At 67.0% G+C, this 44,292-nt stretch carries 40 protein-coding genes and 3 pseudogenes (1 of these 43 cut by a window edge); 6 read left to right on the forward strand and 37 right to left on the reverse strand.

The window, feature by feature from the left end; genetic code table 11:
- The 13 genes from ABZW96_RS13705 to ABZW96_RS13765 form a co-directional block, all read right to left on the reverse strand.
- Positions 1–643, reverse strand: the 5' portion of a protein-coding gene (locus ABZW96_RS13705) for a class I SAM-dependent methyltransferase (RefSeq protein WP_355074358.1). Its footprint begins 287 nt before the window's first position; only the first 643 of its 930 coding nucleotides appear in the window; its start codon is at positions 641–643; the stop codon falls past the left edge of the window.
- A 55-nt stretch (positions 644–698) separates the two neighbouring features.
- Complete coding sequence (locus tag ABZW96_RS13710; RefSeq protein ID WP_355074359.1) at positions 699–1,505, reverse strand: alpha/beta hydrolase; 807 nt, start codon at positions 1,503–1,505, stop codon at positions 699–701.
- 1,265 nt (positions 1,506–2,770) lie between these two features.
- Positions 2,771–3,991: an acyl-CoA dehydrogenase family protein gene (locus ABZW96_RS13715; RefSeq protein WP_355074361.1), complete on the reverse strand. Its 1,221-nt coding sequence runs from the start codon at positions 3,989–3,991 to the stop codon at positions 2,771–2,773.
- 61 nt (positions 3,992–4,052) lie between these two features.
- Positions 4,053–5,090 carry an aldo/keto reductase gene (locus ABZW96_RS13720; RefSeq protein ID WP_355074363.1) on the reverse strand — a complete coding sequence of 346 codons (1,038 nt, stop codon included), beginning with the start codon at positions 5,088–5,090 and terminating at the stop codon, positions 4,053–4,055.
- The gene (locus ABZW96_RS13725) at positions 5,087–6,127 is read right to left on the reverse strand and encodes an aldo/keto reductase (RefSeq protein ID WP_355074364.1); all 1,041 of its coding nucleotides are present in this window, start codon (positions 6,125–6,127) and stop codon (positions 5,087–5,089) included. The genes ABZW96_RS13720 and ABZW96_RS13725 overlap by 4 nt, the downstream gene beginning before the upstream one ends.
- The gene (locus ABZW96_RS13730; RefSeq protein WP_355074366.1) at positions 6,124–7,473 is read right to left on the reverse strand and encodes an NtaA/DmoA family FMN-dependent monooxygenase; all 1,350 of its coding nucleotides are present in this window, start codon (positions 7,471–7,473) and stop codon (positions 6,124–6,126) included. The genes ABZW96_RS13725 and ABZW96_RS13730 overlap by 4 nt, the downstream gene beginning before the upstream one ends.
- A complete protein-coding gene (locus ABZW96_RS13735; RefSeq protein WP_355074368.1) occupies positions 7,473–8,813 on the reverse strand; it encodes an LLM class flavin-dependent oxidoreductase in 1,341 nt (446 codons plus the stop codon). Before ABZW96_RS13735 ends, ABZW96_RS13730 begins: the two co-directional genes overlap by 1 nt.
- On the reverse strand, positions 8,810–10,006 hold the full coding sequence (locus ABZW96_RS13740; RefSeq protein WP_355074370.1) for an acyl-CoA dehydrogenase family protein: 1,197 nt from the start codon (positions 10,004–10,006) through the stop codon (positions 8,810–8,812). Before ABZW96_RS13740 ends, ABZW96_RS13735 begins: the two co-directional genes overlap by 4 nt.
- A 287-nt stretch (positions 10,007–10,293) precedes the next feature.
- Positions 10,294–11,199: a LysR substrate-binding domain-containing protein gene (locus tag ABZW96_RS13745; RefSeq protein ID WP_355074372.1), complete on the reverse strand. Its 906-nt coding sequence runs from the start codon at positions 11,197–11,199 to the stop codon at positions 10,294–10,296.
- Positions 11,200–11,293: 94 nt separating this feature from the next.
- Positions 11,294–12,943 (reverse strand): ABC transporter ATP-binding protein, encoded by a 1,650-nt coding sequence (locus ABZW96_RS13750; RefSeq protein ID WP_355074374.1) that lies wholly within the window; start codon positions 12,941–12,943, stop codon positions 11,294–11,296.
- Positions 12,943–13,794: an ABC transporter permease gene (locus tag ABZW96_RS13755; protein WP_355074376.1), complete on the reverse strand. Its 852-nt coding sequence runs from the start codon at positions 13,792–13,794 to the stop codon at positions 12,943–12,945. Before ABZW96_RS13755 ends, ABZW96_RS13750 begins: the two co-directional genes overlap by 1 nt.
- Positions 13,791–14,795, reverse strand: coding sequence for an ABC transporter permease (locus ABZW96_RS13760; RefSeq protein ID WP_355074378.1), 1,005 nt, complete (start codon positions 14,793–14,795; stop codon positions 13,791–13,793). Before ABZW96_RS13760 ends, ABZW96_RS13755 begins: the two co-directional genes overlap by 4 nt.
- A 3-nt stretch (positions 14,796–14,798) precedes the next feature.
- The gene (locus ABZW96_RS13765; protein ID WP_355074380.1) at positions 14,799–16,454 is read right to left on the reverse strand and encodes an ABC transporter substrate-binding protein; all 1,656 of its coding nucleotides are present in this window, start codon (positions 16,452–16,454) and stop codon (positions 14,799–14,801) included.
- Positions 16,455–16,987: 533 nt separating this feature from the next.
- Here ABZW96_RS13765 and ABZW96_RS13770 point away from each other — a divergent pair.
- Both ABZW96_RS13770 and ABZW96_RS13775 read left to right on the forward strand, forming a co-directional pair.
- On the forward strand, positions 16,988–18,343 hold the full coding sequence (locus ABZW96_RS13770; RefSeq protein ID WP_355074381.1) for an MFS transporter: 1,356 nt from the start codon (positions 16,988–16,990) through the stop codon (positions 18,341–18,343).
- Positions 18,344–18,492: 149 nt separating this feature from the next.
- Entirely contained in the window at positions 18,493–19,008 is a 516-nt protein-coding gene (locus ABZW96_RS13775) for a CSLREA domain-containing protein (protein WP_355074383.1), read from the forward strand.
- A gap of 77 nt (positions 19,009–19,085) precedes the next feature.
- Here the strand turns inward: ABZW96_RS13775 and ABZW96_RS13780 are convergent, their stop codons facing one another.
- The 12 genes and pseudogenes from ABZW96_RS13780 to ABZW96_RS13835 all read right to left on the reverse strand — a co-directional run bounded on the left by ABZW96_RS13780 (position 19,086) and on the right by ABZW96_RS13835 (position 31,527).
- Entirely contained in the window at positions 19,086–19,571 is a 486-nt protein-coding gene (locus ABZW96_RS13780; protein WP_355074385.1) for a TetR/AcrR family transcriptional regulator, read from the reverse strand.
- A gap of 138 nt (positions 19,572–19,709) precedes the next feature.
- The gene (locus ABZW96_RS13785; protein ID WP_355074387.1) at positions 19,710–21,239 is read right to left on the reverse strand and encodes a long-chain fatty acid--CoA ligase; all 1,530 of its coding nucleotides are present in this window, start codon (positions 21,237–21,239) and stop codon (positions 19,710–19,712) included.
- A 449-nt stretch (positions 21,240–21,688) separates the two neighbouring features.
- Entirely contained in the window at positions 21,689–22,399 is a 711-nt protein-coding gene (locus tag ABZW96_RS13790; protein WP_355074452.1) for a hypothetical protein, read from the reverse strand.
- Positions 22,400–22,532: 133 nt separating this feature from the next.
- On the reverse strand, positions 22,533–23,456 hold the full coding sequence (locus ABZW96_RS13795; protein ID WP_355074389.1) for an alpha/beta hydrolase: 924 nt from the start codon (positions 23,454–23,456) through the stop codon (positions 22,533–22,535).
- 35 nt (positions 23,457–23,491) lie between these two features.
- The gene (locus tag ABZW96_RS13800) at positions 23,492–24,376 is read right to left on the reverse strand and encodes a hypothetical protein (protein WP_355074391.1); all 885 of its coding nucleotides are present in this window, start codon (positions 24,374–24,376) and stop codon (positions 23,492–23,494) included.
- A gap of 608 nt (positions 24,377–24,984) precedes the next feature.
- Complete coding sequence (locus ABZW96_RS13805) at positions 24,985–25,674, reverse strand: TetR/AcrR family transcriptional regulator (RefSeq protein ID WP_355074393.1); 690 nt, start codon at positions 25,672–25,674, stop codon at positions 24,985–24,987.
- Between the two features lie 96 nt (positions 25,675–25,770).
- Positions 25,771–26,182 (reverse strand): annotated as a pseudogene (locus tag ABZW96_RS13810) (zinc-binding dehydrogenase); the annotation flags it as partial.
- 81 nt (positions 26,183–26,263) lie between these two features.
- Positions 26,264–27,265, reverse strand: coding sequence for a phosphotransferase family protein (locus ABZW96_RS13815; protein WP_355074454.1), 1,002 nt, complete (start codon positions 27,263–27,265; stop codon positions 26,264–26,266).
- Between the two features lie 34 nt (positions 27,266–27,299).
- Positions 27,300–27,446, reverse strand: a complete 147-nt coding sequence (locus tag ABZW96_RS13820) for a hypothetical protein (protein WP_355074394.1) — start codon at positions 27,444–27,446, stop codon at positions 27,300–27,302.
- A gap of 2 nt (positions 27,447–27,448) precedes the next feature.
- Positions 27,449–28,105, reverse strand: a pseudogene (locus ABZW96_RS13825) (acyl-CoA dehydrogenase family protein); the annotation flags it as partial.
- A 378-nt stretch (positions 28,106–28,483) separates the two neighbouring features.
- The gene (locus tag ABZW96_RS13830) at positions 28,484–29,434 is read right to left on the reverse strand and encodes a hypothetical protein (RefSeq protein WP_355074396.1); all 951 of its coding nucleotides are present in this window, start codon (positions 29,432–29,434) and stop codon (positions 28,484–28,486) included.
- Between the two features lie 1,268 nt (positions 29,435–30,702).
- Positions 30,703–31,527 (reverse strand): helix-turn-helix domain-containing protein, encoded by an 825-nt coding sequence (locus ABZW96_RS13835; protein ID WP_355074398.1) that lies wholly within the window; start codon positions 31,525–31,527, stop codon positions 30,703–30,705.
- 223 nt (positions 31,528–31,750) lie between these two features.
- Between ABZW96_RS13835 and ABZW96_RS13840 the strand changes: the two genes are divergently transcribed.
- From ABZW96_RS13840 to ABZW96_RS13850, 3 genes are all read left to right on the forward strand, one after another.
- On the forward strand, positions 31,751–32,620 hold the full coding sequence (locus ABZW96_RS13840) for an SDR family oxidoreductase (RefSeq protein WP_355074399.1): 870 nt from the start codon (positions 31,751–31,753) through the stop codon (positions 32,618–32,620).
- A gap of 245 nt (positions 32,621–32,865) precedes the next feature.
- Positions 32,866–33,624, forward strand: a complete 759-nt coding sequence (locus ABZW96_RS13845) for a helix-turn-helix domain-containing protein (RefSeq protein WP_355074401.1) — start codon at positions 32,866–32,868, stop codon at positions 33,622–33,624.
- A 306-nt stretch (positions 33,625–33,930) separates the two neighbouring features.
- The gene (locus ABZW96_RS13850; RefSeq protein ID WP_355074460.1) at positions 33,931–34,071 is read left to right on the forward strand and encodes a hypothetical protein; all 141 of its coding nucleotides are present in this window, start codon (positions 33,931–33,933) and stop codon (positions 34,069–34,071) included.
- On the opposite strand, the gene ABZW96_RS13855 is transcribed toward ABZW96_RS13850, so the two are convergent.
- The 12 genes and pseudogenes from ABZW96_RS13855 to ABZW96_RS13910 all read right to left on the reverse strand — a co-directional run bounded on the left by ABZW96_RS13855 (position 34,028) and on the right by ABZW96_RS13910 (position 43,507).
- On the reverse strand, positions 34,028–34,399 hold the full coding sequence (locus tag ABZW96_RS13855; RefSeq protein WP_355074456.1) for a histidine phosphatase family protein: 372 nt from the start codon (positions 34,397–34,399) through the stop codon (positions 34,028–34,030). The genes ABZW96_RS13850 and ABZW96_RS13855 overlap by 44 nt on opposite strands.
- A 100-nt stretch (positions 34,400–34,499) precedes the next feature.
- Positions 34,500–34,892: pseudogene (locus ABZW96_RS13860) on the reverse strand (transposase); the annotation flags it as partial.
- A gap of 139 nt (positions 34,893–35,031) precedes the next feature.
- Positions 35,032–35,352, reverse strand: a complete 321-nt coding sequence (locus ABZW96_RS13865) for a hypothetical protein (RefSeq protein WP_355074403.1) — start codon at positions 35,350–35,352, stop codon at positions 35,032–35,034.
- A 40-nt stretch (positions 35,353–35,392) separates the two neighbouring features.
- Positions 35,393–35,905 (reverse strand): hypothetical protein, encoded by a 513-nt coding sequence (locus ABZW96_RS13870; RefSeq protein WP_355074405.1) that lies wholly within the window; start codon positions 35,903–35,905, stop codon positions 35,393–35,395.
- A gap of 1,017 nt (positions 35,906–36,922) precedes the next feature.
- Positions 36,923–38,002, reverse strand: a complete 1,080-nt coding sequence (locus tag ABZW96_RS13875; RefSeq protein ID WP_355074406.1) for a hypothetical protein — start codon at positions 38,000–38,002, stop codon at positions 36,923–36,925.
- Positions 38,003–38,337: 335 nt separating this feature from the next.
- Positions 38,338–38,862 carry a flavin reductase family protein gene (locus tag ABZW96_RS13880; protein WP_355074408.1) on the reverse strand — a complete coding sequence of 175 codons (525 nt, stop codon included), beginning with the start codon at positions 38,860–38,862 and terminating at the stop codon, positions 38,338–38,340.
- 9 nt (positions 38,863–38,871) lie between these two features.
- Complete coding sequence (locus ABZW96_RS13885; RefSeq protein WP_355074410.1) at positions 38,872–39,219, reverse strand: cupin domain-containing protein; 348 nt, start codon at positions 39,217–39,219, stop codon at positions 38,872–38,874.
- 12 nt (positions 39,220–39,231) lie between these two features.
- On the reverse strand, positions 39,232–40,686 hold the full coding sequence (locus ABZW96_RS13890; RefSeq protein ID WP_355074412.1) for a 4-hydroxyphenylacetate 3-hydroxylase N-terminal domain-containing protein: 1,455 nt from the start codon (positions 40,684–40,686) through the stop codon (positions 39,232–39,234).
- Positions 40,670–41,368: a DUF2848 family protein gene (locus ABZW96_RS13895; protein WP_355074413.1), complete on the reverse strand. Its 699-nt coding sequence runs from the start codon at positions 41,366–41,368 to the stop codon at positions 40,670–40,672. Before ABZW96_RS13895 ends, ABZW96_RS13890 begins: the two co-directional genes overlap by 17 nt.
- Entirely contained in the window at positions 41,365–42,177 is an 813-nt protein-coding gene (locus tag ABZW96_RS13900) for a carbon-nitrogen family hydrolase (RefSeq protein ID WP_355074415.1), read from the reverse strand. The genes ABZW96_RS13895 and ABZW96_RS13900 overlap by 4 nt, the downstream gene beginning before the upstream one ends.
- Positions 42,178–42,203: 26 nt before the next feature.
- Positions 42,204–42,848, reverse strand: a complete 645-nt coding sequence (locus ABZW96_RS13905) for a GntR family transcriptional regulator (RefSeq protein ID WP_355074417.1) — start codon at positions 42,846–42,848, stop codon at positions 42,204–42,206.
- A gap of 524 nt (positions 42,849–43,372) precedes the next feature.
- Positions 43,373–43,507, reverse strand: a complete 135-nt coding sequence (locus ABZW96_RS13910; protein ID WP_355074418.1) for a hypothetical protein — start codon at positions 43,505–43,507, stop codon at positions 43,373–43,375.
- Positions 43,508–43,522: 15 nt separating this feature from the next.
- On the opposite strand from ABZW96_RS13910, the gene ABZW96_RS13915 reads away from it, so the two are divergent.
- Entirely contained in the window at positions 43,523–44,260 is a 738-nt protein-coding gene (locus ABZW96_RS13915; protein ID WP_355074419.1) for a hypothetical protein, read from the forward strand.
- The last annotated feature ends 32 nt before the right edge of the window (positions 44,261–44,292 follow it).

Here is a 44,292-nt window from a genome sequence, read left to right on the forward strand (position 1 = left end):
GTGGGCCACCGGCGAAGACCGTGCCGGTGAGGAACTGCATGAACGCGTCATCGATGCCGGTGTGCTCGATAGCGTGGGCGCGCCGGCCGTCGCGGTGGTAACCGACGATGGTTTGCAGTAGCAGCACACCCCCGACGGGCAGGGCGTGGTGGGCGAACTGGAAGAACTCGCCGTAGCTGTCGTGGTGGAAGTATTCGAAGGCGTCGATGCACACGATGCGGTCGGCGTGGCCGTCGAAGGCTTCCCAGCCCTGCAGCCATACCCGGCCGCACGGATGTCCGCGCGCGAGCTGGTCGCGCACGTACCGGTATTGGCTGCGGCTGACGGTCAACCCGATCGTGTTGACCTGGCGGGTGTCCATGGCGCGCAGCAGGGCTGATCCCCACCCGCACCCGACATCGAGCAGGGTCATTCCGGGTCGCAGGTCGCATTTGCCCAACGCGAGGTCGATCTTGTTCAGTTGGGCTTGTTCGAGTGTGTCCTCAGGGTGGTTCCACAACGCGCAACTGTAGGTGCGGGTCGGATCCAGGAACCGGAAGAAGAACTCGTCCCACGGATCGCGGCCGACCCTGCGAGCGTCAGACTCTCGCCGGCGGCCGGAGGTGGAGATTTCGTCGGTGTGGGTGTGTGCTCCTGCCACCACGTGCGGGCGCTCGGCGACGAGCGCGGGCAGGTATAGGGGTTCGACCTGCCCCCGGTCAGCTGCCCGCGGCGGTGACGATGACGTCGGCGACGGCGACGGGCTGGGATACGAGCACGGCGTGTGAGGCGGCGATCTCGGTGGTGTGCGCCCCGATGCGGCCGGCCATGAAGCGCTGCGAAGCGGGCGGGATGATGTTGTCGCCGGTGGGGATCAGCGACCAACTCGGAGTGTTCGACCAGGACGTCGGCCCGGACGGCTCCAGGTTGGCCCACAGCGCGATCGAGTGCTGGTGAGCCAGCATGGTCGCGGCCGTCGCATCGTTGACATCCGGCGCGAACACCCGGTGGAACGCGTCGGAGGCAACGTAGCCGTCGAGGTTCCTGCCGCCGATCGCGTGCGCGTCGTCGACGAGCTTGACCTGCAAGACGGGCGGGAGCAGCTGACTACCGGGGAATCGGATCGGATCCAGTCCCAGCTGGACGGGCTCCCCCTCTGCCGGCGCGAACGCGGCGACATAGACAAGGGCCTGCACGTTCGGGTTGTGGATGTTGCTGATGACCGCGCCGCCGTAGGAGTGGCCCACGAGCACCACGGGCCCGGAGATCCCGGCGAGGGTCTTCTCGACGGTGGCCGCGTCGTAGCCGGGTCCGCGCAGGGGGTTGTCGGGGACGGCGACGGTGTAGCCGCGGCCGCGCAACTCTGCGGCGACCGGGTCCCAACTGGTGGTGTCGGCGAAGGCGCCGTGCACCAAGACGACTGTGGGCAATCCTCGGGCAGCGGCCGGACCGGCCAGCGCCGCGGCCGAGGCGGCGACGAGGGCGATCGTGACGAGCGCGGTTCGGGCGAATCGAACAAAGCTCATGGCGTGCTCCTTCGCTGTGCAGGACGTGCTCAAGCCGGATCCGGCCCGACAGCGGCCTGTGTTCGGTGCGGGCGGCACGCTGCCGCCCGCACGACTGGGTCACCCGGCGGGTCAGCCACTCCGACAATCGCGTCTGTGCGAGGCTCGTGCCCGCGCTGGGCAGCAACTCGTCATCACCTGAACGAAGCACTGCGCCGACCGGAGCCGCCGCTCAGTTCCACGGAACTCGGGACATCCGCGACGACCACCTTGTAGGTAGGTCGCTGGTCGGCCCTGCCCACGTGCCCGCGGGGCTCGTCGCCGATGCGAGAGCGTAGCGCTCCGCCCAGCGCGGTTGCAGTTGCGGGCGTCATCCGAAGCCCGTGGATCAGAACGATCGGTGGGGAGCCGAACCTGCGTTCAAGGCTTCGCATCGCATGAACCGAGCGGGGAAAGATATCCCGACACGTAACCATCGCCTCTACGCTGCCGATGGTCCGTCGTGGTGCACAGCGGCCCTCCCCGCTGTACGAGACTACTGCTCACACCGGTCTTCAGCTTCAACCTGCAGCGTAACCGTGTCAATATTCGCCGGTTGGATGGATGAGCTCAATCGTGATCGACCTGCTGCCCATTGGCACGTGGATAGCCCGCCGCGCAGCGAGTGCCGCCTGGCCTGGTTGTCCCCCGGTGATCCGGGTGACGATCGTCAACCGGGCCTCGCTGCGGTGGTAAAGCGGTGCCGCGCTGCTGGGTGGTGACATGGCCCGAGCCACTTCAATTCCGTGAAGTACGAGCCACCGCGAGCGATCGAGCGGCGGGGTCGACCGATAGACGACCGGCTCGAGGTCGAGATGGCGTTACTGGTGTGCGTCGGTCCACGTGCGGGTGACCCGGATTCGGCCGACGGAGGCGACACCGCGCGCTTCGACGCGCGTCCAGGTGGGTTCGGTGCCGTGGAACCAACGGCTTTCCTCCCGCAGTATCTCGCGGGGGTCCGACCCGGCTCAGTCGTTCGCGTAGGCGTTTCACACGAACCATCGGAAGTGCTGCGGCGCGAACGTCTGTCGTGCGGAACACCCGGCGCCGGAGAGTGCGGTCCGAACGCGAGACCGCACCGATGGCAGCTGTTGAAGCCACCGCTGACGATCAGTTCGTCTTACGGTCGACGACGCAGCGGAAGCCGTGCTCGTCGAGCCTGCCGATGTCACCCGTGTGCACCCAACCGTCGCGCGCAGCTTCGGCGTTGCATGCCGTATTGATGTTTCCGAGCGATGACTCCGGCCTCAGAAGTGACCCGCTTCGGGCAGCGGGGTGCCGTTGACCAGGAGGTCGCCCAGCGCGCGGGCCTTGTACACCGCGGGGTTGTGGGAGAACAGGGTGCGCAGGTTGCGCCAGTGCCGGTCGTACTGTGCGGAGGCGCGGGTGGCCGAGGCGCCGCCGGCATCGAAGATGCGCCCCGCCGCCCGCAGTGCGGGCTCCTCGATGGCGACCTTGGCTTTGGCGGCCAGCACCGCCGCGTCGTGTTCGAGGTCCGCGTCGATCCCGGTGGCGCGGGCGGCGTCGAAGGCGCGATCCTGCGCCAGCGCGGCGGCGCGCACCAGCGATTCGGCGGCGAAGGCCGTGGCGGAGATCGTGCCGATGATCTCGAGCAGTTGCGGATCGTGGCGGGGCTCTTCGGTATTGGCGAAGACGAAGTTCCGCCTGCGGGTGCGCACCAGCTCCGCGGCGTCGGCGGCCGCGGACCGCAGGATGCCCGCGGCTATGGCGTGCAGGTACAACTGCGGGAACGCCTGGCGCGGCGGCACGCCGGAATCCGAACCGCGCCACGGCAGCGTCTCCGACTCGGCCACCGCCACGTCGGTGAGCACCGTGGTGCCGCTGCCGGTGTGCCGCTGGCCGATGCCGTCCCAGTCGTCGAGATGGGCGACGCCGGCCCGGTCGGCGGGGACCACGGCGGTGAGCAGGCCTTGTCCGGGCACCTCGGCGCTGATGCGCACGTAGTCGGAATACAGCGCGCCCGTGCTGTAGAACTTGCGCCCGTTGAGCAGGTAGCCCCCGCCGGGTGCTGGCGTCAAAGTGCTGTCGTAGGTCCAGCTGCCTGCGGAACGATTGCTCAATTCGGTTAGCGCTCCGCCGAAGAGCTTGCCCGCCAGCACTTCCGGGATCCAGGCCGCCTTCTTGCCGGTGCGGGGCAACCGGAACAATTCCTCCACGAAGCCGAAGTGGATGCGCAGGATGTGCGGGACGTCGGGGTCCGCCTCGGCCAGGTCGATCAGCAGATCGAACAGCTCCGAGATCCGCCAGCCCCCGCCGCCCAGATCGGCGGGTACCCGGACCGCGCCGAGACGCAGCCGTTTGGCCGCCGCGATCGCCGCGTGCGGTGGCTCGTCGCCGCCCTCGGCGCGTCGGCGCGCCGCGTCCGCGGCCACCTCGGCGACGAAGGCAGCGATCTCGGGGGAACCGGGGCGCGCGATGGTGGCCGCGGCGGTATCGATGCTGGTCATCGGAACTCCTGGAGTAGGGGCCGGTGCGCCACCGGCGAAGGACGGATTCGGCGCGGGGCGCTCAGGCGACGCTGCGCCGCAACGCCGGGTCGGCCAGCGCGGGCGGGATCGCTCCGGTGTCGCGATCGCTGAAAACAATTCCGGGAGCGACGATCTCATCGATGCGATCGAGCACGTCCGCGCTCAGCGTCACCGCGGCCGCGCCGAGGTAGGCGTCGAGGTGCTCGGCGGTGCGCGGGCCGATGATCGCGGCGCTGACATCCGGGTGCGACAGGACGAAGCCCACCGCGAGTTGCACCAGGGTGAGCCCGGATTCCTCGGCCAGCACCGCCAGCGCTTCGGCCGCGGCGAGCTTGGCGGCGTTGGCCGGGGCGGCGATGTCGAAACGACCCGGGATCAGGTCGGCGCGGTAGGACTCGGGTTGCGCCGCGCCCGCGCGGTACTTGCCGGACAGCCAGCCCGCCGCCAGCGGACCGTAGGTGAGCACGCCGAGCCGGTACCGACGCGCGATCGGCAGCGTCTCGCGTTCGATGCCGCGCACCAGCAGCGAATACGGAACCTGCTCGGTGGCAGGCCGATTCAGCTTGCGCCGATCGGCCGCCCACTGGGTCTCGATCAACTCGCCGGGCGAGAACACGGAGGTGCCGTAGTAGCGGATCTTGCCGGCGCGGACCAGATCATCCAGCGCTGCGACGGTTTCCTCGATCGCGGTGACCGATTCGGGCCGGTGCACCTGATAGAGGTCGAGATGATCGGTGCCGAGTCTGCGCAGCGAGTCCTCGACGGCGCGGGCGATCCAGCGCCGCGAGTTGCCGCGGTGGGTGAGGTCGTCGTCGACGGCGTTGTGGAACTTACTGGCCAGGATCACCTCGTCGCGCCGGCCGCGCAGCGCTTTGCCGACGATGGTCTCCGATTCGCCGCGCGAGTAGGTGTCGGCGGTGTCGACGATGTTGATGCCCGCGTCCAGCGCGCGGTGGATCACCGCGATCGCCTCCTCGTGCGTGGTGCGGCCGCGGGCGCCGAAGTTCATGGCGCCGAGGGCCAACGGGCTGACCCGCACCCCGGTGCGGCCGAGGACACGCAGATCGGACAGGCTCATGAGTGGGCTCCTCGGACGATGCGGCGGGTGGCGGAGTCGGTGAGCGAAGGCGGCAGATAGCCTTCGTCGGCGGGGCTGATGGTCAGGCCGGGTGCGACGATCTCGTCGATGCGGTCGAGCACCGCGGCGTCGAGCCGGACGTCCACCGCGCCGAGCTGTCCCTCCAACTGCTCGAGGGTGCGCGGCCCGATGATGACGCTGCTCACCGCGGGATGCTGGAGGACGAACGCCAGCGCCACGTGCACCAGTGAGAGTCCCGCGTCGTCGGCCAGCTTCGCCAGTTCCTCGGCGGCTGCGCGCTTGCGCTGGTTGGCCGCCAGCGCGGGATCGTGCCGATGCGGTTGCCTGGTGAGCCTGCTCGACGGCTGCGCGTCCGTCCCAGGCCGGTATCGCCCCGACAGCCAGCCACCGGCCAGCGGGCTCCAGGTGAGCACCCCGAGCCCGTACTTCTGAGCGATCGGCAGCGTGGCCCGCTCCGCCGCGCGCGCCAGGATCGAATACGGCGGCTGTTCGCTGACCGGGCGGGTCAGATTGCGGTCCTCGGCCACCCACTGCACCTCCACCAGTTGGTGCGGTTCGAAGGTGGTGGTGCCGTAGTAGCGGATCTTGCCCGCGGCGACCAAGTCGTGCAGGGCGCGCAGCGTCTCCTCCAGCGGCACGTCCGGGTCGGGGCGGTGCACCTGGTAGAGGTCGAGATGGTCGGTGTTCAACCGGCGCAGGCTGTCCTCGACGGCGCGGATGATCCAGCGGCGGGAGTTGCCGCGCGAGTTCGGGTCGGCGCCGATCTGCCCGTGGAATTTACTGGCGAGCACGACTTCGTCGCGGCGGCCCGCGAGGGCCTTGCCGACGATCTCCTCGTTTTCGCCCTGGGAGTAGACGTCGGCGGTGTCGACGACGTTGATGCCCGCGTCGAGCGCGCGGTGGATGATGCGTGCGGCGTCGTCGTGGTCGCGGTTGGCCCAGGCGCCGAAATTCATGGCGCCCAGGGTGAGCGGGCTGACCAGCACACCGGTGCGGCCGAGATAGCGGAGTGTCATCGTGGGGTGGTCACTTTCTCGTAGTGCGTACGGCCGAAGGAATTCGCCGGTTCGGCGAGGCCGAGATGACCGCGCAAGGTGGTGTGCTCGTAGCCCTCCCGGAACAGGCCACGGGCGCGCAGTTCCGGGATCACCTGATCGACGAACTCCTCCAGATAGCTCGGCAGCACGGCCGGGATGATGGTGAAACCGTCGACGCCGGTCTCGCGGAACCACCGCTCGATGTGGTCGGCCACCGCGACGGGGGTGCCCGCGACCACCCGGTGCCCGCCGAGGAACTCGGTCAGCAACCTGCGCACCGTGTGACCGGTCTCGGTGGCGTAGCGGGTCAGCGATTCGAAGAAGCCCTGCGGGCCGATGCGGCCATCGGGCAGCGCGGTCAGCCGCGCGGGCAGCGGCGCGTCCAGATCCAGCTCTTCGTCGGGGTAGCCGAGCCAGCGGGCCAGTGCGCGTACCGGCGCGCTGTCCGCGGGCAACCGCTCTTGCAGCGCGTCGAAGCGTTCGCGTGCCTGCGCTTCGGTCGCGCCGAGCACCGGCACCAGTCCCGGGAGAATCCGGATGGCCCGCGGGTCCCGGCCCGCGGCAGCGGCAGCGCTCCGTACCCCGGTGACGAATTCCCTGGCCGCGGTCGCGCTCAACTGGGTCGTGTAGATCGCCTCGGCGTGCGCGGCCGCGAACGCCTTGCCCTGCGGCGACGCGCCGGCCTGCACCAGCACCGGACGTCCTTGCGGCGACCTGGTGACGTTCAGCGGACCGGCGACGGCGTAGAACTCGCCGCGGTGGTCCACCGCGTGCACCTTGTCCGGGTCGGCGAAGCGGCCACCCGCCTGATCCCCGATGACGGCGTCGGCTTCCCAGCTGTCCCAGAGCTTCTGGGTCAACTCCACGAATTCCGCGGCCCGCCGGTAACGCTCGTCGCGCTCGGGCAGGGACTCGATGCCGAAATTGCGGGCGGCGTTCGGTTCGAACGTGGTGACGACGTTCCAGCCCGCCCGTCCGCCGCTGGCGTGGTCGAGCGAGAGGATGCGCCTGGCGAGGTTGTAGGGCAGGTTCAGCGATGTGGTCGCCGTCGGGATCAGCCCGATCCGTTCGGTCGATACGGCCAGCGCCGAGGTCACCAGGATCGGGTCGAGCGTCGCGGCGGGGGCGCGGGCGATGCCCGGCTGCTGCACGGGAATGTCCGGGAACAGCAGTCCGTCCAGCGCGCCGCGCTCGGCGACGGTGGCCACGTGCTGATAGTGCTCGAGCCGGATGAACGCGTCGGCGGGCAGGCCGGGCTCGCGCCAAGCCGCGGGGTGGTAGCCGGAGCTGCCGACGTTGACGAAGAAGTGCAGGGTGCGGGTCATCAGGCGGCTCCTTCCGCGTGGGGGCGGGTGTGTCCGGGGACGGGCAACCCGAGATGCCCACGCAATGTGGTGGTCTCGTACTCGGTGCGCAGCACGCCGCGCCGCCGCAGAATGGGCACCACGCCGTCGACGAAATCGTCGAATCCGTCCGGCAGCACGTCGGGCATCAGGTTGAAGCCGTCGGCGATGCCTTTGTCCACCCAGTCGACGATCGCGTCGGCGATCTGTTCCGGTGTGCCGGTGACGATGCGGTGGCCCGCGCCGCCGCCGAGCTCGCGCAGCAATTGGCGCACGGTGAGGTTGTCCCGGCGAGCCAGCCCGAGCGCGATCTTGTAGAAGGTCTGCGAGCCGCCGGCCCGATCCGGTTCGGGCAGCAGATGCCACGGCAGCGGCGCGTCCAGCCGTAGCGCCTCGCGGTCCACGCCGAGCTGGGCGGCCAGCCGGTTCAGCGCGTAGTCCGGCGGTACCAGTTCGTCGAGCAGCTCCCGTCGCTGCGCGGCCTCCCGCTCGGTCGAGCCGAGCACCGTCGACAGACCCGGCAGGATCAGCACGTCCTCCGCGCGGCGGCCCAGCGCCACCGCGCGCGATTTCACGTCGCGGTAGTACTCACCGGCCTCCTCCTCGGTCTGCGCCGCCGTGAAGATCACCTCGCCGACCCTGGCGGCCAGCCCGCGGCCGTCGCTGGACGCGCCCGCCTGCACCACCACGGGTTCGCCCTGCGGGGACCGCGGCACGTTGAGCGGACCGGCCACCCGGAAATGCGTGCCGCGATGATCGACGGGATGGATCTTGTCCGGATCGGCGAAGCGGTGCGCGGACTTGTCGCCGACCAAAGCGCCGGGCTCCCAGCTGTTCCACAACGCGCGCACCACGGCGACGAACTCCGCGGCGCGCTGGTAGCGGGCCCCGTGCTCGGGTTCCTCGTCGAACCCGAAGTTGCGGGCGGCGTCCGCTCCCGCGGTGGTCACCACGTTCCAGCCGGAGCGGCCCCCGCTGAGCAGGTCGAGCGAAGCGAAGCGGCGGGCCACGTCGTAGGGGTGGTTGTAGCTCGAGGAGAGCGTGGCGATCAACCCGATGCGGCTGGTGGCCGCGGCCACCGCGGCCAGGATCACCGAGGGCTCCAAGCTGTTGAACGGCCGGTACCGGATGTCCTCCCGGATGGCAGGGCCGTCGGCGAGGAAGACGGCGTCGAACCGGGCCTCCTCGGCCCGCCGGGCGATCCGCACGTAATGGTCGAGCCCGAAGCTCGCCACCGGGTCCGTCCCCGGGAAACGCCAGGAGCCGCCGAAGACGCCGGCGTTGAGGATATTGACGTTCAGGTGCACTTGCCGTCGGCTCATGGTCGCTCCACTGCTCGGCCCGCCGCCAGCGCCGTGCGACCCAGGTCGGCCAGCACGAAATCGCTCTGCGGGAAATGGATTCGCCCCACCAGGGCGTCGCGGTGGTGGCGTTCGAGGGGGTTGCGGCGATCCAGCCCCGGGTTCCCGGTCAAGTCGAGCGCGGACTCGGTGACCCGGATGGCGGTAGTGGTCGCGACATGTTTGGCCAGCGCGGGCAGCGCGCCCGCCGGTTCGCAGGCCAGGCTGGCGACCGCGTGGCGCAGCAGCGCCCGGCTGGTCTGGATCCACGCCTCGATCTCCCCGACGCGGTCGTGGAAGCGCGGCACGGTGGCCAGGGAGGCGCCCAGCGCGGTCGGCACCCTGGTGTGCAGGTAGCGCACCAGCCAGTCGCGGGCGGCGACCGCGACGCCGTTGTAGTTGGCGGCCAGCAGCAGCGGCAGCGCCTGGCGGCCCGCGCGGCGCACCTTCGCCGTGCCGGTGGAGGGATCGCGCAGGTCGACGAGCCGGGCCTGCGGCACAACGGCAGCATCGAAGATCACCGACTGGGTGTCGGAGGCCCGCAGGCCGAGGTGGTTCCACGTGCGCTCCACTCGCCAGCCGGTCACCGACCGGTCCAGCAGGAAGGTCGCGATGCGCGGCTGCGGCTCCGCGGTGCTGGTCGTCACGGTGAACCAAGTCAGACCGGAAATGCCGGTGGCGTAGGCTTTCTCGCCGTCGATGCGCCAGTCGCCCGACGGCAGCCGGGTCGCGGTGGTCGCGGGCACGCCGCCGCGCGCCAGGCTGCCGAGTTCGCGCTCCACCGCGAGACCGTTGATCAGCGCGCCGTCGGCGGCGGCCGACCGCAGCACCAGCTCCTTCAACTCACCCGGCCACGGGCTGTCCGGGTGGAGCATGCCGAGGTGGTTCGTGAAGTTCCACTGCAGGATCAGGCCGACCGAGGGGTCGGCGGCGCCCACCCGCTCGATGAGTTCCACCGCTTCGGCGATGCCCGCGCCGCGCCCGCCGTAGGCGACCGGGACGGTCAAGGCGGGCGCGCCGATGGCGTGCAGCGCCTCGAACGCCGCGAACGGGAAGGTCCCGGCCCGGTCGTGTTCCTCGGCGCGCGCGGCGATCGTGGCCAGCACGCCGGTCAGCGCGTGCTCGTCCAGGCCGGTCGGCGTGGTATCGGCGGTCGTTGGCAATATTTCGGTCATGACGCGCTCGCGGCGCGCGGTGGCACACAATTCATGATTTCTCGGCAAACTCGTTCGCAAGGCGTGGCCGCAAGGGCCAGGAATGGAATACGGTGACGGAATTCCGGCGTCACCGGCGACAGCGGAACGGCATTGAACGTTTTGTGCCCCAACGTGTTTCACACTCTGTCACGGGGACTCCTTTCGTTCGCGCCGCCTGCGATCCCAGTATCGGAAGCGCGAAACCGGCGAACAAGGCAGTCGTCCTACGAGAATTGTTTAGTTTTTCTCGACGGTCCGGACGCGGTTCACGACGCCAATCGCTGCGGGCTGGCGAGGGTGCGCAGGGCGCGGATGGCGGCCGCGACCGCGGGACGTTCCAGCGACGCCTGCCGGTAGGTGACCCCGATCTGCCGTGTCCCGTTGGCCACCGTGCAGGCGATCAGGTGGCGGTGCTCGTCGTCGACCGACATCTCCGGCACGATCGTGACGCCCAGCCCGTACTCGACCATCTCGGCCATTCCGGCGAAGCTGCCGCTGCGGTGCTCGATGCGGGGTGCGAAACCGGCCTCGCGGCAGGCGTAGAGCACCGAGACGATCGACGGTGCGCCGTCGCGCGCGGCGATCCAGTCCGCGTCCCGGACCGCCGCGAGTCCGTGCTGGCGGACCCACTCCCGTACTCCGTCCGGCGCCAGTAGCACCAGCGGGTCGCCGAACAGGAATTCCGAGCTCAGGCCGAGCGGCAGGTCGCGGGCGCGGAAGGAATAGGCGTAGGTGATGGCCAGATCCACCTCCTGCAGCCGCACCGCGGGCACCGAGTCCACCGGCATCAGGTCCACCACCCGCACCCGCAGATTCGGGTACTCCGCGCGCAACTGCGCCGCCGCGGGCAGCGCCAGCCGCGACTGCGCGGTGCGGAACGTCGCGAGGGTCAGTACCCCGGTGACCTTCTCGGCGGTGGCGGCCACCGCGCTCTCGGCCTCCTCCAGCGCGGCGATGATCCGCGAGGTGTGGTCGACCAGCACCCGGCCCGCCGGGGTCAGGCGCAGCACCCGGCCCTCCCTGCGGGTCAGCACGGTGCCCACTTCGTCCTCGAGGATGCGCAACTGCTGCGACACCGCCGAGGTCGTGATGCCGTGCAGCTCCGATACCGCGGTCATGGTCGTGCGTTCGGCCAGATCCCGCAACAGGATAAGACGCCGGATGTCGTACACGACTGCCTCGCTTTCGCTGCCTGTTCCGGATCATGATCATCGGCCTCGGCAACGGTGGAGGAAATGCTTACGATCAGAACGATTCTGTGCGGGATCAAGTCGGTGACAGCGCGCCCACGGGCAAAGGGGTTTCCGGCTTACGCGCGGGCGCCCCGGGGACCGCCGCCAGCAGCAGCCGCGTGTATTCCACCGACGGCTCGGCGAAAACGGCCGCCACCGGACCCGTTTCCACGATTCGCCCGCCACGCATCACCGTGACGTCGTCGGCGATCAGCCGCACCACGCCGAGATCGTGGGTGATGAACAGGTAGGTGAGCCGTTGCTCATGCTGTAGATCGACCAGCAATTGCAGGATCTGCGCCTGCACCGACACGTCCAGCGCCGAGACCGCCTCGTCCAGCACCAGCATCCGCGGTCCGGCGGCCAGGGCACGGGCGATCGCCACCCGTTGCCGCTGCCCGCCGGACAGTTCGGCGGGCCTGCGACGCAGGTGCGAGCGGTCCAGCGCCACCGCGTCCAGCAGTTCGGCCACGCGCTGTCGTCGCCGGGCACGGTCGGACAGCAGCCCGAGCGATACCAGCGGCTCCGCGATGATCGTCTCGACGTCGAACTTGGGATCCAGGGAGGAATACGGGTTCTGGTAGACGAACTGGATCCCGCGCCGGATCGGCCGCGACCGCCTGCGGGACAATCCGCTGATCCGCTCGCCGTGCAACAGGACCTCCCCGGTGTCCGGTGCGGTCAGTCCCACCGCGATCCGGGCCAGCGTGGACTTGCCCGCGCCGGACTCGCCGACCACCGCGTGGGTCGATCCAGCGACGACGTCCAGGGAGATGTCGTCCACCGCGCGGACCTGCCCGCCGAAGGTCTTGGCCACCGCGCGCACCTGGAGCACGACCGAGCCGCGGTCGGGTGTCCTGCGGGCCGGGGCGCCGGTCGGCGTGAGCGGTTCGCTGTGCCGGGAGGGCGCTGCGGCGACCAGCTCGCGGGTGTACGCGGTGCTCGGCGCGGCGAGGATGCCCGCGGTCGCGCCCTCCTCGACGATGCGCCCATCGCGCATCACGATCAACCGGTCCGAGCGCTCGGCGGCCACGCCCAGGTCGTGGGTGACCAGCAGCACCCCGAGCCCGAGTGTGGCGCGCAATCGCGCCAGATGGTCCAGGATGACCTGCTGCACCGTCACATCCAGTGCCGAGGTCGGTTCGTCGGCCACCAGCAGGGCGGGGTCGTTGGCGAGGGCGATCGCGATCAGCACCCGCTGCTTCATGCCGCCGGACAGCTCGTGCGGATACTGTCGGTACACCCGCTCGGGATCGGACAATCCCGCGAGTTCCAGCTTCGCGACGGCCAGCTCGCGGGCCGCGGCGCCGTCGACGCGCCGATGCAGCCGCAGTGCCTCGCCGACCTGGGTCCCCACCCGCTTGACCGGGTTCAGCGAGGTGCCCGGGTCCTGCGGGACGAATCCGACGAACGGGCCGCGCAGCCGCGCCAGCCTGCGTTCCCGCCACCGCGCGACGTCCTGGCCGTCGAGTTCCAGCGCCCGCGCTCGAACCAGGGCCGAGTCCGGCAGCAGCCGCAGCGCGGCGTGCACGGTGGTGCTCTTGCCCGAGCCGGATTCGCCCACGATGGAGACGAATTCGCCGGGGCGCACGGCCAAGGACACCCCGTCGACGGCGTAGCCGTGCGCGGACCGGTAGCGCACCCGCAGGTCGTCGACGCGCAGCAGCGGTTCGTTCGTGCCCATCACGATTCTCCCAACGATCGGCCGATCCTGTTGGCCGACAACACGACCACGGCGATGAGCACGCCGGGCAGGATCGAAATCCACGGATAGGTGGCCAGGTAGTCGCGGCCCTCGGCCACCGCGAGACCCCACTCCGGCTGCGGTGGCGGCGCGCCGTAGCCAAGGAAACCGAGCGCGGCCACGGCCAGCACGGCGGAGCCGCACTCCAGCGCGGCCAGCGCGAGCACCGCCGATACCGAGTTCGGCAGCACGTGCCGCAGCACCACCCGCCCGAAACCCGCACCGGACCCGTAGGCGGCCTCGACATAGTCGGAGGCGGCGACCTTCAGCACCTGCGCCCGCATCACCCTGGCGAACGCCGCGATCGCCGAAACACCCACGGCGACGGCGATGTTCACTGTGCCGTAGCCGAGCGCGGTGACCACCGTCATGGCCAGCAGCAGGCCGGGGATGGCCAGCAGCACGTCGACGCAGCGCATGATCACCGCGTCGATCCGGCCGCCGACGAAGCCGCTGAACAGGCCGATCGCGGCGCCGATGAGGAAACCGAGCGCGACGGCGAGCAGCGTCGCGCTCACCGTGGTGGAGGTGCCGTAGATCGCGCGGGCCAGCAGATCGCGTCCGAGCCGGTCGGTGCCGAACGGATGGGCCGGGCCGGGTGGGGCGAAGCTGACCGACGAGTCGCCCTCGAGGGGGTCGTGCCCGGTGAACCAGGACGGCAGCACCGCCCAGGCCAGCACCACGCCGACGACCAGCCAGGCCAGCGTCAGCCCGGGGGCGGCCGCGGCGGCCAGCAGCAGCCGCCGCGGCCACCGGGTCACGGTGCGAGCCGTTGCGGTCGGCGCGCTCATGCGGTCACCTCCTGCCCGTTCGGCCGCGCGGTGGACGCCGGGGCCTGCGCCCTGCGCGCCGCCGGGCGCAACCGGCTGCGCAGGCGCGGGTCCAGCAGCGGATACAGCAGATCCACCACGAAGTTGACCGCGACGAACACCAGCGCCGCGAACACCACCACCGCCTGCACCAGCGGCACGTCCTGGGTGCGCACCGCGGTCTCGGTGAGCCTGCCGAGACCGGAGCGGGAGAACACCGTCTCGACGATCACCGCGCCCGCGAGCAGATTGCCGAAGGTCACGCCCGCGATGGTCAGCGCGGGCAGTGCCGCGTTCCGCAGCACATCGCGCACCAGCACCCACAGCCGCGTCGCGCCCTTGGCCACCGACACGGTCACGTAACCGGAGCGCAGGCCGCCGGTGACGTTCTCCAGCAGCAATTGGGCGATCGGCGCCGCGACGGGGATGGCGAGGGTCACCGCGGGCAGCACCAGCGCCGCGAAGCCGTCGTTGCCGATGGGCGGGAACCAGCCGAGCTGGAACGAGAACACCTGCAGGATCGCCGATCCCACCAGGAACACCGGCACCGACACACCCGCCGCGGGCAGCGCGGCGAACAGGCCGCTCAGCCACCGCACGCGCGTGTAGGCGGAGATCAACGTGACCGCGAGCGCCAGCAGCACCGCCAGGACCAGCGCGCAGGCGGCGAGCAGCGCGGTCTGCGGCAGCACCGACACGATCAGCGGCCACACCTGCTCGCCGGTGCGGGTGGATGCCCCGAAGTCACCGCGGGCGGCCGCGAACAGCCGGTTCAGGTATTGGCCGAGCAGATCGTGGTCGAGTCCGTAGTACTCCCTCGCGTTCTGCTTGTCCTGCTCGGTGACGAGGTCACCCTGGGTGGGGTCGAACAACAGATCCACCGCGTCGTAAGGCAGCACGTAAAGCAGCACGAACGTCACGGTGTACGCGCCCCACACCACGAACACCGCTTGGCCGAGTTTGGCCAGCACATAGCGGAACATCGGTTACCTCGGCTCGATCCAGGTGTCGTAGAAGACGTTGCGCGACTGCGCCTCGTAGCCCACGTTGTGCACCTTCGGATTCGCCGCGGTGACCTGGGCCGGGTTGTACACCGGCACGGTGAGCACCTGGTCCTCCAACAGGAACCGTTGCGCCGCCTGGGCCGCGGCCGCCCGCCGCTGCGGGTCGATGGTCTTGCTGACCGCGCCGAGCGTGTCGATCGCCTGCTGGTAGACCGGATCGCCCTGGGCCAGCTTGGCCATGTTGCCGAACTGCGGCGAGTACACCTGTTCGAGCACCGCGACGTCCGCGCGGCTCTGGTTGGCCACCTGGATGTTCCAGCGCTGCGGCTGGGTGATGGCGGCCTGGTAGTCCGGGATCGGCAGCACGTTCAGCTTCAGGTCGACGCCGATCTTGCGCAGGTCCTGCTGGATCAGCTCGTAGGCAGGCTTGTTGTTCACCAGGTTGTTGATGCCGATCAGCGCCAGTTCCAGCCTGCGGCCGTCGCGGTCGACGCGGATGCCGTCGGCGCCCCTGCGCCAGCCCGCGTCCTCCAGGATCTGCTCGGCCCTGCGCTGGTCCTGCTTCAGTGTGCCGGAGAAGTCGACGTAGCCCGGCACCCGTTCGGACAGCACCGAACTGGACACCTTGTAGCTCGGAGTGAGCACGGTCTTGCTCAGCGCGTCGCGATTCCAGGCCAGCTTGACCGCTTCGCGCACTGCGCGGTCGTTGGTGGGGAACAGGTCGGTCTTGAAGTCGAAGGCGATGTCGCGACCGGGAATGAGCTGCGGCACGATCCGGTAGCCCTCGCGGGTCAGCGGCGCCTCGTCGGTGTTGTTCACATCCAGGATCGCGTCCACCCGGCCCGCTCGTAGCGCTCCGGTGCGCACACCGGCCTCCGGGATCACCGAAATCTCCACCGCGTCCAGATACGCCTCGCCGTTGTGTTTACGGCTGGCAGGCGCCCAGTTGTACCCGGAACGCTTCTTCAGCACCGTCTTCTGCTGGTAGACGTGCTCGGTGACGGTGAAAGGCCCGGTGGTGACCAGATTCTGCGGCAAGCTGCGCTGCTCTTTGGGCAGCTGCAGGGTGGTGTGCCCGAGGATGCCGGAGAAGTAGAGCGAGAGCGCCTGCAGGAAGCCCGCATTCGGGCGGGTGAAGGCTACCTCGACGGTGCGCGGGTCGAGCACGCGGGTGCCGGAGTAGCCGACCCAGTACGCGGTCACCGGCACGATGCCGAGTTCCTTGTTGCCGAAACCGAGCAGGTCGAAGTTCTCCTTCACCGAATCCGCGGTGAATTTCGACCCGTCGCTGAAGGTGACGTCGTCGCGCAGATGGAAGGTGAATCGGGTGAGCTCGGGATCGATGTCCCATGAGGTGGCCAGCCACGGTTCGATGGCGCCGGTCTCGGGGTTCTGGTAGGTCAGCTTGTCGGTGATATTGCTGGTGATCAGCGATTCGGGGTAGGAACTGCCCGAATGCGGATCGAGGTTGGCCGGTGCGTCCAGCACCGCGAACCGCAATGTCCCGCCCGCGACCGGCGTGCCGCCGTCGCCGCCGCCCGCGACCCGGTTGGCCGGCGCCGCGCATCCGGCCAGCGCCGCGGCGGTGATGGTGACGGCGATGAGCGCCGCCGCCCTCGAGAACCTGCGTGATGACATCTGACAAACTCCTGACGAGTGGCCGTCCCCTTGCGGCGAATGCCGTGGGTGGCGAAGTGGTGGCCGAGAACCCCGGGAACAAACCGTCCGGGGCGGCGCGCGAAGTGGTTTCGCGTCAGCGACAACAGTCGGCGAACGCCTGCCGCACCGCCGAGCGCGTGGACAGCGCGAATCGCATGGTCACGCTCCTTCACCGCTCGACGGACAGCGGACCGCACCGGCGATCCACAGTGCAGTCTGCACAGCGCCGGTAGCCGGAACAACCAAGCTCGTCTTCGAGAATCGTTCAGTTTTCGTGAAACCAGGAATGCCCGGTCTCCGCACGGTGGAACGGGATCACCGTGTGGTCCAGCGCCCGGCCGGTTCCCCGCTCACACAGCCGCGTGAGCATCACACCCCGGACCGGCCCATGCCGGAGTGCATGCCGAGAATCTCGCGGAATCTATTGAATACGACGTCAACTTCAAGTAGCGTGCCGACCACTGACGGTGACCCGCGTCACATCAGGTTCGTTTCTCACCCTGGAGATAGGTATGACTCCGAATTCGGATTCCGGCAGCCCGGACCAGAAGAAATTACGGCGCCTCATGGCCGCTGCCCTGGTGGGCAGTTCGATCGAATGGTACGACTTCTTTATCTACGGAACAGCCGCTGCCTTGGTATTCGGCAAGCTGTTCTTTCCCCATGCGTCGCCGCTGATGGGCACCTTGCTGTCCTTCAGCACCTTCTGGGCGGGCTTCATCGCCCGGCCACTGGGCGGACTGATCTTCGGGCACATCGGCGACACCTTCGGCCGCAAGCCGGCACTGGTCTCGTGCCTGATCTTGGTCGCCGCATCCACCTGCACGATCGGCCTGCTGCCCACCTCCAAGACGATCGGCGTGGCCGCGCCGATTCTGCTGGTGGCATTGCGGTTCCTCCAGGGCATCGCCGTGGGAGGCCAGTGGGGCGGGGTCACCCTGCTGCTCACCGAAACCACCAAGCCGAACCGCAAGGGCCAAGCGGGCACCTTCGGCCAGATGGGCGTGCCCTTGGGCCTGCTACTGGGAACCGGCGCGTTCCTTCTGGTCAGCGCATACGTCAAGGGTGCCGACTTTCTGAGCTGGGGTTGGCGTATCCCGTTCCTGGCCAGCGCCGCGCTGTTCCCGGTGGTGCTGTTCATCCAACTCCGCATCGAGGACTCCCCCGAGTTCCGCCGGCTGCAAACCAAAGCCGCCGTGGCCTCGACCGCGGTCGCGCAGGCCCCGATTCTCGAAGTACTGCGCACGCGCTCGAAGCGGGTTCTGCTCGGCGCCGGGCTGTTGTTCGGAACAAACGCCATCTTCTACATCAGCGTCGCCGGTGTGCTCGATTACGGTGTGCGCGAACTCGGCCTGGCCCGCAACAGCCTGCTGGCCGTCTCTCTGCTCTCCTCGGCCATCGGAGTGCCCATCATCTATCTCGCCGGCTCGCTGTCCGACCGTGTGGGTCGCCGCCCATTGATACTGATCGGGGCAGCGCTCATGGCGCTGTGGGCATTCCCCTTCTTCTGGCTGGTGGGTAGCGGCTCACTCACGGCGATCATGATCGCAACCACTGTCGGCAGCGGCATCGGCTCCGGGCTGGTGTACGGCCCGTTGGCGGCGTATCTCGCGGAACTGTTCGAGCCCCGAATCCGCTACTCCGGCATAACGCTGTCCTACCAGCTGGCCGCCATCCTGGTCAGTGGTGGCACGCCCTTCCTCATGACCGCGCTGCTGGCGGCAACCGGTTCGACAGCGTCGGTCTCCGCCTTCCTCATGGTCATGGCGCTGTGCACGCTCGGCTGCGCATGGGCACTGCCGGAAACCGTGTCGGCCGGTCAGCCCGCGACAGCCGGCGGGAACGCCTCCGTCTCCGTGCCGTCCTGATCAGCGTCGTCTGATCAAGCTGCGTAACTGTCAATAGGTTTCACGAAAACGCCACCACTGGGCGTTGGCCTGCCGCATAGTTGTAAACGCTCACGTACCTGACTTATACGCGAGCGTTTACAACTTCAGGTTCATGATCAGAGACTTTCATGAGGACGAGAACATCCGCCGCGGCGGCCGGCGCTGCTGCCATCACAGCCCTGGCCGTTGGAACCGCAGGCGGATTCCCCGGAACGGCCCACGCCGACGGCGCGCCCGGTGGGGATACGCCGGTGGTGATCACAGTCGACACCGCTGCGGACGAAACCGCAGCCGGTCCCGGAAGTGGATTGTGCCGCATGGCTTCTGGCACCTGCACCCTGCGCGCCGCGGTGCAGGTGGCCAATGCCCGTCCGGGCAGCACGATCGTGGTGCTGGTCGGCCGCTATGTTTTGGCGATACCGCCCGACCCGCAGAAAGTGCAGGGCCGCAACGCCGATCCGACCACGGGAGACCTGAACCTCACCGCGCCGACCGTGCGGAACTCCGCCATCAGGGCGAACATCTCCGGTATCGCATCGGCCAACTGCGCGACGGCGTTCGCGCGGTTTGTCTCCGAGGGGGGCGACACCAGCGACGACGCTTCCTGGGAGCTCACCGGGGCAGGCTACAGAGTCGTGTCCTAGTCGGCAGGCGTACCCGCCCGAGTAATGCGCGGTGAATGTACATCACCGCGTCCTCGAGCGCGAGCAAATCCCCGCCGTCACGCAAGATCCAGCGCACGGCCTCGTTGGTCGCATCGGTCACCGCCAGATATGCACGAGACCCGGCCACGGCGGTCTCCAAATAGAACGAGCCGGGCAAACGACGGTTCCCCACGCAACAGGGTGAGATACGCCCGGATCCCGCGCCGGAGGGCCTCGAGTGGCTCCACCGGTTCGGAGAGCACCTGCCTCATCACCTGCTCCAGATGATCGATCATCAGATCGCGACCCGTCTCCGCTGCGGCGAGAAAGCACGCCTCTTTGTCCGGGAAGTGCTGATAGAACGTCCAGCGCGAAACCTTCGCCGCGGCAGCGATATCCGCGACCGTCGCAGTGAGATAGCCGCGATCCGCGACAACGACGGTCACACCGAACAACAGCCGCTGACGCTGCGACCCCGTCACCAGATCACGAGCGAGGCTGTGCGGCCCGTGCGGCAAGGTCGTCAGAGTCGGTTCCAGCAACTTTCTGCGTCGCACCCACATCTTCCATATCAGAGTGCGCGCACGGCTCGGCACAGACTTCACGAGCCGGGTGACGCAGGGACGACAGGCCTGTCCTGCCGACACCTGCGTCACACCCATCAAGGCGCGGGGAGACCTCGACGGCGTAAGCCGCCCAGCTCACCGACGGGCAACCGCTCCCCTGTCCGCCGGATCGTTCAGGCCTGGCAGCGACTTCCAGTCGATCGCCCGCTTCAGGATCTTTCCGGTGGCGCCCTTCGGCAACTGGTCCACGAACGCGAACAGGTGTGGAACCTTGTATGCCGACAGCTGCTCCTTGGCCCAACTCCGCAGTTCATCCGGTGTCGGCTCCGCTCCGGGCGCCAGGGCGATCACCGCGGCGACCTCCTCGCCGTAGTGCTCGTCGGGCACACCGATCACCGCCGCTTCGACGATATCGGGGTGCCCGTACAACACTTCCTCGACTTCACGGGGATAGACGTTGTAGCCGCCCCGGATGATCATGTCCTTGGCCCGGTCGATGATGTAGACATAGCCGTCGTCATCGACCTTGCCGAGATCCCCGGTGGCGAGCCAGCCGTCGCGCAGGTCGGATGCGGTGGCCTCCGGCCGGTTCCAGTATCCCCGCATGATCGTCGGACCGGACAGGTACAACTCGCCTACCTCACCGGGAGCGAGTACCGAGCCCGAGGCGTCCCGGACTTCGATTCGCATGCCGGGCAACGGAAGACCCACAGAACCCACCCTCGGGTCCTTCCCGACGGGGTTGAACGTCGCTATTCCCGACGATTCGGTAAGCCCATAGCCTTCCATGATCTCGCAGCCGAACCGGGCGCGAAAAGCTCGGATGACCTCCCCCGGGAGTGAGGCACCGCCCGACGAAGCCATCCGCAGACTCCCGAACTGCTCGGGCCCGAAGTCCCCTCCGGCGTGCAGCATCGCGTTCCACATCGTCGGGACACCCGACATCAGGGTGATCTCGTCCGCGCGCACCATCTCGAGCATGCGGCCGGGATCGAACCGCGACAGCAGCGACAGCGACGCACCCAAGTGCAGAGCGGTATTCATGACGACCGACTGTCCGAATACGTGGAACAGCGGCAGCGCGGTGCCCATCCGCTCCTCGCTCGTCACCCCGAGGTAGTCGATCAAGATCGTCGACGCGGCGTGCAGGTTGGCGATCGTGAGCTCTACGCCCTTCGGCTTGCCAGTGGTGCCGGAGGTATACAGCAGAACCGCGACATCATCCGGGGCGAGATCGACGGGTTCGGACAGCGGCTCCGTCCGATCACGCTGCGCGCCCGGCTCGAGCACCCAGAGCGGGAGTCCGCGCTCCCGCGTGGCCGTCTCGGCCGATGTCGTCGCCTCGTGCCACGCGATCACCAGGCGTGCCGTGGAATCGTCGAGGACATAACCGATTTCGGCTCCGGTCGCCATCGTGTTCATGGTGATGACGACGGCGCCGACGAGGTGCGCACCCAGGTAGGCAACAACGAATTCGGGGACGCTCGGGGCCACCAGCAGTACGCGGTCGCGACTGTCGATCCCGGCGGCACGCAGTGCACCGGCGAAGGCCGCCACCGAGTCCTTCAGCCGGCCATAGCTCCATTCCTCGCCCTGCGCCCTGATCGCGATCGCCTCGGGCCGATCGAGCGCGTTCTTCCACATCGGACCGGCGACGTTGACCATCCGATTCCTCCTTCTGGCCTAGCTGGTAATCCCCCTCGCACCGTAATTGAACTCGGCGTCAAGTTCAATAACTGTCCAAAGGGAAATCTGCGACAACCGCATCGGCAAGGAAACCGTGTGATGCGACCAGAACAGCCGCTAACGGTCGCACCGGGACTGCGCCGGTATTTCCGGTGACGACGCGGTCCCCGGCCAGTTCACTCAGCTCGCGGCCTCGTCGATTTTCAACGCGTCGGCCCGCAGGCGGGTAGCCGTTCGAACGAGGTCGTCCAGCGAGGTTTCCTCTTCGAGGGCACGCCTCGAAGTAGGCACGGTTGCTCGCCTCGATGACCGCTACCGGAGAGGCCTCGTCCGCACTCCAGCCGAGGTTCGGCAGCTTCGTGGCGGCGAAGTCTTCATGAAAGCCCAGACCCTGCCCAGCCGGCGAAACCGGCTGGGCAGGGTTGGCGTCACTTCGCCGGGGCCGGGGCCGGGGCCGGCATCGGCTGGTTGATCGTCGTGAAGTACTGGACTGCCGCCATGATCGCGACCGGAGCGGTGACGAGAATCTGGCCTGCCAACGTCCCCAGCGCGCCGAGGGCCATGATTCCGCCCACACATCCGATGGCGGCTGCCGGAATGAAGCCTCCGAACAAGCCGATAATCGCCGCGGAAGCGACGGTCGCCCCGGCGATCCCGCCCAGCACGCAACCGACCGCCGCGCCGCCGATGCCGCCGACGGCGGTACCGATCGTCGCGCCCATGAGGATCGTGGAGGACAGTCGCGCCCAAGCGGCTTGTTCCCGGTCGTACTGGGTCTTCCAGGGAGCCTGGTCTTCGTAGGGCAGCGCCACCGGCTTGTAGGCGGCGTGCTCGAGGTCGAACTGCGGCGTCAAGGTAGCAGTGCGGTCGCGGATATCGGCGGCGATCGGGAAGACGAAATCATCGACCCGGAAAGACAATTCCGAACCCGCCACCACAGCACCGCCGGGGGCCTTGATCTTCAGCACCCCCTCTTCGACGGCAATCGAGCCGGCCGCGAGATCGATCACCGATGACCGCTCTCCGACCGATACCTTGTAACCGACCGCCGCGGTATCGGCCGGTGCCGCCGATACCGTTCCGGCGGTTATGCCGAGCGTCGAGACGAGCAGCGACGCTGCTGCAATCGTTTTCCTCATCTTTTTCCTTCTTCTTTGTGCCTCGAACCAGACGTTCGAGAGACTGCGAACACGCACGGGTGCGATTCGATTCGGTTCCGCCGACGAAACCGTCTCCGACCGCTCCCGCGCATCGCGCCCGACTCCATCCACATCAGATGGAATCGAGGAATTTCACCAGCGCCTCGTTGACTTCCGCTGGTCGCTCCTGCTGAATCCAATGGCCGGCGCCTGCGATCACAATGTTTTCGCGCAGATCCGCGAGGACCGATGTCATCGTTTCGGCCGGCATGAACATGCGAACCGCATCTTTGGAACCGGTCAGGAAAAGCGACGGCTGAGTGATGACGTGACCGTCGAGCGGGGCCGTGAGCTCCCAATTCCGGTCCATGTTCCGGTAGTAGTTCAGTCCTCCACTGAAGCCCGTGTGCTCGAACGCGTCCACGAATACCTGTAGCTCGTCCTCCGACAACCACGGGGGACGCGGTAGTTCTCCGCTCGGCCGCCGTGCCAGCGCCTGCGGCGAGGGAGTGTCGTTATTGAGGAGTGTCCATCGAACGTCTTGCGCGAGCATGGCATCCGCGACTCCCGGCTCCTGGAACCAGCACATGTAGAACGAATCTCCCAGCCGGGAACGCAGAATCCCCAGCGGTGGAACCGGCGCGCGCGGCGCCGGTGGAACGCTCAGTCCAGCCACCGCCCGCACCCGGCCGGGATAGGCCAGTGCCATCTGCCAGACCACGGCGGCACCCCAGTCGTGTCCGATGAACACGGCATCCTCCACGCCGAGGGCGTTCAACAGTCCCACCAGGTCGGCGCAGATCGTCAATACGTCGTAGTCCTCGATCTCGGACGGCCGCGAGCTACCTCCGTAGCCGCGCATATCCGGGGCGATCACGCGATACCCGGCCTCGGCGAGGGCGAAAACCTGATGACGCCACGAGAATGCGAGTTCGGGAAATCCGTGGCAGAGGACAACCACCGGTCCCTCGCCATGATCGACGACCCGCAGTTCGATCCCGTTCGTGGCGATCCGCCGAGATCCGAGCGCCTGCCACGCCGCAACATCGACCGTCATCCGCACCTCCTCCTGCTCGAGCCTCGGCGCCCCGGTCACCGGCCGTCCCGGTACCGGGCGATCAGCTCGGCCGGGAAACCCAGATCGGCCTGCGCAACCGCCTTCGTCAGCGGCATGCCCAACTCGCCTAGACGCGAACACCCCTCCGATCCGATTGCTTCGTACGCGTACACGGCGAGCTGGTCAGTCCGGTCCTCGATCGATTGCCGGCGCCGCCGCCCTTCCTCGCAGAGGGCGAGTCCGGGCCCATCCAGAAGCCACCCGCGAGCACGCAACCGCTCGATGCCTGCGGCCCACTCCTCTTCGCTCCAGTACCGGCTGACGCGGAGGACTTCCGCGCTGATGGCCCCCGTCGCGGCATGCGTGATCAGCGCCTCCATACCATCGAGGCCTTCGGTGAACAGCAGCGCGACGTGTCCGTCGCCTCGGAATTCGCGCAGCAGAGTCTGCGCGTGCCACAGCACCAGGTGCGGAGCGTCCGGCCACGGCAGCTGCGCGTGTCCGGCGAACAGCGGACGTCCCTGAGGCCGATCGCAGGCCCGTTCCGCGGCACGGCGTGCGAGATCGGCCGCCTCCCGAACCGTTGGACCGTCGACGTCGTCGCCCCATGCTTGGCGCAGCGAGCGGTCGACGGCCTCGTACCGCGCCTCCAGGACGTGCCCAGGCGTGGCGGTGTGCCAGGCCGCGGGCAGCGCGGAGCGCACCGCCACCGGATTGAAGTTGAAGAATGTCGCGACGGCGACTTCCGCGGGTACCGGGCCCATCGCTGCCGAGCGGGGCGCGAAATATGTCGGGGCCCGCCCCTGCAAGCCGATTTCGGCATAGCACTCCTGCCCGTGCGGGCTGAAGTAGATCATCCCGTGAATCAGTTCGAGCGCACGGAAGGTGAGCCGGGCGGTCTCCGGCGAAACAGTGGACATCGTCATTCTTTCGAATTCGACTGGCAGAAAGGTCACGGAACTCATCGCCGCTCGCCGACCGGGCCGGCGCCCTCGCTTGCGGCGGGTGCGACACCGACCTCGCGAAGCGGCCTGCCCGCGACCAGAAGCCTGCGAGACAGATCGTTCACAGTCAGGAGTGGGGCCATGCGGTTCCCTCGATCGTCGTTGTTTCGGATCTGGGCTTCGACCCTCCCTCCGGCGGGCCGAACATTGAAGCTGAACTCAACATCAAGTTGTGACCTACGTCAAGTCTCGATCCGAAATCAACGTCATTTACGGTCCTGCCGGAACGGCGGAACCCCCCGGAGGCGCCGGTGTCGGCTGTCGCCCTACCCGCAGGACTCACGGGGGCTTCGACGACCTTGCCGGGGTCGACCCCGGCCGGTGGGCCGGGAGCTATATTGTCGAAGACGACGGTTCGCCGTTCGCCGAAAGTTCGAGTACCACCGTCTGGCACACCGGGCCTGCGACCGGTCACACGACACAGAAAATCACACAGAAATGACCGGAAAAGGCGGGAAATGATGAGCACCATTCAGCGCGGAGGTCGCCTGAAAGGTGCTTTGTGCGGCTCGGACGGGCCTGGCTCACAGCGGGGAGATGCGCAGCGCGTTGACCCATAACCGGGTTCCGATGCGCGTCAGTTCGTCCAGGTCGACCCTCAGATCCTCCGGTGCGCCTTCACCGGTCACGAAGTAGTCGAACGCGAGCCGACTGATCATCCCGGACAGTGCGCGCGAGGCCAACAGCGGATCGACCTCCGTGTCCGCGAGTCCCCGCGCCTGCAGGGACTCGATGCTGCGGGCGTTTCGCCGAACGAACGCCTCCGCGCGCCGCCGACGCAGTTTGCGGAACTCCGGATCGATGCTGGCTACCTGTTCGAGCAACGCCATCAGCTTGGCATTGCGCTTGTACGCCTCGAAGTACGCCCGGTTGCTCGCCTCGATGATCCCAGCAGGGTCGGCGTCGGGGTCCACATGCGGCATTCCTGGATGCATCATGTCTTCCTGCGCCAACTCGAGGACAGCCGCGAAGATCTCCTCCTTGCTGGAGAAGTACGTATAGAAGGTGCCGGACGAGCATTTGGCCTCTGTGGTGATGTCGACCAGCCGGGTGTCGAGGTAGCCCGAACGCTCGAACACCGTACGGGCAGCTGCGATCAAGGCCGAGCGCGTCCGCAATCCCCGACCGGTGGCCGGAAGCTCGCGCAGCAGCGCGGAGTTCGCCATGGACGGCGGCGGGCCCTCGTGTTCGTCCCCTGCGGTCGATCGTGACATGGGAACAGTTATAGCAACGCAACCATCGGAGCTCGCCAGATCATGCCGCGGCGAACCGCAGGCGACGTCGATCATTGCGGCGGAGCCACGGTTCAGGGCGAAGCCGATCACGACGATCCGGCCTTCGAAGGCGATGCACTCGGTCGACCCGCTGTAGGCGTCGCCGCCGACCGGGTCGAAAGCGATATCCGCGCCGTGGCCGCCGGTGAACTCCTCGACTGTTTGCACGAAGTCTTCGCTTGGTTCATCAGCGCGTACTCCGCGAACGCGCCGCTTGGCAGTGCGGTGGTGCCGACGACCCGATCACCGACCACGGCGCGTCCGACACCGGCTCCGACCGCGACGACCTCGCCGCAGAGCTCGACACCCGGAGTGAACGGCAGTGGCGGCTTGATCTGGTACTGGCCGCGACAGAGCAGCACGTCCGGGAAGTGGGCCGGAGCAGCCAACAGCTTCGCCCTGCCTGACCGTCACCGGCGGTCGGCTTGGCGACGTCCTCGAGCTTCAGGACGTCCCGCGGCTCGCCGAGTTCGTTGACGCGTCATACCTTCATAGAAGTTTCTCCTGATAAGTGTCGATGGCCGGGGATTCATATCCCCGCGGCATCGGCGATAACGATGGCCTTGTGGACCAGAGCATCGATGCGCTCGACGGTCGGGGTGCCGGCTGCCGCCTTGTTCGCGGGGGTGTCCATCGCCCGGCGCAGGACACCTTCGGCGATGATCGCCACCTTCCACAGACCGAGCGCGTGCCAGAACTTCAGCGCCTGCGGGTCCCGGCCGGTCTCGTCGAGGTACATCCGGGCGAGTTCGTCCCGGTTCGGGAATCCCGCGAGTGTGGAGACCGGGAAGTCTCCCCCCGTGTCCTCCCCCGGCTCGGGCCAGTAGGCGAGCATAGAACCCATGTCGGCCAACGGATCTCCGAGCGTGGACAGTTCCCAGTCCAGCACGCCGATGACCTCGCCGCTCGTGTGGGCGACGATCACATTGCGCAGGTGGAAGTCGCCGTGCACGAGCGCGAGTTCGGTCTGCTGGGGCACCGCGGCCATCAGCCTGCGGGTCAGATCGTCGAGTTCGGGCAATTCCCGGGTCTTGGACTTCTCCCACTGGCCGGACCACCGCGCGAGTTGGCGTCGCGCGTACGGCTTATGGCTCGCCAAATCGGACAGTCCGGTCCGCTCCAGGTCGACGGCGTGGATTTGCGCGAGGGCGCGCGGCAGGGACTCCGCGATCTCGCGACGCCGTCGCTGAGGTAGTGATTCCGCGATCTCCATCGTGTCGACGACCTGGCCGTCGATGAAGTTCATCAGCACCAACGGCACGTCGGAGATCGCGGAATTCTCCGCGACACCGAGGATCCGCGGTGCAGGGACGGAAGTGCCCGCGAGTGCGGACATGATCCGCGCCTCCCGCGCGACGTCGTGTGCCGAGGCCAACAGGTGCCCCAATGGGGGCCGGCGCAGCACCCAGCGCCGACCGGCGTCGTCCCGCACGAGGTAAGTGAGATTGGACTGACCGAGACCGATCCGGTGGAAGCCCAGCCGGCCGGCGAACTCGATCCCGAGGTCGCCGAACCAGCGGGTGACCGCCATCGGATCGATGCCGATCACATCTCGCGCCGAGGTCTCAGGCACCGAGCGTCGCTCCGTTCCGGTAGGGCACCACGTCGCCGAGCCGCTGGCCGCCGATGCCGCGCGAAGCGCCGGTGACGATCGCGGTTCTGCCGCTCAGATCCAGAAAAGACGCTCTGGCACGCGACTGCATGGGAGTCATGCTCAGATACCGTCCGGTCGCAGGTCGCGGTACTGGCGCAGTTCGCGGCGGGCGATAGCGCGCTTGTGCACTTCGTCCGGGCCGTCGGCCAGGCGCAGGGTCCGCAGGTGTGCGTACGACATGGCGAGCGGGAAGTCGTCGGTGACGCCCGCGCCACCGTGCACTTGGATGGCCCGGTCCACGATCTTCAGCGCGATGGCCGGGGCGGCGACCTTGATCGCGGCGATCTCGGTCTGTGCTTCCTTGTTACCGACGGTGTCTATCAGATATGCGGCCTTGAGGGTGAGTAGCCGGATCATCTCGATGTCGATGCGCGCTTCGGCGATCCAGTCCTGGATGTTGGCATTGTCGGCGATCGGCTTGCCGAACGTGACGCGCGACTGGGCGCGCTTGCACATCAGTTCCAGCGCGCGCTCGGCCGCGCCGATGGCGCGCATGCAGTGGTGGATGCGACCGGGGCCCAGCCGGGCCTGGCTGATCGCGAAGCCCTCTCCCTCTCCTTTGAGGAGGTCCTCGACCGGAACCCGTACGTCCTTGAAGTCGATCTCGGCGTGACCTTCTCGGTCGGCGTAACCGAAGACCGGCAAGTTGCGCAGCACGGTCACACCGGGTGCGTCGATCGGTACCACCATCATCGACTGCTGCCGGTGCGTCGGGGCGGCCGGTCTCGATGATCTCCACGGCAGCGGCATCCAGCCGATGCCGCGCTTCGGTCACCGACACCACGTACGGGTCTGGACCTCCACCGGGGACCGCGCCACCGAAGCCCGCACCGTAGCTGATGTAACTACGTTGCACCAGGCCGGAAGCGCCTGTCAGGACCGGGGCGATGAACGCACCGACGACGCCCGTATCGGCGAGCGGGTCGGCGGCCGGGGACGACTGCCCGGTGCCCTGGACACCGAGTACATACATGGCGGGGCAGCCGGGGCCGATAGGTACCGCGACAGCCGGGGTGCTTCCGGTGGCCACGCCGAGCGCTGCCGAGGCAGCGACCGCGGCGGCGATAGTGCGCATACGGCTTCTCATGGAGACGGTCATGGCTGCCCGACCCCCACCCCAGCGCCGAAGCCCGCACCGACAGTCCCTGCGGCCACAGCGCCGATCGTCGCAGCAGGAAGCCCAGCGATGGCCGCCCCCGCCGCAGCGCCGGCGGCGGCTCCCAGCGCGGTTCCAGCGACCCCGGAGGTCACTTCGCCGATGATCGGGATCGGTACCACGGTTCCCAGCGCGGCCCCTGCGATGCCGCCGACCGTGCCGCCGATGAGACCACCGACAACCGCGCCCGCGACAGCTGCTGGGGCACCGGTGACCGCGGCGCCGACAGCGCCACCGATCCCGGCGCCGGCGAGGGTGGCGCCGCTGACGCGGTCTGAGCGGCCGGCCGGGATTCCGATCGAATCCAGCGCGGTCGCGACCTGCGCTTCGGCGTTCGCCGCGACATCGTTGATGACGTCTGCGTATTCCGGCGGCAACCACTCCGGGCGGGGAGCCTGCCACTGGCCGACCCGGATCGTGTTCTCTGGGGGTTCGATCGGCGCCACCGGTGCCACCGGTTCGGGCAGGTGCAACTCTTCGATCCGGACCGGCTCCACCGGTGCCTCTGGTGGCGGCGCCGGACGCGACGGTGCAGTGTTGCGGACCTCCGGCGGCTGCGAGTAGTAGATCGGGGGCGTGGGCTCCGACGGTACGGGTCCCGGCTCGGGCTCCTGTGCCGGTGGAGGCGGCGGAGGCGGAGCGGTGGTGCCGGGCTGCGCCGGGCTGGTGACGCCGGGCTGATCAGCGATCGCGGCAAGGTTCTGGCTCGCCGTGGCGGTGCCTGCGGCGGCCATCATCATCGCCGCGGGCACCACGGCCGCCAAGATCGCCCGGCTACTGCGGCCGAGGCTGCTCGGGCAGTCTCGCCCGCAGCGCGCGTTGTTGTCGTGATCCTCGTGTACTGCGTCGTCACTATAGACGGCTCCAGTAAGTTGTCTGATCTTGCGCATGCCGAGTAAACCCCCGTCTGGTAGGTATGAAGAAGAATTCGAATCTTGGATTGCGCCTAGCGCGACTGTTCCGCCTCCGACCTCCCAGCAGCGAATCACTGCTGGGAGGCAGCATCTCGAGGCGAGACGGTCAGATGAACGGAAGGATGAGCGCCAGAGCCTGGCCTGCCACGGACAATCCGTTGGCGAGCACAGACAGGCCGGTATTCACCCATCCCAGAATGACCAATGGGTCCATTAGTTTCCTTTCAACGGTCGAACTTGCGTATCCATCAAAACCCCTGCTGTGCAGCAAAATCCAGTGTTTCGGCGCACCTAATTTGCGTTAACGCAGCCAGCGTTAACTTGCAAAGTGGGCGACAACCTGGGACGTTTCGAACCGTTTTACGCAGCCAGCGATAACCGAAATTCTTTGTACACCGGACCGTCTGACACAGGAACGACTCAAGTTCGCCACAGTGAGGTAGATATGTCGAGCCGCTGCAGCGCCTTACCGATCAGCGTGCAGGGGCGAACGATCGAAGCAGCAGGCGTCCGGAAGGCTCTGTTACAAGGGATAGCCGCAGCAGGTAGCGCGCATTGACGCGCGTACTGATGCAGTTCGGAGTCATGGCATCAACTGCACGTCCTCATACTGCTGACGTGAGCCATGAAAGGGCGGCCAACTATTGGAAACCGCGTTGTGGCGGTACAGGGCGGCGGCGTTGTCTCCGCCTATGAGTCGGACGTCGGCGATCGGCTGTTTGCGGTTTCGCAAGATCCGGCACCGAGCGGGAGCGCGGATGGCTGGCGGTCGACTGAATTGCTGCAGCGATGTCGCTTGCGGTCAGGTACCACGACCGACCGGCCTTATGACCTGGCAGACGTCCCTTCCGCAGCTGTTCTTCATACCAGCGTGTGGATTTCCGTAACGCTTGAGCGCCTGCCTCGACGGGATATGTCGGCTCAAGCGGCTGATTGTGGGCGCTGCACGCCGACGGGTCCACTGATCCGTTGTTTGCGTCCTCACTCATATCTCACACCTGCCTGACATTGTCGCCAGCACAGATACGGGCTCGAGATTTCGACGACGACGAACCGATGGGCGACTACGAGACTCGCGGACTTATAGTACCGGCGCAGCCGATACGAGTAACTCGATGAGATAGACAGTTCGCTGCTGCCCGGCCAGACCACGAACATCCGCGCTCGTCGCGAAGCGGCATTCGTTGGTGCACCCGGCAGCGCCGACAATGACTACCCACGTCATTTCTCACCGGAAGCAGCGTCTAGGCCACCTCGACGTTCGGTCCGCAGTATGGCACCGGAAGGGCGGTAAGCAGCAGTACGTCTCCGGTCTGACTGATCTCGGACATGGTGAGGCTATAGGACATCGCCTCGCCGGTATCGGGGTCGCGCCAGTGGAGTTGGTCACCGGTGCCCCGGCCGTAGGAGATGCTGATGCTGCTGGCCCATAGCCGAGCGAACGTACTATTGGGACGCAGCTGTCGCATCATCTCTCGGGCCTGCTCCGACATCCGGTAGCGTCCCAATACCGCCTTGGTGGTTGCAACCGAGTGCGCGGCCTCACGATCCCAATCGATCACGATGTCTCTCGCAGCCGGACTGAACAGCCACACCGGCACCGACTCGCTGGCATCCAGCCCTGGTAGTGCTGACCGGAAGGAATCATTACAGGCCAAGACGTTCCACATCGGATCCATGTAGGCCCCGAGCACTCCCCGTTCCTCGAGGGCATGGATATGGGTCATCAGGCGGTCGTTGTCGCGCACGAGCCGACAAAGGTTCTCGGCGGGGGCAAGGTCCTCCGCGGGCGCGCGAAGCTCGAGAAGGTGACGTGCTTGCGCGCTGTCGAGTCGGTACCCCCGGATGAGCTTGTCGAGCGTTTCCAAGCTGGGTACTCGCTCGCCGCTCTCGATCTGACTCAGGTAAGAAGCACTGACCCTGGTGCGCTCGTAGCTGCCGGCGCGCGACAGCCCCAGGTGATCTCTGATCATCCAGCATGTCATCGACAGCGTCGGTATGCTCGGCTGCGTGCTGCGTCTTGGCTGGCGATGTGCTCGATGCCGGTTCAAGCGAACTCCCCCTCTCATGCACTGACCTCCGCTATGGTGAGCGCGGGAGGCACGACCAACGATTGCCCCCGCAATTTGCCTTGGATCCTCTGGGCGGCACAGTGTTGCTGCAGCCCGGTGATCCTTTCTGCTCAACCTTTGCCGCCCCGCCGCCGGGCGTCAATATCACAATCCTTGATACCTGCGCACCCGCCACTGAGCTCGGTCAGCCGTTAGTGTGCAAGAAGTCGATCATGCGCAGATGGGGGATCTGATGACCTTGGGTGAAGTGTCTTCGAGCCTGCTGGCAGGCAGGACAGCGATCGTCACTGGAGCTAGCCGAGGTATCGGTGCTGCGATCGCGATACGGCTGGCGGCGGAGGAAGCCAACGTGACGATGATCGGCCGTACGACTACACCGCATCCCAGGTACAGCGGCACGATCCATACCATGGCCGCAGAGGCGGAGGCCGCAGGCGGGGATATCCTGCCCATCGCCGCCGACGTGCGCGATGACAAGGCGATGGCGGATGCTGTGCAGCGGACCATCGACCGGTTCGGTGGTATCGACATACTGCTGAACGTGGCGGCGGTGATCGAGCCCGCACCTGCGATCGCACTAACGATGAACCAGTACGATCACATGCAGGACATCAACTGTCGCGCAACCCTTTTGATGACCAAGCTGTGTCTACCGGCGCTGCGGGACTCGGCGCGGGCCGGTCGAGCACCGCAGGTCCTGAACATCTCGCCACCGATCAACCTGGCTCGCGAGCAGATCGGCAGGTTCCCCGGATACACCGTCAGCAAGTACGGCACCTCTTTGCTGACCATCGGGCTGGCACAGGAACTCCATGACCAGGGCATCGCGGTCAACTCGCTGTGGCCGCGCACCACGATCGACACCGCGGCCGTGCGGAACAAGATCGGCGGCGACCAAGTCGCCGCAACCTCGCGCAACGTATGGGTCATGGCCGATGCGGCACTGCTCGTGCTCACACGCTCGACCTGCACCGGCCAGCTGCTGCTCGACGAGGAAGTACTTGTCGCCCACGGAATCGCCGATCTAGACAGTTACCGCGCAACACCAGGCACCGGTCCGCTGACCAACGACATCTTCATCGATGACTAGATCGGTCGCCTCGAGATCGGGGACATCCCCGCCCTCGCGTCCGCAGCTGCAACGAAACATGTTGTGCCACAAGGTGACTCCGGCCACATCGCGGTCACCAATCCCCGGTTCATTGAGAGATATTTGACCTCTTCGCCTTAGCCTGGCCTGTTAGGCAGCCACGGAGCGTACCGCGAGTCTGCACCCCCAACGATGTACCGCGCAGGCTCCGAAGGGCTGTTGGAAGCCGAGCAAAGGCGGATTCAATGGTTGACGATGCTGATCTACCTGTACTGGCCAAGCTACTCCGGGCCGAGCGCGAAGCCGCCCAGCTGACGCGTGAAGAAGCCGCCCAGATCGTGAAGGTCTCGAAGACCCTCATCTACGCGTGGGAGCGTCAAGGGCGGACTCCTTCGGCCGAGACACTCGAGGCGTTCTTGAACGGCCTCGAGGTCCCGCAGTGGCGAAGACCCAAGTACGCCGCGCTGACACAGCCACTGCTCAACCAGCTCAACTGGGACATGTCGCCTGCCGTCACCCCGGACGATCAGCTCGGCTTGGAGAACAACCTCGATCCCGCCTGCTACCACGACGACGCCTTCGACCTGTACGCCGCCAACCAACCATTGCTGGCTCGCTTCCCCGGCCTTGTCGCCCCCGCACCCGGCGCCGAGGTGCGGCCGAATTTGCTCGAATGGGTGGTCCGGGACCCCGCTGCGAAGAAGGTCATCAGAAACTGGGAGGAACGGGCCACCGTCATGGCCAACGCCTTCCTCGTTGTCGCGCCGGGCCGCATCCCCGAGCGGCGCATCCAGCAGATCATCGCTTCCTGCGAGCAAGCACCCGAATGGCCCGAAATCTCCAGAATCCGCGCCACCGACGAGCACGTCCTCAACCAGCGAATCTCCCTCTGGGACCCAGAGACTCAACGCTACGAGGACCGCATCATCACCGCCTACACCTTCAAATACCCCCCACGGCCGTACAACGTCCTCGTGCTGCAGGCAACGGCGCCACACAACTGACCCGCGCAGGACCGACCGAACGGGCCATCGCAGCCTCCGGCCGGGTGCACTCGCCGAACGTTGCGGCCATTCGATGGTCATGAGTGTCGACGGCGCCGCGTGACACCGCGCAGCGGTGGCCTCAGGTGTTCGGCATCGTTCGCGCGCCGCAACACCCACCGCAGTCCCACTCCCCCACTCGTCTCGGGATCGCGAGGGCGCAGCTGCTATTCGGTGATCGCGGTGTGGTCGACATCCATCGAGGCATGCGCGGGGGAGATAGGTCGCCTCCAGGAAATACTGGGTCGCCGCGAGGATGCTCGCCTGGTGGCACACCACCACGGCCTCACCGGGATGCGCCCCTGCGATCAGCTCCAGCGCGCGGCCCACCCGCGCCGCCCACTGCTCCCACGTCTGCTCACCTTCACCGACCCCAACCGAGCTCTCCAGCGGCTCGACCATGGATGACAGTTCCGGTGTCGGCTCCCCCACCCCCAAGCTCGCCCCCCGCCGGCCCGAACAGCTGCGCGCGCACCGCCAGCCCCAGCACGTCGGCCACCACCGCGGCGGTCTGCGCCGCGCGAGGGACGCGTGTGCTGTACACACGGCTGATCTCGAGGCTGGACTGCTTGGCAGTCAAACGCTTCCCCAACCGCACAGCCTGACTTCTCCCCGTCGGGCTCAGCCCGCGAGCGCTCGCCCGCCTGGCGACACCGCCGTCATAAGATTCGCTGTGCGCGCAGCGAATCAGCAGCAGGCGCACACCGGAACGCACGTCAGCCCCGACTTCATTCACCAATCCACCACCTCACCCCGCAGACCGCTGAAACGCGGACGTTTCGCCCTCGACGACAGCATCACCGGTATCCAGGACCTGCCGCCAACAACAGCGCGTTGTACAACAGCAGCACGATCTCATCGACCCCGGTCAACCGGCGCTGGCGCTTGCGGACGATTTGGGGTTCGAAACTGCCGGCGCGGTCTCGGGGCACCTCGATCGGCACCGGCCCGGTCGTCTCGGTCAGCACCGTCTTGGGCCTGGTTCCGTTGCGCACGTTGGCCGAGTCCCGCTCGGCAGGCGCCTGGTTCGGCTCGAAGCCCAGGTGCTCGGTCATCTCCTCGTTCAACGCCGTCTCGAGGACGGTCTTGGTGAACTGTTTGAGCAGCCCGTTCGGCCCGGTCAAAGACAAGCCCTGTTCCTTGGCCAACCGCACCAGCGCCGCCGCTGCCGGCTCCTCGGCCGACGCCTCGGCCTTCTTCCTCGCCACGGCATCAAGTGTCGTCATCACGTCACCTTCCCGCTGAACTTCATTCAGCGCGTCAGGCCGCAAACACCGTTAAATCCACAGTCCCTTTCAGTCATTTGTTCACGACATCTGTCACCGACAGGTCTGGTCTGCTGGATAGCAGGCGGATGCATCGGGGGTATCAGTCCCGGATATAGAGCACGGTGCGTGGGCCGCGCGGGTGGCCGATGGATTGGTAGAGACGTGCCGGTGCTGGGTAGGCATGGTCGCCGCGGGGCAGGATCGTCGAGGAGGTGGCTCCGAGAGACCGGAATGCGTGCAGCAGGACGATGTTGACCGCCTTGGCGAGGCCCTTGCCGCGGAATGACGGAACGCAGGATACCGGCTCGACCAGGCCAACGCGGTTGATCTCGTCGTACCAGCCCAGTGCGGAGGCCACCCATTGACCATCGGGCGCAACGACAACGAGGTCTGTCTGCTCGCGGTAGGGATAGGCCGCCATAACCCTGCGGTAGCCGTCGCTGGTGACTCGGGAGCCGAAGTCAGACCAACCTGCGCGATGTGCTGCCGCCCGCCGTTCGGCGGCGCCGTGGGTGACATGGGTTATGGAGAACCCGTTCGGGATGGCTGGTGTGGGCAGGTCGGTCAGGTCGTGGGTGCGGCGGCGGAAAGAACGGTCCGTCCTGCTGTGGTGTGTAGCCACGTCCGGTCAGTGCCGTGCTCTCATGGCTATCGTCTTCCATCACCAGGCAGGAAAGCCTCGGCCCCGAGGCCGTTGTCTCGAACCAGTCCAGCACCAGCGGCAGCAGGCTGGTCGCGGCCGGGTCGATGAGCAAGCCCAGATGTCCGGGCAGTTCTACCCACGCCCATGCCAGCACCACGCCGCGTTCCTCCCATACCGACACGCGGAACTCCGCTGTCGTATCAGGGACCGAGTTCCAGGCCCATGCGATGTCGCCGATATGGAATCGACGCTCTGGTGACCAGATGCGCTGCGCCAGCGATTGCAGGCAACGAAGGGCTGCGGAATCGCCGCAATCTCGTCGAGTTGCCATGGGCTCTCCCTTCCGTTCGTACCGACGGCTGCATCGTCCGCCCACACCAAGATGTCCTGCAACGGATTCAGAACACCGAGGCGCGGTGGTGGGCTTGGCGGCCGGAGGGATGACTCACTGACCTCGTGGCCGACCACCGCACGGAGATCGGTGACACAAACGATGAAATTCGGTGACAGATGCGGCGATCAGACCGACGAAAACCACCAGTTCGGACAGCGTGGTCAGTGACAAATACGGCGATCGGTCACAGCCGCAACCTCAACACCGCTGACCGGCCACCCGGGCACCGAGCAGCTCACTGTCCCACGCGCCCGCACGGACACCATCCACGCGCGGGCGGCGCCCGCGAACCCCGCCGATACCTTCCACCCCGCCAGCGAACACCCTGCCGATCCCCGGGGCCCTGGGCGAGGCACTGCCCGCCGGTGGGCGACCACCCGATAGCTGATCGCCTCCACCGGAAGCCGGGCCCAGGACTGGGATTGCTCGCCGCGGCAACCTCCGCCGAGGAATGGACCGTGGTCTCGGCTACCCGCGCCTCGGGTTGCTCGCCGTCGCGGAAATGGGCGGAAAAATCTCCCGCTTGGCCCACACCCCCAACTCGGTGACGCCCCCTTCGACCTCGCCGCCGTCCTCCTCGACGGCCTTCCCATCGTCGCACTCGACTACCGCACCGCCCCGCCGGCGACCGCACCCGAGCGATCCTCGTCCAAATCCGCAGCCACGAGGCCATCGAGGTGAAAAATCGAACTCCGGGCCATGAACGGCCACGTGGCGCTCACCCTTCGACAGGGTTCCGGGACGCGGTCAAACCAGCGCAGTGGTAGATGGACCCGCTGGCCGAAAAGGCTCCCGAATCCGAACGAGCCCCGAACCGTCTGCGGTGGTTCGGGGCTCGTTCAGGGGTATTCGCGCCTACCGTCCGATCGCTCAAACAGTTGACGGCTCGAATCTATCCTGTCTTCAGGGCATCTAGGAAATCAGCTGTCGCGCCGACAGGTGGACCGTCGCGGCTCAGGCGGCGATACCCAGCATGTTGGCGCGTACTCTGGGCAGTCGACCTGCGATGACCTGGGCGGCTAATTCGCTGGCCTTGCGGTCGTTGTGCCCGTAGTAGCGGTCTGTGGTGTTGACCGACTCGTGCCCCGCATCGCGGGAGACGACGAAGATCGGAACACCGTCCTGCAGTTTCCACGAAATGCCGGTATGGCGCAGCGTGTACGGGGTCAGGACCTTGCCGCCGAGCGTACGAATAGCATGCTCGAACCGGACCAGCAGATCTTCCGGGTCGGCGTCGCGCCACAGCGCCTTGTTCCGCAACAGCCTGCGATCTCTGCGCACCAGCACCTCCAGTCGGCGCAGCGCCGGTTGCCAAGCGTTCTTGTAGAAGTGGTAGGCGGTGACCGGGGTGTCGTTGTCGGTGTGGAACAGCAACCTGTCCCCTGGCTGCTCGAGATCCAGCCGCCGCAAGGTTTCGAGCGGCACGTTGACCGTCCGGATGCCACGCTTGGACTTGGGTTTTCCGAGCACGAGCCTGCTGCCCCGGGCCTTCCACGCCTTGCTGATCCGAACCGCTCCAGTCGCCGGATCGATGCCGCGGACCAGCAACGCACCGACTTCGCTGGGGCGAGCCATCGAGACCAGGCCGAATTCCGCCTGCGGGCGCCACCGCCGGCCCAGCAGCTGCTCGAACAATTCCCATTCGTCGTTGTTGAAGATGTCGATCTCCGCCCAGTCGTGGCGCGGCAACCGCATCCCCGCGCACGGGTTGTAGGGCAGCAACGGCACCGGCCGCTGCTCCACCGCGGCGCGCAACGCCGCGCTGAGGAAGGCGTGCTTGTTGAAGATCGTCTTGGGTGAGTTGCCCTTATCCTGCTGCAGATAGACGATCCAGGCCGTGTCGGTGTCCTGAGTGACCGCGTCCAACGGGGCGCGTGCGCCGAAGAACGGGATGATGTCGTCGCGGATGTAGGCGAGGTATTTGCGGCGGCCATCCTCTTGGATGCCGGTAAGCCGGTTGACATATTTGGTCAGCCACTCGACCAGCAGCATCGTGCCGGATTCGGCGTCGTGTTCGGCGTCGAGGACCTTCAAGGCCTCGATGATCCCGACACGGTCGATCAGCCCGGCCCACCACTGCGCCTTGGCGTAGTCGTCAAAGGACTGCGAGGACTGACGGCGGGTGGCGTCGGTGTCGTAGTAATGGAAGGGGACCTCCCTCCGCTCGGCCGCCCGGAAAAGCCCTGGTCAGCGGCCTGCCGACGACACGTGACTTGCTTCTCACCTGCAGGTTCACAACGCATCGATGCATTTCACCACGGAACGTAACGGGATTGTGGTGACGGCGTCAACACCGCAGCTCAAAGCCGAGCCCGGACGGCGTGCGGGCGCGGTGAAACCGGCCCGCGCCGCCGGGAGCTACGCGATGGTCAGTACCACCACGGCAATTCGTCGTGACCGAAGTCGTGGAAATCGCCGAACCGGCCGGAGTAGAAGGCCAGTCCGGTGCCGTCGCGCCACCGCATGTCGGTGACCTCACCGTAGAACACGCGATGGTCGCCGATGTCGTGCGCGGTGTGCACGCGACATTCCAGTTGCGCCAAGGCATCCGGGATCAGCGGTAGTCCCGACCGGCTCAGGTCCACCGGGATGCCCTCGAACCGCGCACCACCGCGGGTGGCGAACCGCCGCGCAACCGCTTCCTGACGGGAACCGAGAATCGAGACGGCGAAGCTCCCCGTGGTATCGACAGCGTCGGTGGTGCGGCTTCCGTGCGTGAGCGAGACGAGCAGAATCGGTGGCTCGAGACTCACCGAGGTGAGCGAACTGATCGTCATCGCGCAGGGACTGCCGGTCTCGTCGTCCGCGCTGACGACCGCCACGCCGGTGGTGAATCGCCCCATGCTGCGTCGCATATCCGACGGTGTCGGACAATGGAATGCGGGTAGCGTCATCACAGAGCCCTACCTGCTGTGGTAGCGGACTTCGAAGGTGACGACGCCTTCGTCGGTGCGCCAGGGACCGTGCGGCATGCCCGGCGGCCGGCAGGCGTACATGCCTGCGGTGAAGGTTTCGCCGAGGATGAGATCGGTGAACGATCCCTCCAGGATGTACACCTCCTCCCAGAAATCGTGCTTCTGCACACCCATCGGCGTGGAGTCGGCGCCGGGCTCGTAACGCAGGATACGGGTCGCGACGTTGCCCTCCAGGTCCCGAGCAAGGATGCGTTCGGTGATGGCGGGGTCGCCGCCGGGACAGACGGTGTACTCGACATCGGTGACAGGAAAGAACTCGAATTCGGGCTTGGCCATTGCGGTTACCCCTCAGACGGACTCGGACTTGTAGGCTGCGAGGAACTGCTCCACGTCGTGCAGTAGCTCTTCGTAGCCGTAGTTGCGGTAGGTGTAGGCGCCCTTCACCACGAACGGCGCGCCCGCGTAGAACAGTTCGTACTGCTGGTGACGGCCGGCGAATTCGGAGCCGATGATGTCCCAGGCCAGTTTGAACAGCTTGATGCGCTCCTCCGAGGGCACACCGGGCGACTGCACGTAGTGCGTCACATCGCCGGACGTGAGCGGGCTGCTGAGATCGGCGACGCTGGAGGGCAATTGCAGCACTCCGCCGCCGACCAGATCGCGCAGGATAGACAACACGCGCGGGTAGATTTCCGACTGCAATCCCATCGATCCGTACAGTGCACGCTTGCCGGGCACCCACTGGCCCGCCTGGTCGGCGGTCGCGGTGTACTCGGCGGCCAGCACCGCCGACTCGACACCGGCCACGAGCGCGGCGAGTTCACCGAGCTTCTCCTGGACGCTGGGGATCTTGTCGACGCCGTTGACCTGGGTGACCCGACGGGCCACGCCCGCGATGAATCGCAGCTTGGTGGCGAACCGGATCTGGGCCTGCCAGTTGCCGAGTGCGTGCGCCCCGGTGTCGAAGAACTGCCGCCGCACGCCGGTGGTGTCGCGGTCGACGAAGACGCGGTCCCAGGGAACGAGCACGTCGTCAAACACCACCAAGGCGTCGGGTTCGTCGTAGCGACTGGTCAGCGGATAGTCGAAACTACTCGTCGCGGCAGGGGCGTAGGGGCGACGGCAATAGAGCTTCAGTCCGGCGGCATTGGCAGGGACGACGAACGACACCGCGAAGTCCTGATCGTCCGGGCCCAGCGGCTTGATGCACGACACCAGGATCTCGTCGGCGATGGCCGCGCCGGTGGCCAGCATCTGCGAGCCGCGCACGATGAGTCCCTCCTCGGTTTCGCGGACGACGCCGACCTGAAGGAACTCTCCTTCCCAGCCTGATGCGGTGGTCGCGCGTGACACCTGCGGCGGGATGATCGCGTAGGAGACATACAGGTTCTCCGCGAGCAGTCGCCGGTGGAAGGCGGTGACGTTGGCGGAGAGGTCGCGGGTGCCGTCGGCGAAGATTTCCGGGTGCGCGGCGAATGAGGCCAGGAAGGTGCCGACGTGGTCGGGGCTGCGGCCGACCCAGCCATGCGTGTGCTGTGCCCAGGTCTGGATCGCTTCGCGGCGGGCACGCAGTTCCTCCTGGCTGCGCGGAATGCCGAAGACCCGGTTGGCGGTGGCGCCGGTTTCCGGCGCGGTGTACTGCATCCCGTTGGCAGGGTCGGCAGCCAGGTCGAACAGTTCGGCGATAGTGTGCGCGACCGGCGCGAACGCGGGGTGCACGGTGACGTCGTCGACCTGTTCGCCGTCGACGAGCACAACCCGCCCGTCGTTCAACGAGGCCAGGTACTCAGCTCCCGTACGCATCTCGAGCTCCTTCGATGGTGGTGTAGGTGTGGGTCAGGGCGCGCCCGTCGGGCAGCACGAGTTCGAGGTCCCAGCGCTTGCCGGGAGTGAACCGGCCATCGAGCAACGGCAGGGTTCCGGCGAAGCAGACGATGTCGCCCCCGTCGTCGCCAAGCCGTTCCGACACCACGCCGAGCAGGTCGCCGGGGGGCAGCAGCGCAGCGAGCGTGCCGTCCTGGTAGAGCCGCCCGTCCACCCAGCTGCGGACGTGACAGGCGTCCCAGTCGAACTCCGCCCAGTCGTCGATGGCGACCACATCTGGTCCGATCGGCTTAGCGCAGGCCCGTTTTGATTCGCCGACGTCGACGGTCTCCAACGTCCGGTCGGTGTGATCGGAGCCTACACCGAGGAAGTACCGGCCGCCGTACCGCAGCAGGACCGGTTCCACCTCACCAGAGGTGTCCGCACTGGGAACGACGGTGCGCGCGGCGGTGGTAACGGTGGCGGTGGCGATCGGATACAGCATCGGAACGTCTTCCGGCGGCGCGACCCCGATGGCGGCGAGTTCCTCGATGTGGTGTCGCACCGCGGCTTCGTCGCGGCCTGTGTAGCCCGCGACCAGCGCCCGTGCACCGGAGAGACGGAGAATCTCGCCGGATCCGACGACGGTGCAGCTGAACAGGGCAGAGAGGGTGTCGGTCACGACAGCACCTCCTGCGGGTTCAGGAAGCTGTAGTCGTTGAGCCGGTCAGACAGCACAGGGAACTCCGCGCGGGTGGATCCGACGACTCCAGGATCGAGCTCGGCCAGGGTGAAGCTTTCAGACTCGTCGGCCTCGGCAAGCACCTCCCCCCACGGGTCGACAATGCGGCTGTGGCCACCGAGTTCCACCCCATTGTGGGTGCCTACCGCGTTGCAGGCGATGACGACGACCTGGTTGTCGACTGCGCGGGCGGAGGTGAGCAGCCGCCAGTGTGCCAGCCGGGCTTTCGGCCAGGCTGCGGGCACGATGACGATCTCAGCGCCCGCTCGCACCAGTTCGGTCCAGAGTCCGGGGAAGCGCAGGTCGTAGCAGGTGGTCGCGGCGGTGGCGCCGAAAACCGTGCGGGCGACCAGGATCTGCTGTCCAGGTCGCAGGAGGTGCGCTTCAAGCGAATGGTAGCCGAAGATGTGAATCTTGCTGTAGTGGTGAACGATACGCCCGTCCGGATCGATCAGCACCGCAGTGTTGCGCAGTTTGCCGTCGTCGAGCTGCTCGATGATGCTGCCCGCGTGCAGATAGCAGCGACGCTCGCGCGCTATAGCCTGCAGGACCTGGACGGTCGGCCCGTTCAGCCCCTCGGCGCCGGCGGCGTAGCCGTCGAAGTGGTTGTAGCCGACCCGCCACAGCTCCGGCAGCACGATTAGATCGGCGTCGGCGCTGAACCCGGCGAGCAGCTGTCGTACCCGCTCGAGTCGGTGTACCGGGGATTCGGTGTCGGGGCTGGCGATCTGCGCCAGAGCGACTTTCATCAATTCGTCCTTATGGTGAGTGAAACTCAGAACCTGGGCTGCTTCAGCGAGCACAGGGTGGTGTCGAGGTGCTCACGCACGGCGCGGATGGCGGCTTCGGTATCACTCGCGGCCAGCGCCTCGACGATTGCCGTGTGCTCGATGAGGACTTGTTTCTTGCGCTGCTCGTCGGAGAGCATGATGCGCACACCCATTCGCATCTGCCGGTCGCGCAGCGAACGGTAGAACTCGTGCAGCACCTGATTTCCTGCGGCGCGGATCATGGTGGTGTGGAATTCGAGGTCGTGTGCGATGAATTCGACAGGGTCGGTATCGGCTGCCTGCCGGGCCACCAGTTCACGCAACCGCGCGGGCACCTGACCGGGATTTGGGGCGACCTGGATGGTCGACCACTCCTCCACGACTCGCCTGGCCTGCATCAGGTCGTCGACGTCCTTGTCCGTCAGCGCGGGGATGTAGGCGCCCTTGTGCGGCACCCGGCGGATGAAACCCTCCGCCTCCAGCCGTAGCAGCGCTTCGCGGACCGGGGTGCGCGAGGTGCCCGAGGCCCCGGCGACCTGGGCCTCCGACAGGAACATCTCTTCCTCACGCGGGAGAGTGAGTATGGTGTTCTTCAACCACTCGTAGGCCAGCTCCGGCGCGGGGGTGGGGCTGGTTTTCGATGTCGTCACGAGACGCCCTCTCCTGGGTTGTTGCGGGATACTTGCATCTAGATGCCCCAAGCGGGCGTTGGAGGAAACTGCCGAGCTCGGTGCTTGTTGACGCAACCACCGAGCCTCCCGACCGTCGAACCGTACTGCGAAGCCAGCCACGATCCTGTCGCATACTAGTTGTATACTATCAGTCCACAATCTATCAAGAGCTGAGGCATTGTGGTCGTCGGCCGGCCCGCGGGATTGCGCGCCCGTCAGATGCCATGCGCGGCCGGGCACATAGTCGAGACTCGCACCACGGATTCGGTAGGAGCGGTGGTCTTCGCGCTGTCAGCCATGGCACGGTTATGCTGATGTGTCCAATGCCAGACGGCCGAAAGGCTTCATCGACGGCGCGGGCCGCACCGGTCACGATGGAGTTTAGCTCGATGCGGGCCATCACTTCATTGACGCAATAGATCTAGGCAAAGTGACAGCTCGCTCACCGAATCGCAGTGAGTACATCGGCACGGCGGAGTTCTTTCCATCCAACGGGTGGACTCTCACAACCCAGCGGAGAGAATCTCAGGATTGGCCTTGATGACGGTCGGCGTGTTGCCGACGTCGCCCGCGATCAAGGAATCACCGTGGCCACCCTGTACCGCTGGAAATAGCAGGCCCTGGTCGACCACGGTCACGCACCCTGCACCCCCATGGTCGAGTCGGCGCGCCCTACGAATGCGTTGAACAGCGTCAAGCAGCTCGAAGAAGATCTGCGCGCGACTCGGCTGGCGGCCCAAATCCTCGACGAACCACTATCAGCCCGCAAGGCGGTTCCGGTTGTCGCGGCCTTGACCGGGCAAGCAATCGACATCCGCACCGCCTGCCGCGTGCTCTGGATCCCTGAACACCGCTACCGTAATCACCGCACCCTGGCCCCAGCCAGCGCCGACTTCGTCACAACATGCTCGCCGAACGATCAGGGCCATCAACGCCGCGTCGAGCAGATGCTACGGCGCGCCTCGTATCGATACCGAACTCACCATCGGATGAGCATCAAGGCCGGAACCGGGCAGGTGCACACAACCATGATTCTTTGGTTCAAGGCATCTCGGAAGCGCTACAGCAATCAGGACGTAGTCACTCCGATCTTGGGAAGCGCGATTTCACCCAGCCCGCGAAAACCAGTTGCGGTGCACCGACATCACCGAAAATCCCACACGCGAGGGAAAGGTGTACTGCTGCGCGGTGCTCAACACCTACTCCCGGCGCATCGGCGGCTGGGCCATCGACCTCCGGCAACAGCGTCACTGGTGCTCAGCGCGCTCGACATGACCATCGCGACCCGCTCAACGGATCTGAATCGCCCCGGTGGGGAGTGTCGGGTGAACGGCTCTGGCTCACTTCCGGTGGTGCCCGGGCTATGCGAGCAGGATGCGGTGCCGAAGTAGTGGAAAACTGGCCCGGCCATACATTTGTCGCT

It is taken from the genome of Nocardia sp. NPDC004168, from assembly GCF_040610355.1.
GTDB classification, from domain to species: Bacteria; Actinomycetota; Actinomycetes; order Mycobacteriales; family Mycobacteriaceae; genus Nocardia; species Nocardia sichangensis.

What these genes read in the sequence shown, in the direction of transcription:
- ABZW96_RS13710 (WP_355074359.1), bottom strand. Translation starts at nt 1,505, where the DNA reads ATGAGCTTTGTTCGATTCGCCCGAACCGCGCTCGTCACGATCGCCCTC.
- ABZW96_RS13715 (WP_355074361.1), bottom strand. Translation starts at nt 3,991, where the DNA reads ATGACCAGCATCGATACCGCCGCGGCCACCATCGCGCGCCCCGGTTCC.
- ABZW96_RS13720 (WP_355074363.1), bottom strand. Translation starts at nt 5,090, where the DNA reads ATGAGCCTGTCCGATCTGCGTGTCCTCGGCCGCACCGGGGTGCGGGTC.
- ABZW96_RS13725 (WP_355074364.1), bottom strand. Translation starts at nt 6,127, where the DNA reads ATGACACTCCGCTATCTCGGCCGCACCGGTGTGCTGGTCAGCCCGCTC.
- ABZW96_RS13730 (WP_355074366.1), bottom strand. Translation starts at nt 7,473, where the DNA reads ATGACCCGCACCCTGCACTTCTTCGTCAACGTCGGCAGCTCCGGCTAC.
- ABZW96_RS13735 (WP_355074368.1), bottom strand. Translation starts at nt 8,813, where the DNA reads ATGAGCCGACGGCAAGTGCACCTGAACGTCAATATCCTCAACGCCGGC.
- ABZW96_RS13740 (WP_355074370.1), bottom strand. Translation starts at nt 10,006, where the DNA reads ATGACCGAAATATTGCCAACGACCGCCGATACCACGCCGACCGGCCTG.
- ABZW96_RS13750 (WP_355074374.1), bottom strand. Translation starts at nt 12,943, where the DNA reads ATGGGCACGAACGAACCGCTGCTGCGCGTCGACGACCTGCGGGTGCGC.
- ABZW96_RS13755 (WP_355074376.1), bottom strand. Translation starts at nt 13,794, where the DNA reads ATGAGCGCGCCGACCGCAACGGCTCGCACCGTGACCCGGTGGCCGCGG.
- ABZW96_RS13760 (WP_355074378.1), bottom strand. Translation starts at nt 14,795, where the DNA reads ATGTTCCGCTATGTGCTGGCCAAACTCGGCCAAGCGGTGTTCGTGGTG.
- ABZW96_RS13765 (WP_355074380.1), bottom strand. Translation starts at nt 16,454, where the DNA reads ATGTCATCACGCAGGTTCTCGAGGGCGGCGGCGCTCATCGCCGTCACC.
- ABZW96_RS13770 (WP_355074381.1), top strand. Translation starts at nt 16,988, where the DNA reads ATGACTCCGAATTCGGATTCCGGCAGCCCGGACCAGAAGAAATTACGG.
- ABZW96_RS13775 (WP_355074383.1), top strand. Translation starts at nt 18,493, where the DNA reads ATGAGGACGAGAACATCCGCCGCGGCGGCCGGCGCTGCTGCCATCACA.
- ABZW96_RS13780 (WP_355074385.1), bottom strand. Translation starts at nt 19,571, where the DNA reads ATGTGGGTGCGACGCAGAAAGTTGCTGGAACCGACTCTGACGACCTTG.
- ABZW96_RS13785 (WP_355074387.1), bottom strand. Translation starts at nt 21,239, where the DNA reads ATGGTCAACGTCGCCGGTCCGATGTGGAAGAACGCGCTCGATCGGCCC.
- ABZW96_RS13790 (WP_355074452.1), bottom strand. Translation starts at nt 22,399, where the DNA reads ATGAGGAAAACGATTGCAGCAGCGTCGCTGCTCGTCTCGACGCTCGGC.
- ABZW96_RS13795 (WP_355074389.1), bottom strand. Translation starts at nt 23,456, where the DNA reads ATGACGGTCGATGTTGCGGCGTGGCAGGCGCTCGGATCTCGGCGGATC.
- ABZW96_RS13800 (WP_355074391.1), bottom strand. Translation starts at nt 24,376, where the DNA reads ATGTCCACTGTTTCGCCGGAGACCGCCCGGCTCACCTTCCGTGCGCTC.
- ABZW96_RS13805 (WP_355074393.1), bottom strand. Translation starts at nt 25,674, where the DNA reads ATGTCACGATCGACCGCAGGGGACGAACACGAGGGCCCGCCGCCGTCC.
- ABZW96_RS13815 (WP_355074454.1), bottom strand. Translation starts at nt 27,265, where the DNA reads ATGGCGGTCACCCGCTGGTTCGGCGACCTCGGGATCGAGTTCGCCGGC.
- ABZW96_RS13820 (WP_355074394.1), bottom strand. Translation starts at nt 27,446, where the DNA reads ATGACTCCCATGCAGTCGCGTGCCAGAGCGTCTTTTCTGGATCTGAGC.
- ABZW96_RS13830 (WP_355074396.1), bottom strand. Translation starts at nt 29,434, where the DNA reads ATGCGCAAGATCAGACAACTTACTGGAGCCGTCTATAGTGACGACGCA.
- ABZW96_RS13835 (WP_355074398.1), bottom strand. Translation starts at nt 31,527, where the DNA reads ATGAGAGGGGGAGTTCGCTTGAACCGGCATCGAGCACATCGCCAGCCA.
- ABZW96_RS13840 (WP_355074399.1), top strand. Translation starts at nt 31,751, where the DNA reads ATGGGGGATCTGATGACCTTGGGTGAAGTGTCTTCGAGCCTGCTGGCA.
- ABZW96_RS13845 (WP_355074401.1), top strand. Translation starts at nt 32,866, where the DNA reads ATGGTTGACGATGCTGATCTACCTGTACTGGCCAAGCTACTCCGGGCC.
- ABZW96_RS13865 (WP_355074403.1), bottom strand. Translation starts at nt 35,352, where the DNA reads ATGGCGGCCTATCCCTACCGCGAGCAGACAGACCTCGTTGTCGTTGCG.
- ABZW96_RS13870 (WP_355074405.1), bottom strand. Translation starts at nt 35,905, where the DNA reads ATGGCAACTCGACGAGATTGCGGCGATTCCGCAGCCCTTCGTTGCCTG.
- ABZW96_RS13880 (WP_355074408.1), bottom strand. Translation starts at nt 38,862, where the DNA reads ATGACGCTACCCGCATTCCATTGTCCGACACCGTCGGATATGCGACGC.
- ABZW96_RS13885 (WP_355074410.1), bottom strand. Translation starts at nt 39,219, where the DNA reads ATGGCCAAGCCCGAATTCGAGTTCTTTCCTGTCACCGATGTCGAGTAC.
- ABZW96_RS13890 (WP_355074412.1), bottom strand. Translation starts at nt 40,686, where the DNA reads ATGCGTACGGGAGCTGAGTACCTGGCCTCGTTGAACGACGGGCGGGTT.
- ABZW96_RS13900 (WP_355074415.1), bottom strand. Translation starts at nt 42,177, where the DNA reads ATGAAAGTCGCTCTGGCGCAGATCGCCAGCCCCGACACCGAATCCCCG.
- ABZW96_RS13915 (WP_355074419.1), top strand. Translation starts at nt 43,523, where the DNA reads ATGGTCGAGTCGGCGCGCCCTACGAATGCGTTGAACAGCGTCAAGCAG.